Genomic DNA, 55034 nt, shown 5'->3' on the forward strand with positions numbered 1-55034 from the left:
GGCCCCGCCGGCCGAGCCGGTCGCCGTCGGGCCGCGCCCGAAGCTCCCGACCTCCGGTCCCCTCGACCAGGACACGATCGGACAGGTGCTCGGCGCGCTGATCCCGGAAGGTGCGGTGATCTGCGACGAGTCGATCACCACGGGCCGCAACTTCTTCGCCCTGACCCAGGACGCCGCGCCCCACACCTGGCTGCAGCTCAGCGGCGGCTCGATCGGCCTCGGCATCCCGATGGCGACCGGCGCCGCGGTGGCCTGCCCCGACCGCAAGGTCATCAACCTGCAGGCCGACGGCAGCGGGCTCTACACGGTGCAGGCGCTCTGGACCCAGGCCCGCGAGCACCTCGACGTGGTGACGCTCGTCTGGTCGAACCGCTCCTACGCGATCCTGCGGGCGGAACTCACCAATGTCGGCGCGCTCAATCCCGGTCCGAAGGCGCTGGGCATGCTCAGCCTCGACGATCCGGCCATCGACTGGGTGAGCCTCGCCCGCGGCTTCGGCGTCGCGGGGCGGCGGGTCGAGACCCTGCCGGACTTCATCGAGGCGTTCCAGCACGCGCTCGCCAGCAAGGGGCCGCACCTCATCGAAGTGGCTCTGTGAGCGGGACGGCCTACGCCCTCCCCGGCCTCGACGGGCCGGCGGAGATCCGCGTCGACCGCTGGGGGCTGGCGCATATCCGCGCCGGCACCGCGCTCGACGCGTTCCGCGCGCAGGGGTTCAACGCCGCCCGGGACCGGCTCTGGCAGCTCGACCTCTGGCGCAAGCGCGGCCTCGGCCTGCTGGCGGCGGATTTCGGACCCGGCTACCTCGCCCAGGACCGGGCCGCCCGGCTGTTCCTTTACCGCGGCGACATGGCGGCCGAGTGGGCGGCCTACGGGCCGCAGGACACGCGGGCGATCGTCACCGCCTTCGTAGCGGGGATCAACGCCTACGTCGCCCTCACCGAGGCGCGGCCCAACCTGCGCCCGCCGGAGTTCGCCGTGACGGACACGCGCCCGGCGCTGTGGCAGCCGGAGGACGTGGTGCGCATCCGCAGCCACGCGCTGATCCGCAATGTCCTCTCCGAGGTCGCCCGCGCGCGGGTGCTCGCCCGGGCTCGGAGCCCGGCGGACGGGCTGGCCGTCGACGACCTGCGCAAGCGGATCAGCCCGCCCCACCAGCCGGTCATCCCGGACGGGCTCGACGCCGCCGACTGGCCCGACGACCTCCTCGACGCCTTCCGGCTGGCCACGGCGACGGTGGGGTTCAGCCCGGAGCGGATGGCGGCGTCCCGCGCGGAGGCCTGGGACTGGTCGAAGGTCGACGCGCACGGGACCGTCACCCGCGGCCCCCGCGGCGCGCCGAAGGAGCCGGCCGAGGGTTCGAACAACTGGGTGGTCGGGCCAACCCGCACCGCCACCGGCCGGCCGATCCTGGCGAGCGACCCGCACCGGGTCTACCTGCAGCCCTCGCTGCGCTACGCCGTTCACCTGACCGCGCCGGGGCTCGACGTGATCGGGGCCGGCGAGCCGGCCCTGCCCGGCATCTCCATCGGCCATAACGGCCGCGCCGCCTTCAGCCTCACGATCGCGCCGATCGATCAGGAGGACCTGTTCGTCTGCGAGACCGACCCGGCCGATCCCGACCGCTACCGCTCCGGCGACGGCTGGGCCCCGATCGCGCGCGTCGCCGAGCGGATCCCGGTACGCGGCGGCCCGGACGAGACCGTGATCCTCGGCTTCACCCGGCACGGGCCGGTCCTCCGCGAGGAGAGGGGCCGCGCCTTCGCGCTGCGGACCGTCTGGTCGGAGCCCGGCGCTGCCGCCTATCTCGGCAGCCTCGCCTATCTCGGCGCCACGACGCCCGAGGGCTTCGGCGAGGCCCTGCGCCACTGGTCGGCGCCCTCGGTGAACCAGCTCTACGCCGACGCGTCGGGGCGGATCGCGTGGTTCATGGCCGGCAAGGCGCCGGTGCGGCCCGGCCACGACGGGTTGCTGCCGGCGCCGGGCGACGGCCGCTACGACTGGGCCGGCTTCCACGATCCCGCCGCCCTGCCCCGGAGCGTCGATCCGGAAGCGGGCTGGCTCGCCACCGCCAACGAGATGAACCTGCCGCCGGACTATCCCGCGGAGGACCGGAGGGTCGGGTTCGAGTGGGCCGAGCCCTGGCGCGCCCGCCGCATCCGGGCGGTCCTCGGCGGGCAGGACCGGCACAGCCTCGCGGATTCGCGGGCGCTCCAGGGCGACGTGGTCTCCGAGCCGGCCCGGCGGCTGGCCGACCTGATGCGCGCCCTGCCGGCGGCGGACGATCCCGACGCCGCCGCGGCCCAGGCCCTGCTGGCCGCGTTCGACGGCGCGCTGCACCACGGCTCCGCGGCGGCCGCCCTCATCGAGGTGGTCTGGGTGCGGCACCTCCGCCCGGCCCTGGTCGCGGCGCTCGTGCCCGATGCCGGGACGCGCCGCCTCCTCCCGCCCGGCGACACGCAGAGCCTGATCGAGCGGCTGGAGACCGGTCTCGACCCGGCGACCCGCGCGTCCCTGCTCACCGACGCCCTCGGCGCCGGCCTTCGCACCTGCCGGGAGCGGATGGGCACCGATGCCGCGGGCTGGTCCTGGGGCCGCCTGCACCACGCGCTGTTCGCGCACCCGCTGACGGCCCTGGCGCCCGGATCCGGCTGGGACGTTGGCCCGCTGCCCGTGGGCGGCGCCGCGGCATCGGTCATGCACGCGGAGTACCGGACCGACACGTTCCGGCTCACCCACGGCGCCTCGTTCCGCATGGTCGTGGACGTGGGCGACTGGGACTGCTCGGTCTTCATCAACGTGCCGGGCCAGTCGGGGGACCCGGGCAGTCCGCACTACGCCGACCTGGCCCCGGTCTGGGGGCGCCAGGACTACGTGCCGATGCTCTACGGCCGCGCGGCCGTGGACGCGGCGACCGAGACGGTCATCACGCTCACCCCGAGCCCCGCCTGACCCGGCGGCCGGGACGGATTGGGACAGGACCTTGAAGATCTTCATCGCCGGCCTCGCCACCGAGACCAACACCTTCGCGCCGCTGCCCACCGGACGGTCGGCGTTCCACGCCGACTACGCCCGCCGGGACGGCAGCCGGAACCCGCCGAGCCTCAGCAATATCGGCCTCAAGGCCTGGCGCGCGCTGGCCGAGGCGGACGGGCACACCGTCGTCGAGAGCCTCTCGACCTTCGCGCAGCCCGGCGGGATCACCCTGCGGGCCGTCTACGAGGAGCTGCGCGACGCCCTGCTGGAGGACCTGGAGGCCGCGATGCCGGTCGACGCCGTGCTGCTGTTCATGCACGGCGCCATGGTGGCCGAGGGCTACGACGACTGCGAGGGCGACACCCTGGAGCGGGTCCGCGCCATCGTGGGGCCGGAGGCCACGATCGGCGTCGAGCTCGACCTCCACTGCCACCTCACCGAGACGATGCGGGCCAGCGCAGACGTCATCGTGATCTACAAGGAATACCCCCACACCGACATCGTCGACCGCGCCCGCGACCTGTACCCCCTGGTCGTCCGGACCGTGGCGAAGGACATCCGGCCGGTAATGGCCTACGCCGACTGCCGGATCGTCAACATGTGGCGCACCAGCCGCGAGCCGGTCGCGGGCTTCGTTCGCCGGATGGAGGCGCTGGAGGGGCGCGACGGCATCCTGTCGGTCTCCTTCGGGCACGGCTTTCCCTGGGGCGACGTGGCCGACGTCGGCGCCAAGATGCTGGTCGTGGCCGACGGCGATGCTGGCAAGGCGCAGGCGCTGGCCGACGAGCTGGCCGGCGCCGTCTGGGCGATGCGCGAGGAGGCGGCGAGCCACTGCGACACGATCGACGCGGCCATCGACCGGGCGCTCGCCTCCGGCGACCCGCGCCCGATGGTGCTCGCCGACTTCGCCGACAATGCCGGCGCGGGCGCACCCTCCGACAACACCGCGATCCTCGCCCGCCTCGCCGAGCGAGGCATCGCGGACGTGGCGCTCGGCCTGATCTGGGATCCCGGCGCGGTCGGCATCTGCCACGAGGCCGGCCTCGGGGCGACCTTCACCCTCCGGATCGGCGGCAAGTGCGGCGTGACCTCCGGGAACCCGGTGGACCTGCGCGTCACGGTCCGCGGCCTGTCGGACGACCACAGCCAGACCGGCCTCAGCGGCGGCCGGGCCCAACTCGGCCCCGCGGCCTGGGTGGAGGCGGACGGGATCCACGTGGTGCTGACCCACAAGCGCCAGCAGGCCTTCGCGCCCGACGCGTTCACGGGCCTCGGCCTGGGCCTCGACGACAAGCGGATCGTCGTGGTGAAGTCGATGCAGCACTTCTACGCCGCCTTCGCGCCGATCGCGAGCGAGGTCCGCTACGTCGCGGCGCCCGGCGCCGTGCCGCCGGATTACGGCGCGATCCCTTACACCAAGCGGTCCGGCCTCTACTGGCCGCGCGTCGCCGATCCGTTCGCCGAGGAGAACGCCCGATGATCCCGGACCTGTCCTTCGACGCGCGCGAGATCCTCGCGACCCTGCAGCCCTGGGTGCTGTGCGAGAGCCCCACCCACGACGCGGCGGCGGTCAATCGCATGATGGGCGTCGCCGCCCGCGACCTCGCGCTTCTCGGGGCGACCGTCGAGACGATCCCGGGCCGCATGGGCCTGAGCGACTGCGTCCGCGCCCGGTTCCCGCACCGGGACCGCGACGCGCCCGGCATCCTGGTGCTCGGCCACCTCGACACGGTGCATCCGGTCGGCACCCTCGGGAGCCTGCCGTGGCGGATCGAGGGCGACCGCGCCTACGGTCCCGGCATCCTCGACATGAAGGGCGGCAACGTCATCGCGCTCGCGGCGATCCGCGCCCTGGCGGCGGCCGGGATCGAGACGCCGCTGCCGGTGACCGTCCTGTTCACCGGCGACGAGGAGATCGGCAGCCCCTCCACCCGCGACCTGATCGAGGCGGAGGCCGCCCGCCACGCCGTCGTGCTGGTGCCCGAACCCGGCCAGCCCGAGAACGGGGTCGTCACCGGCCGCTACGCCATCGCCCGCTTCGACCTCGAGGCCCTGGGCCGCCCGAGCCACGCCGGCGCCTCGCCCCACGAGGGGCGCTCGGCGATCCGCGCGATGGCGCGGAAGATCCTCGCCATCGACGCGCTGTCGGATGCCGACTGCACCGTCTCGACCGGGATCGTCTCGGGCGGGCAGTGGGTGAACTGCGTCCCGACCGTCTGCCGCGGGCAGGCGCTCAGCATGGCCAAGCGCCAGGCCGACCTCGACCGCGGCGTCGCGCGGATGCTGGCCCTGTCGGGCGAGGAGGACGGCGTCCGCTTCAGCGTAACCCGCGGCGTGACCCGGCCGGTCTGGGAGCCGGATGCCGGCTGCATGGCGCTCTACGAGCAGGCGCGCGCGCTGAGCGAGGCGCTCGGCCAGCCCCTGCCCCATCGCAGCGCCGGCGGCGGCTCGGACGGCAACTTCACCGGCGCCAACGGCATCCCGACCCTCGACGGGCTCGGACCGCTGGGCCAGGGCTACCACACCCTGGAGGAGCACGTGCTGATCGCGACCCTGCCGCAGCGGGCCCGGCTCTTCGCAGCCCTGCTCGCCAACCTCGGCGCCGCCGGCCGGCCCTGAGGCCGGCCGCGCCGCGATCAGGCGCGACCCCGGCCGAGGGCCGCGACCGCCAGTGCGCCCAGCAGGCCGCCGGCCGTGCCGCCGCCGAAGAAGCCCGCCAGGGCGAGGAGCGGTCCCGACGACGCGGTCAGGAGACAGAGCAGGGTGCTTCCGAGGCACCCGCCGGTGGCGATCATCGACATGCCGCGCCTTATGCAACCAATGGTTGTAGAAGCGGGGCGGCGACGGTTCGGTTCCGGCGGACGCAGTTGCGCCTCAGGCCGGGTCGACCGGCATATCCGGCACGCCGCCGGCCTCGATCGCCGCGCCGGCCGCGAGGCAGAGGTCTTCCCTGTAGCGGGCGGCGACCAGCTGCACGCCGACGGGGGTCCGCCCGACGAGGCCGGTCGTCACCGTGAGCGCCGGGACGCCGATCGGCGCCAGCCCGACCTGCAGCAGGTTCGCCTCGAAGGCCCGGGCGATCCCGGCATCGCCGGTGCGGTCGAGGCCGTCCGGGAAGGGCAACTCCCCCGAGACCGGGACCAGCAGCACGGGGTTCTCGGCCAGGAACAGCGCCCAGTCCCGCGCCAGCGTCGCGCGCCGGGTCAGAGCCCGGGCGATGGCGTCGGGCGCCATCGCCTCGGCCCGCGGCCGGAAGCTCTCCAGGAGGCCGATCGCCGCCGGATCCCCTTCCTGCTCGGCCGCGGCCCGGACCGCCGCGTAGCCGTCGCCGAGCCAGAGCTGGAGCTGCAGCTCGCACGCCTCCCGGATCGGCGGGGTGTCGGCGATCTCCGTGACCGCCCACCCGGCCTCGCTCAGGCGCCGCGCGGCCTCGCGCAGGGCGGCCTCGACCTCCGGTGCGGTGGCGAGCCCCCCGGGCCGCACGCAGAGCGCGACCTCGCGCGCGACGGGCGGTCCTTCGAGCGGTGCCGGCACCCACCACGGGTCGCGCGGGTCGGGCGCCGCCATGACCTCGAGGCCGAGGCGCACGTCGGCGATGCTGCGGGCGAGCGGGCCCGAGACCGCCATCAGCTGGGGGCCGATGCCGCGCTCGGGCGAGGACGCGTTCCAGGCCGGGATCCGGCCCAGGCTCGGCCGCAGCCCGTGCACCCCGCAGGCATAGGCCGGGTAGCGCACCGAGCCGGCGATGTCGGTGCCGTGCGCGATTGCCCCGATCCCGGCCGCCACCGCGGCGCCGGCGCCGCCGGACGAGCCGCCGGGCGTCAGCGCCGGGTCGCGGGGATTCTTGGTATCGCCGTGGAGCTGGTTGGTGGTGAACCAGCGCAGCGAGAAGGCCGGCGTGTTGGTCCGCCCGAGGAGCACGGCGCCGGCCCGGCGCAGGTTGGCGACGACGGGATTGTCGTCCGTCGCCACGAGATCGCGCTGGAGGCGCAGCCCGTTCGTCGTCGCGAAGCCGCGCTGGTCGGCGTTGACCTTGACGGTGACCGGCACGCCCGCCAGCGGACCGGGGGCCTCGCCGCGCGCCCGGGCGGCGTCCACCGCGTCCGCCTGCGCCAGCACGTCCTCGGGCCGGTGCTCGACCACGGCGTTGATCCGCCCGTTGACCGCGTCGAGCCGGTCGAGGGCATCCCGCGCCACCTCCCGGGCCGAGACCTGGCCGGAGCGGATCAGGGCCGCGAGGTCGGTCGCCGTCAGACGCCAGAGCTGCATGGGGTGTCCTTTCGCGCCCGGATGGGCGGGATCCATCCTACGATTCGCACCGCCCGGGCGGCTCCCGGCCGGCCCGCGCAGCATATTCAAAATGCAAGACGGCGGCCGCTTTTTTGCGCACCCGCGGATCGCGAGGCCGGCCAAGGCTTTGCCGCATTGCAGCAGAAGGACCTAAGCATTTCGACGTATACGACCCTTGCCACCTTTGGAACGACTGATAACCTCGCCCTCGTTCGCGCGTTCGACCGGCCAATCCAGCGAGAAGGGACGATTTCCTCAGACGAAAGCAGGCAACCTCCAGCATAAGGCAGGCTCCCATGGCAGAGGTGATTCGCGTCAGGCCGACTCACGACGGCACCTATACCGTGTATCGCGGGACACTCGCGTTGATATGCGGTCTCACCCGCCTCCAGGCCGAGCGCTACGAAGCAAGTCTCAGCCGACAGCAGCGCGCCGACCTCGCGGTCGCCGGCATCTGAACCGCATCGTTGCCGATCATGGGGCCGGCGCCGCCGTCACGACGGCCGTGCCGGCTCACGCCCTCAGGCTCCGCCCGGCGCGCCGAGGTCGAGCGTGCCGAGATCGCCCACGGTGCCCGACGCGTCGAGGCCCCGCCGACGGGCCGTGACCGAGAACCCCTGGTCCGCCCGGCCGATCTCGAACAGCAGGTAAGAGGCCCGGCGCGACGCGATCGCGCCGTGACCGTCCGCGCGCGCCGAGGCGGAGGGGGCTCCGATGACCGGGACGGTCCGCCCGTCCGGCCCCGCGATCCGGGCAGTGCTGGTGACGTGATTGTGACCGTGCAGGATCAGGTCCGCGCCGGCCCGCCCGATCATCGCGGTGAACGCCGCCGCGTCCTTGAGCTCGCGCCCCGGTGAGGCGCCGCCGGGCTGCGGCGGATGGTGGATCATCACCACACGGAACGGCCGACCGGGCTCGGTGGCCAGGGCGCGGAGCAGGGTCTCGGCCGCGGCGAGCTGCGACGCGCCGAGGCGGCCGGTCGCCACGAAGGGCTTCGTCGGGATCGCGCTGGACAGGCCGACCAGGGCCAGCGGGCCGCGGCGCCGCAGGTACGGGAAGTGGCCCCAGGAGCCCGAATCGTCCCCCGTGTAGCGGCCGCAGGCGGCGAGCAGGCCTTCCAGGGAGCCGCGGACATAGGCGTCGTGGTTGCCCGGCACGAAGCTCACCGCTTCGGGGGATCCGAGGGCTTCCAGGAAGGTGCGGGCGGTCTCCCACTCGCTGGGCAGGCCGATGTTGCACAGGTCGCCCGTGCAGGCGACGTGCGCGGCCTCCTGCGCCTTCAGATCGGTGACCAGGGCCTCCAGCACGGTCATATCGTGGCTGCGCGAGCGCCCTCGCCGCCAGTTGGCGTAGCCGGTGGCGCGCTTGCCGAGGAGCTGGCGGAGGCGCACCGGCCCGAGGGGCCCGACATGCGGATCGCTGAGATGGGCGAGGCGGAAGGTCAACGCCGGTGGTCACCCTCGACACGGGGAAAGGCGCCCCGCATCGCGGGCGCGGCGCGTCCCGTCAAGCGCTTCCGATCAGCATCCCGACCACCAGCACCAGCGCGCCGCCGAGCATGACCTGCAGGGCCGCGCGCCAGAACGGCGTCGCCATGAAGCGCGTGCGGATCGCCGCGATGACCGCGAGCTCCACGATCACCACCAGAACCGCGAGGCTCGTGGCCAGGACGAACGGGTTTGGCCAGCCGGCCGGGAGCGTGTCGGGGATCGCGTAGGGCAGCGTGTGGCCGAGGCCGCCCAGCGTGGTCATCGCCCCGCAGACCAGGCCGCGCAGCCACGGATCGCCACGGCCGGTGACGGCGCCGTCGTCCGACAGGGCCTCGGTGAACCCCATGCTGATGCCGGCCCCGACCGAGGCTGCGAGCCCCACCAGGAAGGTCGCGCCGTTGTGACCCGTGGCGAAGGCCGCCGCGAAGATCGGCGCGAGGGTCGAGACCGAGCCGTCGATCAGGCCGGCAAGGCCGGGCTGCACGTAGCGCAGCACGAAGGCGCGGCGCGCCTCGGCGTGCAGGTCGGCGGCGCTGTCGAGAGCGGCGGCCATGCGAATCTCCTTCTTTGGATCCATTCCAATCTATAGTCTGGAATTGATCTAAACAAGACCCGCTGCCGTGTTTTCGCCGCGCCGCGGGAGCATCCGCGGCATCGGAACGCCCGCCGATCCCGGCGGCCTAACCGTGTGGTTGTGGACGAGGCCGATTGTCTCGTCTCCGGAGCGGGAGCTAGACCATGCGCGGTCGAATTCGATCCGGACCTGATCGGGCGGCGGCACGCCGGCCCGCCCCAAGCGTGACATGAGCCTCGGTAAGCGTCTCCTCCGTAACCCCCCCGTGCAGCGCCTCCTCGGCCGTCTCGCGGCGACCTATCTGCGGCTCGTGCGCCTCACCAACCGCTTCGAGATCCACGCGGGCGAGGCGTCCACGGGCGCGGTGGACGGGTGGATCGACGCGCGCACGCCGCTGATCCTCGGCATGTGGCACGGCCAGCACATCATGATGCCGCTCCTGCGCCGGCCGGGCGACCGCGTGGCGACGATCATCTCGCGGAACCCGGACGGGAACATCAACACCATCGCGCTGGAGCGCTTCGGCGTCCGCGTGATGCGCGCCTCCGGCGCCCGCGGCCGCGGCCGCGCCACCGATCAGCGCGCCAAGGGCGGCGCGGAGGGCTTGCGGGCGATGCTGCGGGCGCTGAAGGCCGGCGAATCAGTGGCCTTCAGCGCCGACGTGCCGAAGGTCTCTCGCCGATGCGATGCCGGGATTCTCACCCTCGCGCGTTTCTCCGGCCGGCCGATCGTCCCGGCGGCCGTGGTGACGAGCCGGCACCTGCGCTTCAGTTCGTGGGACCGGGCCTGCCTCGGGCTGCCCTTCGGCCACGGCGCGATCGTGCTGGGCGACCCGATCTACGTCCCGCGGGACTGCGAGGGCGAGGCGTTCGAGACGCTCCGCCGCTTCGTCGAGGCCGAGATGAACCGGGTCCATGCCCGTGCCTACGCGCTCGTCGGGCGCGCCGACCGGGCGGCGCTCTACCGCGACCAGCTCCCCGAGATCGGGCAGGCGCCGGTGGGAGACCTCGCGTGAGGCGCCCCTCCGTGACCCTGCCGCTGCAGGCCTACCGGGCCGGCCTGCGCATCGGCGAGCCGGCCCTGACCGGCCTGCTCGCGTGGCGCGCGCAGCGCGGCAAGGAGGATCCGCGCCGGCTCCCGGAGCGGCGGGGCCTGCCGGGGCGGGCCCGGCCGGTCGGGCCGCTCGCCTGGATGCACGGCGCGAGCGTCGGCGAGGCCCTGTCGCTGATCGGGCTCGTCAAGGGCATGATCGCCCGCGGCTTCTCGGTCCTCGTCACCACCGGCACGCGCGCGGCCGCCGAGCTGGTCGGCGTCCGCCTGCCCCCGGGCGCGGTGCATCAGTACATGCCCCTGGACGCCCCGCGCTGGGTCGGACGGTTCCTCGATCACTGGCAGCCGGACCTCGCGGTGATCGCCGAGTCGGAGATCTGGCCGAACACGATCCTGGCGCTCGACGAGCGCGAGATCCCGCTGATCCTGGTCAACGGGCGCATGTCGGAGCGCTCGTTCCGGGGCTGGGAGCGCTGCCCGCGCACCGCGAAGGCGCTCCTGGCGCGGATCGCGATCTGCCTCACGCAGACCCAGGAGGACGGCGAGCGCTTCGCCAAGCTCGGCGCGCCGCGGGTGAGCATCGCCGGCAACCTGAAATTCGACGCCTCGGTGCCGCCGGCCGACGCGCAGCAGCTCGCCTATCTGGGATCCATGGTGGCCGGCCGGCCGGTCTGGGTCGCGGCGAGCACGCATTCCGGCGAGGAGGCCATGGTCGCCTACGCGCACGCGATGCTCAAGGCGCAGTTCCCCCAGCTCCTGACCATCATCGCCCCGCGCCACCCGGCCCGGGGGGGCGAGGCCGTCGCCTGCGCGAACGCCGTCGGCCTGCGCAGCGCGCTGCGGTCCACCGGCGGGCGGCCCCATCCCTCGATCGAGGTCTACGTCGCCGACACGATCGGCGAGCTGGGGCTGTTCTACCGCCTCAGCCCCCTGGTGTTCCTCGGCGGCTCCCTGGTTCCGCGGGGCGGCCAGAACCCGATCGAGCCGCTGCGTCTCGAATCGGCGGTGCTGCACGGGCCGCACACCGAGAATTTCGGCATGATCTACCACGCCCTCGACCGCGCCGGCGGCGCCATGCCGGTGCGCGACGGCGTCGAGCTGGCGGCGGTCGCCGCCGAGCTCCTCGGCGACCGGGAGCGCCTCGCCGAAATGGCCCGCGCCGGGCAGCGTGCCCTGGAGCCGTTCGAGGGGGCGGTGGCGCGCACGCTCGCGGTCCTCGACCCGTTCGTGGCGCAGATGAAGCTCCAGCGCCTCGATCGCGGCAGCCCCGCGCGCCCGCTCGCGCGGGCCTGATGCGACCGCCGGCCTTCTGGGCCGCGGGGCCGGATCACCCGGCCGCGCGCGCGCTGGCGCCGGTCGGCGCGGCCTACGGGGCGCTCGTGGCGCGGCGGATGGACCGCCCCGGCGCGCGGGCCGGCTGCCCGGTCCTGTGCCTGGGCAACTTCACCCTCGGCGGTGCCGGCAAGACGCCGGCCGCCCTGGCGGTCGCGGGCCTCGTCGCCGAACTCGGCGCCGCGCCGGCCTTCCTGTCGCGCGGGTACGGCGGCCGGCTCGCGGGCCCGGTGCGGGTCGATCCCGCGCACCACGCCGCCGCCGATGTCGGCGACGAGCCGCTGCTCCTCGCCCGCCTCGCGCCCGCGATCGTCGCCCGCGACCGCCCGGTCGGGGCCGCCCTGTGCCGGAGCCTCGGCGCCGACGTCGTCGTGATGGATGACGGCCTCCAGAACCCGAGCCTCGCCAAGGACCTCAGCCTCGCTGTGGTCGACGGCCCCGCCGGCCTCGGCAACGGCCTGCCGTTCCCGGCGGGGCCGCTGCGCGCGCCGCTCGCCCGGCAGTGGCCGCATGTCGGCGGCCTGATCGTGATCGGCGACGGAGCCGGGGGCGAGGCGGTCGCCCTGGCGGCCGCGCGGCGCGGCCTGCCCGTCCACCGGGCGCGCCTCGTCCCGGAGACGGACGACCTGGCCGGCCGCCGCTGCCTCGCCTTCGCGGGGATCGGCCGCCCGGAGAAGTTCTTCGCGACCCTGGCCGAGGCGGGGGCGGTGATCGTCGGGACGCGCCCCTACCCCGACCATCATTCCTACCGGGCGCGCGAGCTGGCGGCGCTTTCCGAGGCGGCCCGGCGCCTCGACGCCGCGCTCGTCACCACCGAGAAGGACGCGGTGCGCCTGCCGCCGGCCTTCGCGGCGGGCGTGCGGGTGCTGCGCGTCCGCCTCGCGCTCGACGACGCGGCCGCCCTGCGCCGGCAGATCCGCGGCGCGCTCGGCGCGCCGTGACCGTCAGGGGCGGCCGGTTTCCTTGAGCCGCCTGAGGATCGCCTCGGGGGAGACGTAGGCCTCCTGGCGGGCGGCGCTCCAGTAGCGCAGGGCGTCCAGCGGGATCGGCTCGCCGGTCACCGCGCAGCGCACGAAGCTGCCGGGCTTGACCACCCGCATGGTGCCGTCGCCGTACTCGACGACCGCCTCGCCATTGTTCGCGCGCTCGTAACGACCCAGCACGTCCGCCTCCTGCTCGATGGTGCCTTCTACACGATCCGCGCGCGCCGCGATGCCCGCGGGGCTCAGGTCAGCATCGACGGGGTCTCATCCCGCGCCAGCATGGTCCGGGCCGCGGCCGCGTCGACATGCATCCGCTCGACCAGCGCCTCGGCGCTGGCGAACCGCTCCTCGCCGCGGATGTACCCGACGAACTCCACAGCGATGTCCTGCCCGTAGAGATCGCCGGAGAAGTCGAACAGGTAGGTCTCCAGCAACGGTGCGCCGTCGTCGAAGGTCGGGCGGCGGCCGTAGCTCGCCACGCCGTCGCGGAACGCGCCCGAGGCCAGGCGGACCCGCACCGCGTAGATGCCGTGCGCGAGCCCGCAATCGGGCAGCATCACGTTGGCGGTGGGGAAACCCAGCTGGCGGCCGCGCTTGTCGCCGTGGCGGACCGCGCCGAGGACGAACCAGCGGTAGCCGAGCAGCGCGTTGGCGCGGGCGACATCGCCGGCCGCGAGGGCCGCGCGGATCGCGCTCGAGGAGACCGGCTCGGTCTCGCCGCCGAGGGCGACCGGCGCCACGATGCGGCAGCTCATCCCCGCTTCCCGGCACAGGTCGGCCAGGATCACGGGCGTGCCCTCGCGGCCGCGGCCGAAATGGAAATCGTGTCCGACGACCACGCCGGACAGGCCCAGCGCCCCCTTCAGGAAGTCGAGCACGAAGGCGCGGGCGCCGGTCTCGGCCAGGACCCCGTCGAAGCGGCGCACGATCAGCCCGTCGAGGCCGAGATGCGCGAACACGATCTCCTTGGCGGCGAGGCCGGTCAGCCGGAACATGGGCGCGTCGGGCAAGAAGTAGGCCCGCGGGTGCGGCTCGAAGGTCAGGATCGCGGCCGGCCGGCCGGCCGCGCGGGCGGCGGCGCGCACGCTGTCGACGAGCATCCGGTGCCCGAGATGGACGCCGTCGAAGTTGCCGATCGCCGCCACGGCCCCGGCCAGGGCCGGCGGGACGGGGGCGTCGGCGCGGCAGATCGTGAAGGGTCGCGCGGCCGTGTCGTCGCCTGTGGCCATCGGTTCGGGTCGAGTGCTCGGAAGGGTCGGATAGGGTCGCCTGACATGTCCGCGAGGGGCCCGACGCGGCCGGACCCTGCCGAAAGGCGCCCGGAGGGTCAAGCGAGGCGACGCCGCGCGGGCGGCCATGCGCCGCCCGCGCCGATTAACGGCTTCGCAATGCGCATGCCCTATTTGAAATGCTGTGCGGCGCAGCTAAATTGCAGCGTTAGCGAAGCGTTAATCTATCCGGGAGCCGCCGCGGCTTCCCGCCGGGCAATACGGAGCAGTTGTTCGATGGCTCTCGACCTGAGCATGCCGATCCTCGTTGTCGACGATTACCAGACGATGGTCCGCATTATTCGCAATCTACTGAAGCAGCTCGGCTTCGAGGAGGTCGACGACGCTTCCGACGGGACCGAGGCGCTCGCACGACTGAAGGGTCGCAAGTACGGGCTCGTCATCTCCGACTGGAACATGGAGCCGATGACCGGCTACGAGCTGCTCCGTCACGTGCGCGCCGACGAAAATCTTCGGACGACGCCGTTCATCATGGTGACGGCCGAATCGAAGACCGAGAACGTGATCGCGGCCAAGAAGGCCGGCGTGAACAACTACATCGTCAAGCCCTTCAACGCGGCCACGCTGAAGTCGAAGATCGAGGCGGTCTGCGGCAGCTGACCGGCCTCCCGTCTTCGACCACCGCGCGTCCGGACGGATCGCTCCCGCGCCGCCGGACGCCGAGACGTGGCGTGGCCGGCGAGGACGGCCACAGATCCGAGGAGGAGAGCATGTCGTCAGCCGCCGCACGGCAGACCGATCTGCGGCTTCGCGAGCCGCAGACCGTGATCTCCGAGCTGATCGAGATCGCGGATTACATCGCCCATCTCCGCGAGGAGATCGGGGCGCTGCGCGCGAACGAGATGAGTCGCGACCGGATCCCCATGGCGCACGAGGAGCTCGGCAGCGTCGTGGAGGCGACCGCCGGCGCCACCAACACCATCATGGAGGCCGCCGAGGCGATGCTCGGTCTGCCCGACGGGCCGGGCTACCGCGACGCGGTCGAGGAGCGGATCAACACGATCTTCGAGGCCTGCGCGTTCCAGGACATCACCGGCCAGCGGATCGCCAAGGTGGTCGAGTCGCTGCGCCTGTTCGAGCAGCGCCTCGCCCGCTTCGTCGGCGCCGTGAAGGCCCGCGACGCGGCCTCCATGGATCCCGCCGAGCGTGCCCGGCGGACCCGGGCCGAGGACCTCATGCTGAACGGCCCGCAGGCCGTGGACGCCACGCCCTCCCAGGACGACATCGACGCGCTGTTCGCCTGACGCGATCCGGGCCGGCGGGGGACCGGTTGTCTGAGGAAGGATCGCCGGCGCGACGGTCGACTCGGCGCCGGCCTGCCGGCTAGATCGCCTTCCGGACCCGCCGCATGCGGGGCGGGCGGAGGCCGCGGCAGAGATGACGGCGCAGTTCTGGTCCGAGCTGACCACCGAAGACTTCACCCAACGGGACATGGGTCGCGCGATCGCCGTCCTGCCGGTGGCCGCCGTCGAGCAGCACGGTCCCCACCTCCCCCTCGCGACCGACACCGTGATCGCCGAGGGTTACCTCGCCCGGGTGCGCGACGGCGTGCCGGCGGATCTCGACGTGCTGCTGCTGCCAGTCCAGCCGGTGGGCAAGTCCGACGAGCACGACGCGTTTCCCGGCACACTCTCCCTGGATACCGGGACGGCGCTGGCCGCCTGGACGGGGATCGGCGCGGCCGTCCACCGCGCCGGCTGCCGCAAGCTGGTGATCGTCACGAGCCACGGCGGCAACAGCGCGCTCATCGATCTCGTGGCGGGCGAGCTGCGCGCCCGGTTCGGCATGGTCGCGGTCACGACATCCTGGGCGCGGTTCGGCTATCCCGAGGGTCTGTTCCCGGCGGACGAGATCGCCCACGGCATCCACGCCGGCGGCATCGAGACGGCGCTGATGCTGGCCCTGCGGCCGGACCTCGTCCGGACCGACCGAGTCGCGGATTTCCCGCCGCGCACGCTGTCGATGATCCGCGACTTCACCCACCTGCGCGCCGGCCGCCCCGCCGCCTTCGCGTGGAAGGCCGGCGATCTCCAGGCTTCGGGCGCCATGGGCGACGCGCGGCTCGGCACGGCCGAGGCGGGCCGCGCGGCGCTCGACCACGGCGCCCGGGCCTTCGTCGCCCTGCTGCGCGACGTCGACGCCTTCGAGCTCGCGCCCCCGGTGTAACCGCCGCCGCGCCGCCGCCGAAGGAGACGGTACGCCGGGTCCGAACCGCCGGCGTGCGGGAGTTCCGGCCATGCGCCCTGCCCTCTTGATCGCCGCCGCCCTGCTGTGCGGCAGCCTCTACCCGGCCGCCGCGGCGGAGCGCCCCGTCGTCGTCGAGCTGTTCACCTCGCAGAGCTGCTCCTCCTGCCCGCCCGCGGAGGCGCTGATCGGCCGCCTCGCCCGCGAGCCGGCGGGGGCGCAGGGCGATGTCCTGCCGCTCGCGTTCCACGTCACCTACTGGAACCATCTCGACTGGCGCGATCGCTACGCCCTGCCGGCCGCCACCGCCCGCCAGGAGGCCTACGCGGCCCGTCTCGGCGGACCCACCTACACGCCGCAGGCGGTGATCGACGGGCAGGTCGGGCTGGTCGGCTCCGACGAGGCCGGCCTGCGCGCCGCGATCGCGCGCGCCCGGCAGGCCGGGCCCGGCATTCCCGTGACGCTGGCCCGCGACGGCGAGCAGGTCGTCGCGCAGATCGGTGCCGGGGCCGGCGGCGCCGCGGGCCGCGTCCTCCTGATCGGGTACGATCCGAGCCACACCACCCGCGTGCTGCGCGGCGAGAATGCCGGGCGCACCATCGAGCAGGCCAACATCGTCCGGTCGGTGCGCGACCTCGGGCGCTGGTCCGGCTCCGCCGCGACCTTCGCGTCGGCGCGTCCCGAGGGCGAGACGGCGGCCCTGCTGCTCCAATCCGAGGACGGGCGGATCCTGGGCGCCGCGCGCCTCGCCGCGTCTCCCGCAACGTCGCCCGCCGCGACGGTCCGGGAGGCCGTGCGATGATCCTCGCCGTCCCGGGCGGGATGCCCGCGCGCGGCTGGGTGCTGGCGTCGGGATCGGACCGTGGGTTAGACACGCCGCGTGCCGGGGGACGGAACGACGGCGGAGCCCGGATGGCGCTCGAACAGGAACTGGTGACCCTGATGGCGGCGGCCCAGAGCGGCGACGCGGCCGCCTATCGCGCGCTGCTGAAGGCCTGTCTGCCCGTGGTCTCGGCGATCGCGCGGGCGCAGGGCGTGCGCGGCGAGGCGGTGGACGACGTCGTGCAGGACGCGCTGATGACCGTCCACCGGGCTCGGGCGAGCTACGATCCGGCCCGGCCGTTCCTGCCCTGGCTGCGCGCCATCACCCAGCGGCGGGCGATCGACCGGCTGCGCCGCGCCGGGCGGCGCCCGCGGGAGGTCAACGACCCGCTGGCCTACGAGGCGGAGGTCGATCCGGGGCCGGCCCCCGGCCACGGGCTGGAGGCGCGGGACCGGGCCGCCGCCCTGGCCAGGGCGGTGGCGGCCCTGCCCGACGGCCAGCGGCAGGCGGTCGAGCACCTGGGCCTGCGCGAGCTGTCGCTCGACGAGACCGCCGCCCTTACCGGCCGCAGCAAGGGGGCCCTCAAGGTGAACCTGCACCGGGCGCTGAAGGCGCTCCGGGCCAGCCTGACGCAGGAGCGGGAGTGATGCCCGGAGAGGGGAGCAACTGGGCCGGCGGCGACCTGTCCCGCCACGAGCGGCTGGTCGAGGAACTCGCGGTCGGGCTCGAACCCGTGCGGCCGCTGCCGGCCCCGGAGGCCCGCGCGGCCCTCTGGCTCGGCGTGGCGCTGGTGCTCGGCGTGGTCCTCGCCGCCTGGGTCGGGACCGGCGGCTTCATGCTGCGCATGCATGTGCCGGATCTGGCCCTCGCGGCGGTGGGCGCGGTGCTGACGGCGATCACGGCCGCCTACGCGGCCTTCGCCACCAGCGTGCCGGGACGGTCCGGCCGCTGGGCGCTGCTGCCGCTGCCGCCCCTCGCCCTCTGGGTCGGGGCGAGCGGCCTGGGCTGCCTGCGCGACTGGATCGCGCCGGGGGCCGACCTGCCCGGCGAGCACGCGATCACGGGCTGCTTCAGCTTCCTGATCTGCGTCTCGGTGCCGCTGTCCGTGCTGATCGTCGTGATGCTGCGGCGCGCCTGCCCGCTGCGGCCGAACCTCACGGCCGCTCTCGGGGGGCTGGCGGTGGCGGCAGCGGCGGCGACGCTGCTGATGCCGGTCCACCCGCACGACGCCACCGCCACGGACCTGCTGTTCCACGCGGCGGCGGTCGCCATCGTGATCGCGGCGAACGGATTGGCCGGAGGCCGGCTGCTCGGCCGGCACGCCGGGGCCGGCTAGGGCGTACCGACCGAGGCTCGCGAACTCGGCCGATCGCTCGAGGGGACGTCCGGTGCGGTCGCTTCACACCGCGCCGGGATCGAGGCCCGGCCAAGCCACGATCCGGTCCGGCAACTCGTCCTCCGAGAATTCCTCCTCGTTGCCGGCGAGCCGGCCGCGGACCGAGATGCCCGCCTCGTGCACGCTCGCGGCCCGGCCCGAGACCAGGGGGTGCCACGGGTAGAGCGGCTGCCCGTCGCGCACGAGCCGGTACGCGCAGGTCGGCGGCAGCCAGGCGATCGACCGCACCGCCTCCGGCGTCAGGCGCACGCAGTCGGGCACCCGCTTCTGCCGCCGCGCGTAGTCGCGGCACCGGCAGGTGAGGCCGTCGAGCAGGGTGCACCCGATATCGGTGTGGTGGACCTCGCCGGTATCCTCGTCCTCGAGCTTCATCAGGCAGCACCGGCCGCAGCCGTCGCACAGGCTCTCCCACTCGGACGGGGTCATGGCTTCGAGCGTCTTGGTCCGCCAGAACGGCTCGACCGCCCCGCGGCGCGGCGCCTCGGGCTTGGGCATCGGGAAAGTCTCTCGGATGGGAAGCCGCCTCTCTGCCCGAGGCGCGGCACCGCTGCAAGCGTGGCAGCCGAGTGTCGCCGACGCCTGCCCTGCGATTGCCATGCGACCGGATCGCCCCGTCGTGCGTTAAGGCCAAGCTCGTCCGCGGCGAATCACGAGCCTGCGCAGAGCCTCGCCGCCGGTTCCGGATCCTGCTATGGACGTCGGATGCCGTGCGGTGGCGCCGGCGCAGGGTTCGTGTCCGCGGCGCGGGCGCCCGACCATCCGCCGCCAGGATCCGCCGCAGAGGCGCTCGACAAGCCGGGTTCGACATCGTGCGCCTGCCGACGTTCACCGAGATCAAGGTCCGCCTCGAACGCGCCGCCCTCGCCTTCGACGCCTGGGTCAACGCGAGCCTGTACGACGGCGGCCAGTCCACGGGTCAGGCCTACGAGCGCTTCCAGCGCGTCATGAGCCGCTTCGCGGTGCGCGGCTGGAAGCGCGTCGCCCTCGACCTGACGAGCGAGGGAGTGACGATCGGGACCGGCGGCGCCATCCTGATGCTCGCGCTGGCGCAGCCGGCCTTCCAGCTCACCAGCGAGAACTGGCTGAAGCAGCAGGATCTCGCCGTCACCTTCCTCGACCGCTACGGCACCGAGGTCGGGCGGCGCGGCATCAAGCACGACGACTCGCTGAAGCTCGACGACTTTCCCGACATCATGATCAAGGCGCTGGTCTCCACCGAGGACCGGCGCTTCTACGAGCACTGGGGCATCGACCCGATCGGCACGCTGCGGGCGCTGGTGAACAATTCCCGCGGCGGCAGCGGGACGCAGGGCGGGTCCTCGATCACCCAGCAGCTCGCCAAGAACCTGTTCCTGACGAACGAGCGCTCGCTGGAGCGGAAGGTCAACGAGGCCTTCCTGGCCCTGTGGCTCGAGAGCCATCTCACCAAGAACGAGATCCTGAAGCTCTACCTCGACCGCGCCTACATGGGCGGCGGCACCTTCGGCGCGGTGGCGGCGGCGGACTACTACTTCGGGAAGCCGCTCAAGGACATCAGCCTCGCGGAGGCCGCCATGCTGGCGGGCCTGTTCAAGGCGCCGACCAAGTACGCCCCGCACGTCAACCTGCCGGCGGCCCGCGCCCGGGCGGCGGACGTGCTGCACAACATGGTGGAGGCGGGCTTCGTCACCGAGGGCCAGATCCAGACGGCGCTCCGAAACCCGGCGACGCCGGTGACCCGCACCCGCGACATCACCGCCGACTACTACCTCGACTGGGCCTTCGGCGAGATCAAGGCGATGGCCGACGCGGGCAAGCTGCGCAACGACCGCGTGCTGACCGTGAAGACGCCGCTGGACCTCGCGATCCAGAAGCGGGCCGACGAGGCGGTGGCCGACATCCTGCGCAAATCCGGCGACGCCTACGACGTGGACGAGGCCGCCATGGTGATCCTCGATCCCGATGGGGCGCTGCGCGCCATGGTGGGCGGCGCGGATTACGGCGAGAGCCAGTTCAACCGCGCCACCGACGCGCTGCGCCAGCCCGGCTCCTCGTTCAAGCCCTACGTCTACTCGGCCGCGCTCGCCTCCGGGCTGTTCAAGCCCGACACGACGGTGGTCGACAGCCCCGTCTGCATCGGCAACTGGTGCCCGCAGAATTACGGCCGCTCCTATGCCGGCCGGGTGCCGATGTGGCTCGCGGTGGCGAAGTCGATCAACACGATCCCGATCAAGATCTCGATCGCGCTGGGCAAGGCCATGGGCATCTCCCACGAGGCCAAGGCCGCCAAGGCGGGCCGCGCGAAGATCACGGAACTCGCGCACAAGATGGGCATCACCTCGAACCTGATCGATACGGTCTCGATGCCGATCGGCTCGGACGAGGTGACGGTCATCGACCAGGCGGCGGGCTACGCGGTGTTCGCCAACGGCGGCTTCCGCGCCAAGCCCTACGCGGCCATCGAGGTGAAGAACTCGTCCGGCGAGGTGATCTACCGCCACGCCGACGAGGCGCCCGAGCGGGTTCTCTCGCCCCAGGTCGTGGCGGACATGAACTTCATGCTCAACAAGGTGGTCGAGGAGGGCACCGGCAAGCGGGCCCAGCTCGAGGGCGTGAAGGTGGCGGGCAAGTCCGGCACGACGAACGCCTACCGGGACGCGTGGTTCGTCGGCTACACCGGCAATTACGTCGGCGCCGTCTGGTTCGGCAACGACGACCACACCTCGACCAACAAGCTCACCGGCGGCTCCCTCCCGGCCCAGCTCTGGCACGACGTCATGGAGCCGGCCCACCAGGGCATCGAGATCAAGGGCCTGCCCGGCCTGAAGGAGAGCCCGCGCGCCGCCCAGCAGCAGGCCTCCGGCGGCCCGACCGCGCCGACCGATCCCAATGCCAGCGCCTACGGCAAGCTCTCGCGCCGCTCCTTCGAGGTGATCAGCGGCCTCAACGGCCTGTTCCGCACCGTCGAGCGCGCGCCCGGCTCGGCCGCGGACGCGCCTGCCGGCGCCGGAAGCGCGCCGAGGACCGGCCGGAAGCCCGGCGATCGGGCGGCGGCGCCGCCGTCGGGTCAGCTGCGCGAGGTCGCCGAGGGCGCCCGCCCGGTCGGCGGCTTCACCGAGGTGCGGTGAGCGCATGAAGCTCACGATCCCCGAGGCGCTCGGCCGGACCTCCGTGTTCGCCGGCGCCCCACGCAACGGCGCTGCGCGCTTCGTCCTGCGCCTCTGGCGCAAGAGCTCGATCGCCGGCCTCGCCGCCTACACCCTTGCGCTGGGCGCCGTCCTGGGACTCGCCAGCGCCGACTGGGCCACGAGCGGCGGCTACCCGTTCGGCGGCGTGCAGGTCGGAGCCTGGACCGCGTGGCCGCGGGCCGGCGCGGCGAATGCCGATCCCTACACCCGCGCCGTCAACGCGCGCCGCGGCGAGATCCCTCTGGCGGTCGGTGAGGGCCTGCTTCTGACCGCGGCGGTCGACGATTCCGGTCAGGCGCTCGACGCGACCTGCACGTACCGGATCGGGGGCGCGACGCCGCCCGCCCGCGCCTGGACCGTCACGGTCGCCGGGCGCGGCGCGCGCGAACCCGGCCGCGCGCCGCTGCGCGAGGGCTTCACCTCCACGGAAGTGCTGCGCACGGCCGACGGGCGCTTCACGATCACGCTCGCGCCGGATGTCCAGCCGGGCAACTGGCTCCCGAGCCCGCGGGCGAGCGGGCCGGTCCGCCTCGCCCTGCGCCTGTACGATACGCCGGTCGCCGCCAGCGTCGGGTCCCTCGACCGAAGTGCCGTGCCGGCCATCACCCGCGTGGGGTGCGCCCCGTGAGCCTGCGCTTCGTCTACGCCACGCTGATCGGCCTCGTGCTCGCCGGGATCGTCCACATCGCGGCGGTCCTGGCGATCCCCGCCCTGTCGGAGGCCGACGCGGTCTCGCGCGCCCGCACCAGCGAGAACCTGGACCATCCGCAATCGATCTACGCGGTCGCGACCGGCGACGACCCCTCCCCGCCCGAGGCGTGGCTGCCGATCCCGGATCCGGCGGTCGCCGTGGGCGTCTGCGCCTACAACCTCGCGGACGGGCCCATGCGCGTCTCGGCCCGCACCGGTCCGCTGTCGCTCTCGCTCGCCGCGCATGCCCGCCGCGGGGCGTTCTACGCGGTGACCGATCAGGCCGCGGTCCGCGGGGCCCTGGATCTCGTGATCCTGACCCGGGCGCAGTACGACGAGGCGCTGGCCGACGACGACGAGAACGATCCGAGCCGCGACGTGCGCATCGTCGCGCCCGACGCGCGCGGCTTTGTGGTGGTGCGGGTGATCGCCGGTCTCCCGAGCCAGAGGCCCGCCGCCAACGCCGCCGTCCAGGCCGTCTCCTGCACCACCGACACGCCGACGGACGATGCGTCCGCGGGTAAGGACACGCCCGGCAAGGACGCGTCGGGCAAGGATGTGTCGGGCAAGGGAGCGGGACGCTGAGCGAGGACGCCGCACGGGTCCGCGGCGCCGGTCGGCCGGTGCCGAGCCCCCGCGGCCCCGCCTTGTCCCGGGTGGCGGAGCCGGCCTCGCCGACGCGATGACCGCAGCCGCCGCGACGATGCCGTCCTCGGCCGCCGGGATCACGCGATCCGCCCTCGATCTGATCGGCAACACGCCGCTCGTCGCCCTCGACCGCGTCCATCCCGGTCCGGGCCGCATCCTCGCGAAGGCCGAGTTCATGCAGCCCGGCGGCAGCGTCAAGGACCGCGCCGCCCGCGCCATCCTGCTGGCCGCGCGCGCGGACGGCCGCCTCGCCGCGGGGGCGCCCGTGGTGGAGATGACCAGCGGCAACATGGGGGCCGGCCTCGCGGTGGCCTGCGCGGCCCTGGGGCACCCGCTCGTGGTCACGATGTCGGCCGGGAACAGTCTCCAGCGCGTGCGGATGCTCGAGGCGCTCGGTGCCGAGGTCGTGCGGGTGCCGCAGGTGGACGGCGTCCCGGGGCAGGTCACCGGCGCCGACGTGCGGGCGGCCGCGGACGCGGCGGAGCGCGTCGCGACCGAGCGGGGCGGCTTCTACATCGACCAGTTCCATGCGCCGGAGGGCGTGCGCGCGCATCGCGACACGACCGGACCAGAGATCTGGGCGCAATCGTCCGGCCGGGTCGATGCCTGGGTGGCGGCCGTGGGCACGGGCGCGACCTTCCTCGGCGTGGCCGCGGCCCTGCGCGCGCGCAACCCGTCCCTGTTCTGCGCCGCGGTCGAGCCGGCGGGCTGTCAGCCCCTCGGCGGATCGCCGGTCACGAAGCACCGGCACCTGATCCAGGGCACCGGCTACGGCAGCGTCCCGCCGCACTGGACGGCCGGCCTGATGGACCTGTCCATCCCGGTGACCGACGCGGCGGCCGAGGAGTGGCGGCGGGCCCTGGCGACGCGGGAGGGCCTGCACGTCGGCTACTCGGCGGCGGCCAACGTCGCGGCGACGGTCGCGCTGCTGTCGTCCGGGCGCCTCCCCAGCGACGCGACCGCCGTGACCGTCCTCTGCGACACCGGACTGAAGTACTAGGGCCGGCGGTGTCCGGCCTCCGGCCATCCGCGCGGCACGACCCTCATCCTCGGGCGGCCTCGAGCGCTCAGTATTTCACCACCAGCGGCGCGGCCTGCGCCACCGGCGGCGGGGGCGGCAGCGGAAGCGGCCCGAGGCCGCACCGGGCCGCGGCGTCCGGCGGCAGGAGCGGGTCGAGCAGGTTGCGGCGCGCGGCCAGCATCAGGATGGACCGCTCGGCCGAGACCGATTCCGGCGCCGGCGCGGCCGCGAACAGGTGCTCCAGCGCGAACCGGTAGCGGGCGAGCCGCAGGCCGGCCTCGAAGCGCACCCAGGCGATCAGGCAGCGGTTCTCGGCGACCCGCTGGACGGCATCCCGCACGGCGGCGTCGTCGAGGGTCTTGGCGAAGGGCAGGCTGCGCAGGCGAGCGGCATCCGCGTCGATGACGCGGGCGGCCAGCGCCACGAAGAGCGGGATCAGCCGCGCGTCGGCGGTCGCGTCGTCGCTGAGCTTCCGGTAGCGGGAGACCGGGGAGCGGGACGGCTCCGCCGTCAGGGCCTCGTAATAGGCGCCGACTTCCTCGTAGCGCCACGTCGGCGGGAGCGCGTGGGCGCTGGCGAGGCCGAACACCGTGTCCTGGAAGGCCGCGAAGTTGCTGGCCGGCGCGACGAACCGCCACGCGCGGTCGCGCAGGGTCAGTTCGTCGTCGGTGAGGCCGGAATCGAGCAGGAGGCGCCCGCGATCCCGGGTGCTGAAGCTGCCCGTCGTGTCGATGAGCCCGTTCCAGACCCCCGTGCGCGGCCTGCCGAAATCGCCGCTCTGGGTGCAGGCCGCGAGCAGGGCGAGCGCGGCGCCGGCAGGGGCGAGGCGCATCGCGGTGCGCGCGCGGTCGGGCTGCCGGCGATCCGGGGCTGACATGGGAGAACCGTCGGTGGTGTCGCGCGGCCGGGCTGACATGCGCGGGGACGTCCTCAGGACGCGAGGCGCTCGTAGCGCACGCCGAGGAACAGGAGGATCTCGCCGCGCCGCTCGCCGGAGCGCGGGATCCGGCAGGTCCGCCGCGCCTCCGCGCCCGGGAACGGGATCAGGGTGGCGGACGGGGCCTGCGCGGCTCTGCGCGCCGGATCGGCGACGGGCTTCGACGAACGGGCTTCGCCGGTCTCCAGCGGCTTGATGAGGGTCATGGTCTCCGGCTCCTGTCGGCGGTCCGAGCATCTGGCCCGGGCCCTTCGGAGGGCGTCGGCAAGGGCTACCGAAACAATCCAGCACGACGTGGTTAACGGAGTCTTTCCGGGCTCCGGCCGGGAATCGCGATGCCGGCGGAAGTTGGCGCGTGAATTGCCTGGGTGTTCGCGCCCATGGCGGGCGTTTCCTCCCTTCGACTTGAGGCCCTGTCCGATCCGGACGGGGCCTTCTTATGTGCGGACGGCCTCGCCGGGCGGCGGCGCTGTGCGACCCGCGCGCCACACCGCGGCGAAGCGTGGCCGCGACGTTGCCGCGCGGAACCCGTCGGGACCCTCGGCGCTTGCCTACCGCCCGGCCCGACCGATATGCCGGGCACGGGCGATGGCGGGACCGCCGTGTCGGCTCTCCGCCCGATCGAGATTGAGGACACCGCTGAATGCGACTGGTTCCGGAACGATCCCTGCGCGCCTTCCGCCGCCGCGGCTTGGCTACTGCGGCGCTGGCGCTGTTCGCGCTGACCGCCGGCCCCGCCTACGCCCAGCGGGAGGATCAGGGCCTGCAGCTCGGCTGCGCGAACGACTATTTCCGCCTCTGCGCGGGCGTCGATCCGAACAGCCAGGACGCGGATCGCTGCATGATGCGCAACCGCAAGCGCCTGTCCCCGGAATGCCGGGCGGCGATCGGCGACTACGACAAGCGCACGGGCAGCAAGTCCCTGTCCGACGATTGAGACGGGACCCGGTCGAGTTGCCCGCCGTTGGCGAGGGGCGTTTGGTATGAGCCTGACCGTCGCGGTCCAGATGGACCCGATCCAGAATATCCGGATCGCGGGTGACACCACCTTCGCCCTGCTGCTGGAGGCCCAGCGGCGGGGGCACGCGCTCGTCTACTACACGCCCGACCGGCTCTCGATGCAGGGCCGGCGCGTGACGGCCCGCGTCGAGCGGCTGAGAGTGCAGGACGTCGAGGGCGCGCACTTCACCCTGGCGCCGCCGGAGCGGATCGACCTCGCCGAGGCGGACGTGGTGCTGATGCGCCAGGACCCGCCCTTCGACATGGCCTACATCACGGCCACCCACATGCTCGAGCGGATCCATCCGGAGACCCTCGTGGTCAACGATCCCTTCGAGGTGCGCAACGCGCCCGAGAAGCTGTTCGTCCTCGACTTCCCCGAGCTGATGCCGCCGACGCTGATCAGCCGCGACAAGGCGGAGATCGAGGCCTTCCGGCTGGAGCACGGGACCGTGGCGATGAAGCCGCTGCACGGGCACGGCGGCGCGGCCGTGTTCAAGGTCACCGAGAAAGACCCGAATTTCGGCTCGATGTTCGACCTGTTCGCCACGACCTTCCGGGAGGCCTGGGTCGTGCAGCGCTACCTCGACCGGGTCACCGAGGGCGACAAGCGCATCATCCTGGTCGACGGCGTCCCGATGGGGGCGGTCAACCGCGTGCCGGCCGCGAACGACATCCGCTCCAACATGGTGCGCGGTGGCGCCGCCTCCGCCTCCGAGCTCACCGACCGCGAGCGCGAGATCTGCGCCACGATCGGCCCGGAACTGGCGCGGCGGGGCCTGATCCTGGTGGGCATCGACGTGATCGACGGGCACCTCACCGAGATCAACGTCACCTCCCCCACCGGCATCCGGGCGATCCAGCGGCTCGGGGGCCCCGACCTGTCGGTCGCGGTCTGGGACGCGATCGAGGCCCGGATCGCGGCGCGCAAGGGCGTCTGACGGGGCGCGCTCAGGTCTCCGCGCGCGGGGTCGCGCTGAGTTCGGCCCAGTCGAATTCCTCCTCCAGCAGGTAGTAGGCGTCGTCGCCGATCCGCCCCTGGCGGCGCAGGGCGAGCACCGCGTCGCGGGCGGCCTCGACGGCGCGCCGCCGCGCGGCATCCGCCGGCAGGCTCTCCGGCGCCAAGCCCTCGTCGTGCGCCTCGGCCTCCGCGAGGGCCGCGCGGAACTCGGCGCGCAGGGCGTCGGTCGCCGGCTCGTTCTCGGCGTCGGCGAGGCTCTCCAGGGCGGCCTCGTAGGCCGCCGCGCGGGCCCAACCGGTCTCCCGGCCCACCGGATCATCGTCCTCCAGCCGCAGACGGGCGAGCAGTGGCCGCAGGGTCAGGCCCTGGATAATCAGGGTGCCGAGCACCGTGACGAAGGCGGTGACCACCACGAGATCCCGGTGCGGGAACTCGGCGGGCAGCGCCAGGGCGGCCGCCACGGTGACGATCCCGCGCATGCCCGCCCACGACAGGGCGATCCCCGGGCCCAGCCGCGCCGGGGCGCCGGCCTGCCGGAGGCCGAACCCGCGGATCCCTGTGGTCGGCATCACCCAGGCGAGGCGGGTCAGGACCACGGTGGCGAAGGTCGCGCCCGCGAGGATCAGCGCCTGCCACGCGTCCGCGCCGCTCAACCGATCCCGGATCGGGTCGATCTGGATGCCGATCAGCACGAAGGCCAGGACGTTGAGCACGAACACCGCCGTGTCCCAGACCGCGTAGGAGATCACCCGGGCGCGGGGCGCGGTGACGCCGGGTGCCCGGCGGGCGACCGTCACCGCGAAGGTCACGATGGTCAGGACCCCCGACAGCTCCAGCCGCTCCGCGGCGAGCCAGATCCCGAAGGCGGCGACGAACTGGAGCACGATCGCGCTCGCCGGATCGGTCACGCGCCGGGTCACGGCCACGAACAGCAGGCCGAGGCAGGGGCCGACGACGAGGCTCGCGACCACGCCCAGGAGGAAGGCCGGCGCCACCTCCGCCGGGTGGAAGGTGCCGGCCATCGCGGCCGTCACGCCGAGTCGGTAGATCAGCAGTGAGGCCGCGTCGTTGAGCAGGCTCTCGCCGCGCAGGATCGTGGCGAGCCGGTGCGGCATCGGCGCGTGCTTGAGCACCGCCAGCGCCGCCACGGCGTCGGGCGGCGCGACCACGGCGCCGAGCACGATGCAGGCGGAGAGCGGCATGTCCGGCACGACGAGCCGCGCCACGACCGCGACCGCGACAGTCGTCACCGCCACGGCCCCGACCGCGAGCCCGAGCACAGCGCGCCAGTTCTCCTTCAGGTCCCGCACCGAGGCATCGAACCCGGCATCGAGCAGGACCGGGGCCAGGAACAGGGCGAGCGCCAGTTCGGGATCGAGCCGCAGGTTCGGGACGCCGGGCACGAAGGCGAGGCCGACGCCGCCCAGCGCCAGGAAGGCGGGATACGGCGCACCGAGCCGGCGCGCGACGCCGGCCAGGAGGACGGCGCCGAACAGGACGCCGACGACCCACTCGAAAATCAACATGCTGCTGAAAGAGGCGGAGGCCCGGGAGCGTTCCGGGTGCCGCGGTCGCAGGCCGGCTCAGTACTGCACGGTCGCGCGCAGGCCGAGCACCGCCGCGTTGCGCAGCCGGCGCCCGTCCGGACCGGCGATTCCGGCACCCGGCCGGATGACGTACTGCGCGTCGGGCTGCACCGTGAAGCCCGGCACGACCACCGCCTGGTAGGTCGCCTCGATCACCGCCTCGGCGCGGCGGCGCGGCATCGGCATGCCGGTGTAGAGGATCGTGTCCCGGTCGGCCCGCTGGGCGTCGTCGCCGATGCGAGCGTAGGCGAAGCTGAGTCCGATGGTGTCGTCGTCGCGCCCCTCGAACAGGCCCTTGTAGGCGAGGCCGGTATCCACGTAGGCGTCGATCAGGCTCGAACGCGTGGGCGACCACGCCGCGCGCACGAAGAAGCCCAGGCCCTCGTCGTCCTTGCCGGATTCCCGGTAGAGGGTCTGGTCGTAGATCGCGTAGAGGCCGGCATTGCCTCGCACCGGCCGGCCGATCCCGGTGGCGTTCGGGTCGGCCAGCGGCACGCCGGTGATGTCGAAGCGCAGGCTGTCGAACCGGCCGAAATGCCGCCAGCCGCCGAGGGTGATGTCCCCGGGCAATCCCCGGGCGCCGGGCGCGATGTTGTACGCGTAGGTGGCCTCGGCGATGACCAGGGCCGGATCGCGCAAGCGGAAATTCGTGCCCGTCCGGTCGAGGCGCTGCGCCTCCGGATCCCGACCGGGGCGGTTCGCGCCGGCCGGATCGCCGTCGTAGAGGCCGACCTGCAGGGAGAAGCCGTTGCCCGGCACGTACTTGGCCCGGATCGCCGGCGCCGCGAGCGGGTAGGCCGGGCCGCCGCTCGGCAGGTCGAGCCCGGTGATGGCCGGCCAGCCGAAGGTCGAGTTCACGAACAGGGTCGCGGTCTGGCTGACGAAGAACTCGGTATCGGCGGCCTGCTGGCCGATCCGGATCCCGAGCTTTCCGTCCATCAGGCTCTGGTCGAGCCAGAGAACGTAGAGCCGCGTCGACGGCAGCGCCTCGATGACGCTCGTCGTGAGCAGGTTGCCGACGTAGTAGCGCGACAGGCCGGTGCCGTGGATGAAGTAGGCGTTGGCGTGGACCGTCGCGCCCTGCCAGCCCGCGAGCTTGTCGAGGTCGAGGTTGAGGCGCAGGTTGAGGCGGTCCTCGACGATCGCGCCCTGCCGCAGGCCGCCGACCGGGTTGCCGAGCACGTCGACGATGTAGGTCAGGCTGTACTCGATGCCCCGCTCCTTCAGAACCGGGCGGATCCCCAGCGGATCGCCGAGCGGGCCGAGCGAGGGTTCGACCGAGCGGACGTAGCCGCCGGAGGCTTGGCTGGTGGTCTCCGGCTGGGAGACCGAGACGCGCGGATCGGCGCCCGCGCCCTCGAAGACCGAGGGCACGTGCTGCTGGGCCGCGGCGGGCACGGCCGAGAGGGCCAGGGCAAACGAGGCTATGAGCTTCCGGACCATGGGCCGCTTGTCGGCGACAGTACGGGCCGCAGAATAGCACGGCGTGCTGGTCGAACACGCTCGACCTTTGCAGGAGCCGCGCGCTCGCCTAACCCTGCGGCCGGTACACCACAGGACCGTCGATGCCCGAGACCCCCGTCTTCACGTCCGCCGCCGTCGCCGCGCCCCACAGCCTCGCCGCCCAGGCGGGGCAGACTGTCCTGGCGCAGGGCGGCAACGCCATCGAGGCGATGGTGGCGATGGCCGCCTCCATCGCGGTGGTCTACCCGCATATGAACGGCATCGGCGGTGACGGCTTCTGGCTGGTGCGCGAGCGCGGCGGGCGGGTGCGCGGCATCGAGGCCTGCGGCCCGGCCGGGCGCCTCGCCACGATCCCGCGCTACCGCGAGAAGGGCTACGACGCGATCCCCGCCCGCGGCCCCGACGCGATGGTGACGATCGCCGGCGCGGTGGGCGGTTGGCGCCTCGCCCTGGAGTTGGCGCGGGCGCTGGGCGGCCGCCTCCCGCTGGAGACCCTGCTGGCCGACGCGATCGCGCAGGCGCGGGCCGGCGTCCCGGTCTCCCCGTCGGAGGCGCGCTACGTGCCCCAGGAACTCGACACCCTCCACGACGCCCCGAACTTCGCGCGGACGTTCCTGAAGGACGGCAAGCCGTTCCCGGCCGGCGAGACCCGGAGCCTCCCGCTGCTCGCCGCCACCCTGGAGCAGCTCGCCCATGCGGGCCTCGGCGACTTCTACCGCGGCGATATCGGCCGGGAGATCGCCGCCGACCTGGAGCGCCTCGGCGCGCCGGTCACCCGGGCGGATCTGGAATCCTTCGCGGCGGTCGAGCGGGCGCCCCTGTCGATCCGCCGCCGCGACGCGACGCTCTACAACTTCCCGCCGCCGACCCAGGGGCTCTCGGCGCTCCTGATCCTCGGGATCTTCGACCGTCTCAACATCGCCGAGCCCGAGACCACGGCCCATTACCACGGGCTGATCGAGGCGACGAAGCGGGCCTTCGCGATCCGCGACCGGGTGGTCACCGATTTCGCCCGCCTGCGGCACGATCCCGCCACCTTCCTGACCCCGGACCGGCTCGCCCGCGAGGCCGCGCTCGTCGACATGGGCCGCGCCGCCCGGGTGCCCCTGCCCGATCCCGGTCACGGCGACACGGTCTGGATGGGCGCCATCGACAAGGACGGCCTCGCCGTCTCCTACATCCAGTCGGTCTACTGGGAGTACGGCTCTGGCACGGTCCTGCCCGCCACCGGCATCTGCTGGCAGAACCGGGGCATGTCGTTCTCCCTCGACCCGAAGGCCGTGAATCCCCTGGAGCCGGGCCGGCGCCCCTTCCACACGCTGATCCCGGCGCTCGCCGCCTTCGACGACGGGCGGGTGATGAGCTACGGCAGCATGGGCGGCGACGGGCAGCCGCAGTTCCAGGCCCAGATCTTCACCCGCTACGCCGATTACGGGATGTCGGTGGCGGACGCGGTCGACGCGCCGCGCCTGCTCTACGGGCGCACCTGGGGCGCGCCCTCCCTCAGCGTGAAGGTGGAGGATCGGTTCGATCCGGCCTGCATCGCGGCCCTCGGCCGACTCGGCCACGAGATCGAGGAACTCGGCGGCTCCTACATCGACTCGCTCGGCCATGCCGGCATGCTGGTCCGCCATCCCCGGAACGGGCGGATCGAGGCGACCCACGACCCGCGCTCGGACGGCGGCGCGCTGGGGCTCTGAGACCGTTTCCGATCGACCCTTCGGCGGCCGTCGCGCCGTTCGTCATCACGCGCACAGCGCAGTGACCCAGGGCAGCGGGACGCCCCGGATCGTCGCGCGGGCTGGATCGCTTCGCTCCGCTCGCGAAGACGGTGAGAGCGAGCAGCGGCGCGGAACCTATCCCGCCTGGACGAGCCAGCAGGCGGCGCGCAGGCGCACGGCGCCGCCCGCCGCGTGCCGCCGGAGGGCCTCCGCCACGGCCGCCTCGGCGCGCGCCCGGAGATCCGGCGCGGCCTCGCGGACGAGATGGGAGCTCGGCCCGAGGTTCAGGGCGACGTGGGTGGCCGCCGCGACCGCCGCCGCGTCGGTCTCGCCCTGCCCGAGGACGATGTCCCGGTCGAGGGCATCGCAGGTGACGGCGTCGAACCCGGCCCCGCGCAGGAGCGCGACGAGCGGGTCGGCGTCGGCGAAGCGGAACGGACCCGGCGTGTCGGGCTGCGGCGGCGGCGGCACCTCCGGCAGGAGCGGCAGCACCGCGTCGCGCGGCACGCCGACCCACAGGTTCTCGGCGAGGGGCCGCCAGCACAGGAAGGTCATCCGGCCGCCCGGCCGGAGCATCCGGCGCACGTTGGCGAAGGCGCGGGCGGAATCCGCGAAGAACATCACGCCGAACCGCGACACGACGTGGTCGAACCGGCCGAGATCGGCCGTCTCGACATCGGCCTCGACGAACCGGAGCGACGCGCTCCCGGGGGGCTCCGCCTCGGCGCGCTCCCGCCCCACGGCGAGGAGCGGCGCCGAGATGTCGGCGCCCGTCACGCTCCCGGCGGGCCCGACCCGGCGCGCGGCCTCCAGGGTCGTGGCGCCCGCGCCGCAGCCGATGTCGAGCACCGTCTCGCCCGGGGCGAGCTGCGCGCGGTCGAAGAGCGCCTCCGTCAGCGGGACGAACATCGCGTCGAGGACGGCCTGATTGCGCGCCCAGCGCGTCCCGACCTCGCCGTTCCAGTACTCGGCCTGGGTGATGCCGCCCGCCATGGTGCGCTCCGTCAGGCCGTCGTCGCAGCGACCGACAGTTCCGGCTTGTGGTTGAGGGTCTGGAACACGACGCAGTAGCGCTCGGTCAGCTTCAGGAGCTGCGCGAGCTTGTCCTCCGGCGCGTCGGTGTCGAGTTCGAAGAACAGGCGGATGCTGCGGAAGCCCACCGGCGCCTCCTTGTCGACCCCGAGGGTGCCGCGAAAATCGAGGTCGCCCTCGGCGCTGACCGTGCCGGCGCGCAGCGGGATCTCCAGGGCGGTCGCCACCGCCTTGAGCGTCACGCCCGCGCAGGCGACCAGCGCCTCCAGTAGCATGTCGCCCGAGCACAGCTCCGCGCCCGAGCCGCCCGTGGCCGGATGCAGCCCGGCCTCCGCGATGGCGCGGCCCGTCTCGACCTTGCAGGCGATCTTGGTGTCGTCCAGCGTGCCCCTGGCCTTCAAGGTGATGACCGCCGCGTCCGGCGCGGTGCGGTACTTGTCCTTGATCGGAGCCTGGAGGGCTCGCAGCGCGGTGGCGTCCATGGCGTCGTCCTCTCGATGATGTCGCCCGACCTCGGGCAGCCGGATCGGGTTCTCGATGCGCGAAACGCCTTAGCAGGTTGTCGCGACGCCCTCACCGTCTTTGCGAGCGCAGCGAAGCAATCCAGTTTGGCGCCACGATCTCAGCAGTCGCGCTGCCCTGGCTAGTTTCGCTGCGCTCGCAGAGACGAAGGGTGTCCGCAGCCGCGTGTTGGGCCCGCAGATATGAGAATCGGCGCGATCACCGAGAAGCGCCCGCGCTCAACCGATCAGGGCGGCCACGGCCTCCGCGAGGGCGTCGACCTGGGCCTCGTCGTGGGCGGCCGAGAATGCGACCCGCAGCCGCGCGGTGCCGGCCGGCACGGTCGGCGGGCGGATCGCCACCACGAGGTAGCCCTGCGCCTCCAACGCCGCCGAGATGTCGAGCGCCGCCTGCGCCTCGCCGACCAGGACCGGCACGACTGCGCTCTCGGCCTCCGGCAGGCCCAGGCGGGCGGTGAAGCGCCGGGCGAGGGCGAGCGGACGGGCCCGGCGCTCTGGCTCCGCCTCCAGGATCGCCAGCGCCTCCAGGGCCGCGGCGGCCGAGGCCGGTGGCAGGCCGGTGGTGTAGACGAAGCTGCGGGCGCGGCTCGTCATCAGGTCGATGACTGGGCGCGAGGCGCAGAGATAGCCGCCGTACGAGCCGAGCGCCTTCGACAGGGTGCCCATCTCCAGGGGCGCCCGCGGTCCGTACTCGACCACGCCGATGCCGTGGGCGTCGTCCACCAGCGTCCAGGCGTCGAAGGATTCGGCGATGCCCAGGATGTCGCCGAGGGGCGCCCGGTCGCCGTCCATGCTGAACACGCGCTCGGTCAGCACGAGGGCGCGCCCGTGGTGCGGCCGGTGCTCAGCGAGCCGCGCCGCGAGGTCGCCGGGATCGTTGTGGCGGAAGGTCAGGACCCGCGCGCCCGAGAGCCGCGCGCCCGCCCACATGCAGGCGTGGGACAGCTCGTCGAGCAGGACGAGGTCGCCCCGCCCGGCGAGCGCCGGGGTGATGCCGAGATTGGCGAGGTAGCCGCTGCCGAAGACCAGTGCGGCCTCCGTGCCCTTGTGGCGCGCGAGGCCGGCTTCCAGGGCGCCGAGATAGGGGTGGTCGCCGGTCACGAGCCGCGACCCGCCCGCCCCCGCGCCGTGGCTCGCGACCGCGGCCTGGGCCGCCGCGATCACCCGCGGGTGATGCGAGAGGCCGAGATAGTCGTTGCACGAGAAGGAGACGAGCGCCCGTCCCCGCCGCGCCGCCGCGGCGCCGACACCGCGCTTCGTCGGCACCAGCTTGCGGCGCAGGCTGCCGGCCTCGAGGGCGTCGAGTTTCCCGGTGGCGAAGGCGTCGAGGCTGTCCATGGGGACGGGGATGGGCGGTGCCGCGCGGACAATGTCAAGCGGCGGGTGCCGGTCCTTGACCCCCGTCCGAGGCCACATCATGCCAGGCGCATGACCCTCGCAACGCCCGCAGGCCATCTCTGGCGGCCCTACACGCAGATGCGCCGCGCGGCGCCGCCCCTGGAGGCGGTCGCGACCCAGGGCACCCGCATCCGCCTCGCCGACGGGCGCGAGCTCGTGGACGGCATCGCCTCCTGGTGGACCGCGGTGCACGGCTACAATCACCCGCACATAGCGGGCGCTGTGGCCGACCAGCTCGCGCGCATGCCCCACGTGATGTTCGGCGGCCTCACCCACGCGCCGGCGGAGGCCCTGGCCCGGCGGCTCGCCGCCCTGCTGCCGGGCGATCTCGACCACGTCTTCCTCAGCGATTCGGGCTCGGTCGCCGTGGAGGTTGCGCTCAAGATGGCGGCGCAGATGTGGATCAACCGCGGCGTGAGCGGGCGGACGAAGGTCCTCGCGTTCCGCGGCGGCTACCACGGCGACACGATGGGGGCGATGTCGGTCTGCGACCCCGAGGAGGGCATGCATCGCCGCTTCGGCGCCTACCTGCCGAGCCAGATCTTCTGCGACCTGCCGCGCAGCGCGGCCGAGACCGCGGCGCTCGACGTGGCCCTGGCGGCCCATCGCGACACCCTGGCGGCGGTGATCGTCGAGCCGCTGGTGCAGGGGGCCGGCGGGATGTGGACCCACCCGCCGGAGGTGCTGGCGACGGTCGCCGGGCTGGCGCGTCGCCACGGGCTGCCGCTCATCGCCGACGAGATCTTCACCGGCTTCGGGCGCACCGGCAGCCTGTTCGCCTGCGAGCAGGCGGGGATCGTGCCCGACATCCTGTGCCTGTCGAAGGCGCTCACGGGCGGCACGATGGCGCTCGCCGCCACGATCGCCCGCACGGAGGTGTTCGCGGCGTTCTGGTCCGAGGATCCGGCGGCGGCGCTGATGCACGGCCCGACCTTCATGGCCAACCCCCTCGCCTGCGCGGCGGCCAATGCCAGCCTCGACCTGTTCGAGACCGAGCCGCGCCTGAGCCAGGCCCGCGCCATCGCGGAGCGCCTCGCCGCGGGGCTGGAGCCGCTGCGGCGTGTGTCCGGCGTGGCCGATGTCCGGGTCCTCGGGGCCATCGGCGCGGTCCAGTTCGCGCGGGCGCCCGATCTGGCCGTCCTGAAGGCGGAACTGCTCGCCCGCGGCGTCTGGGTGCGGCCCTTCGGCGACATCGTCTACCTCACCCCCGCGCTCACGATCGGTGCGGCGGATCTCGACCGGCTCGTCGAGGCCGTCGCCGGGGTGGTGACCGAGCTGGCGCCGGCATCGACATGACGCCCGCGCGTTCCACTTTCCCATGACGAGCCCCCGTGCCGGCCTGCAACCCGGGACCGTTTCTGCCGTTGGGCCTACGGCTGGAGATGCGTGCGGCGGCCCGCGCGGCCGGGTGCTGCCGAAGGGAGTACACAGTGGCGAGCGAGCAGACGGGTTCGAGCGGCGATCGGCCGGTAATCCTCCTCGTCGAGGACGAGGCGCTGACGATCATGGACCTCGGGGACGTGCTGGAGGAAGGCGGCTACGACACCGTCCAGTGCGCCTCGGCCGAGCGGGCGCTCAGCATCCTGCAGGCGCGCCCGGACATCTGCGGGCTGGTCACGGACGTGCAGCTCTCGGGCAAGACCGACGGCTTCGACCTCGCGAGCTCCGTGGCCGAGGCGCGGCCGCAACTGCCGATCCTGATCGTGTCCGGGCGCGCGGCCCCGGACCCGGCCCGCATGCCCGAGCATGCCGAGTTCATCGCCCGTCCCTGCACCGGCGAGGACATCCTGGACCGTCTCCAGCGTCTCATGCACTGCTGAGCGGGCCTCCGCGCCAGCCCCGTCATCGCACCGTCACCGGTCGGCGCCACAGGGACCTGGGCGGCCGCTTGATGGGGGTGGACGGTGCAGATTCAGGATCGTCCGGCGGCCGCCGGCTCTAATTCGGGCGCTCCGGTGGGCGACAAGCAGAAGCGCGATCATCAGGACGAGGCCGCGGTGCTCGGACTCCCGTCCAAGAAGCTGAGGCCGCCCGGCGTGCGCAGCGTCGGCTGGGCGCTGGTGCAGGCGGCGCGCCTGCACCGGGCACGGACCGGCGACCGTCTGGCCAAGCTCGGCCTGTTCGCCGGCCAGGAGCAGGTGGTGCAGGCGCTCGCAGCGGCCGGCACGATGACGATGGGCGATCTCGCCGCCCTGCTGCGCGTCCGGCCGCCCACCGCCTCCAAGACCGTCACGCGGCTCGCGGCCCTCGGCATCGTCGAGCGCCGGGCCGAATCGGGCGACGGCCGCGTGGTGCGGGTCCAGCTCACGGAGACCGGCAGGGCCAAGGCCGAGGCCATCGAGCGGATCCAGGAGGAGGTCGAGGCCGAGTTGCTCGACCACCTCGACAAGACCGACCGCCGCCGCCTCCGGAAGCTCCTGCGCAAGGCGGCCCGCGGCCTCGCGGAGGCGGCCGGCGCATCCGGTCAGACGACCGAGGCGGATGCCGAGATCGAAGCCGAGGACGAGGCAGAGGCGCTGGCCACCTGACCGTCGCCCTCAGGCCGCGCGGCGCCAGGCCGGGAACGGGTCCGGCAGGCCGCGATAGGGCGCGGGATCGAACGGCGCCCGGTCCGCGCCGGTCTCGATCAGGCAGGCGTCCAGCGCTGCCGTGAGCGCCGCGGCGTCCATGCCGGTGCCGATGAAGACCAGCTCCTGGCGCCGGTCGCCCCAGACCTCGCTCCAGACGTCCCGGAGCCGCGCCTGGAACTCGGGCGCCTCCGGCCAGCGCCGCCGCGGCACGGCCGACCACCAGAATCCCATCGCCGAGACCCGGGCCACGGCTCCCGCCAGGGAGAACTCGCCGACCCAGTCCGGCCGGGTCGCGAGCCAGAAGTGGCCCTTCGCGCGGATCAGGCCCGGCCACGTAGCGTTGACGAAGGCGTTGAAGCGCTCCGGGTCGAAGGGCCGCCGGGCCCGGTAGACGAAGGAGGCGATGCCGTACTCCTCGGTTTCCGGCACGTGCGCGTGGGCGCCGTAGAGTTCCTTGAACCAGAGCGGGTGCTGCTGCGCCTTCTCCTCGTCGAAGAGGCCGGTGTCGAGGATCTCGGCGAGCGGCGCGCGCCCGTGATCGGTCTCGAGGATGCGGGCATCGGCGTTCAGGCCGCGCACGACGGAGCGCACCAGCGCGAGGTGCTCGGCCGGCACGTCGCGCGCCTTGTTGATGACCACCACGTCGGCGAACTCGATCTGCTCCACGAGCAGGTCCACGAGCGTGCGCGTGTCCTCGGCGCCCGCCGTCTCGCCGCGCTCGCGCAGGAAGGCGGCAGAGCCGTAATCCTTCAGCAGATTCACCGCGTCGACCACGGTCACCATCGTGTCGAGGCGGGCGAGATCCGAGAGCGACCGGCCGGCCTCGTCGCGGAACGAGAAGGTCGATGCGACCGGCAGCGGCTCGGCGATGCCGGTCCCCTCGATCAGCAGGTAGTCGAACCGCCCCGTCTCCGACAGCCGCCGGACCTCGGCGAGCAGGTCGTCGCGCAGGGTGCAGCAGATGCAGCCGTTGGTCATCTCGACCAGGGTCTCGTCGGTCCGGGACAGGTCGGCGCCCCCGGCGCGGACCAGATCGGCGTCGATGTTCACCTCGCTCATGTCGTTCACGATGACCGCGACGCGGCGGCCGTCGCGATTGTTGAGCACGTGATTGAGCAGAGTCGTCTTCCCGGCCCCGAGGAAGCCGGACAGGACGGTGACGGGAAGGCGGGTGTCGCGCTGGGTCATGATGCGATCAAAATGTTATAACGTTTCAAAGTCAACCGGCATCTTGAGCTTGTGCGGACGCGCCGCCCGGATCGCTGTTGCAACGATGTAACGTTTCTCGGCCGTGTCCGACACCCGCGGGATTAACGCTTGCACCGATCCGAGGCACCGCAACAATGAAACGATATAACACTGTGTGAGTCTCGATGCTTCCCTCGCGCCGCTTCGGCTTCCTCGCCAGCACGGTCCTGTCCTCGACCGTCTGCGCCGGCCTCCTCACGCCCTCCGCCGCGCGGGCGCAGCAGGCCGTCGCCCTCGACGAGATCAGCGTCACCAGCCCGAGCCCGATCCAGCCGTCGCGCGGCGCGGTCGCGGCGGATGCGGCGGTGCCGATCGGCGTCCTGCCGGTGGCGACCAACACGTTCTCACCGGTGACGGTGGTGACCCAGGACCAGATCGCGCGCGACCAACCCCGGACCCTGGGCGACGCCCTGTTCGACCGGCCGGGCATCTCGGGCACGACCTACGCGCCGGGTGCGGCCTCGCGACCGATCATCCGCGGCCTCGACAATGCCCGGGTGCGGATCCAGGAGAACGGCATCGTCAACGGCGGCGTGTCCGACCTCGGCGAGGATCACGCCGTGCCGGTGAACCCGCTGGTCTCCGACCGGATCGAGGTGATCCGCGGTCCCGCGACCCTGCGCTACGGCTCGGGGGCCATCGGCGGCGTCGTCTCGGCCGACAACAACCGGGTCCCGACCTTCATCCCGGCGAACGGGGTGCAGGGGCAGGTCACCAGCGGCTTCTCCAGCGTGGATAACGGCCGGCTCGGGGCCGCCACGGTGGACGCCGGCGCCGACGGCATCGCGGTCCACGCCGACGGCTTCAAGACCGCCAACGACAGCTACGCGATCCCCGGCGGGATCCAGCGCAACTCGTACAACGAGTCGCAGGGCGGCGCGGTCGGCATCTCGGCGATCGGCGACCGCGGCTTCGTGGGCATCTCCTTCAGCCACTACGACGCGGTCTACGCGATCCCCGGCGGCGTGGCCGAGCAGGACCGGACCCGCCTGACCCCGAACCAGGACCGGGTCCTGTCGCGGGGCGAGTACCGTCCGCTCGACGGGCCCTTCGAGGTGATCCGCTACTGGGCGGGCTACTCGGTCTACCGCCACAACGAGGTCGGGATCGGCGACGACGGGATCGAGGGCGTCCAGGCGATCTTCAAGAACCGCGAGGCCGAGGGACGCCTGGAACTCCAGCACGTCCCGGTCATCACCGAGTTCGGCAGGCTCACCGGCGCTCTGGGCTTCCAGTCGGACCGGCGCGTGATCAACACGCAGCTCGAATCGTTCCTGCCGAAGACGGAGTCGCGCGCGAACGCGGTCTACCTCTTCGAGGAGCTGGAACTGCGCCCGGGCACGCGGCTGCAGGCGGCCGGGCGCTACGAGGTCGACCGGCTGTCGAGCACGGCGGCGCAGTTCCCCGCCGACTACGTGCCGGTCGACGGACAGGAGCGGTTCCAGTACGCGCGCACCCGGCGCTTCGCCCCGAAGAGCGCCAGCATCGGCGCCCTGCAGGACCTGCCCTACGGCTTCGTGGCGAGCCTCACCGGCTCCTACGTCGAGCGCGGGCCCACGGGCTATGAGCTGTTCTCGCAGGGCCCGCACGACGCCACCGCGACCTTCGAGATCGGCAACCCGAACCTCAAGAAGGAGCGCGCCCGGACCGTCGAGGCCAGCATCCGGCGGGCCGAGGGGCCGTTCCGCCTGGACGCCACCGGCTACTTCACCCGCTACACCGGCTTCATCTACCGGAACTACACGGGTCTGACCTGCGACGACGACTTCGCCTCCTGCGGCGTCGGCACCGACAACCGGCAGATCGTCTACCAGCAGCAGAACGCGACCTTCTACGGCGCCGAGATCATCGGCCAGTACGACCTCGTGCCGGTGGGCAACGGCTTCGCCGGCGTCGAGGCGCAGTTCGACTTCGTCCGCGCCCAGTTCGACAACGGCGCGAACGTGCCGCGCATCCCGCCCTACCGGCTCGGCGGCGGCGTCTACCTGCGGGCCGACGGGTGGTTCGCGCGGGTGAACCTGCTCCATGCCTTCAGCCACGACGCCACGGCCGTGTACGAGACGCCGACCCCCGGCTACGACGACCTGCGCGCTGAACTGAGCTACACCAAGGCCGTCGATCCTGCGGTCTACGGGGCGAGCGCGATCACCCTCGGCCTCCAGGGCCGCAACCTCCTGAACGACGATATCCGCAACTCGACCTCGTTCAAGAAGGACGAGATCCTTCTGCCGGGGCGGAACATGCGGCTGTTCCTGACGGCGCGGTTCTAGGGTCGGACATCAGGCCGCGTGATCGTGATGATGCTCGAGAGGGATGGATCATCGCCGGTCCGCTTCCGGACGGCGCTGTTTGGCCGGGCGCCGCTGCTCCGCCCCTTGTCCCCCGTCTCCCTGTTGTGAAGGTAGATTATATACAATAAACGCCGGGGTTCCCGATCTTCGCCACCGGGTGGTGACAGGGGTGCCCAGGCGGCGGATGCAACCGTTTTTCTCGACAGATGGGACTCATCCCAGAAACGCGGTTCGCCAATGGCGGGAACTGGTCTGCGAGCGGCTCGTGCCTGCCGAGATCGAGACGCCGGATGGTCTCCCGTTCCAGGGACGGCTGGACGTGACGTGTATCGGCGCGATGCCGATCTCGCATTTCTGGCACACAACCGTGCGGACCAGAATCACGGACGCCGAAGCGCGACGCCGCGGGAACCCCGATCGGGTTTTCGTGCTCCTGAAGCTGTCCGGACGGGATACAATCCAGCAGCTTGACCGGGAGGCGAAGACCAAGCCGGGCGACCTCATCTTGCTCGACTCGAGTTCATCCGTGATGGAGGCGGAGACCGGCAACTCCTTGGTTATCGATCTGCCGCGCCAGCGTTTCGAGACCGTTCTGGGCCCGTCCCGGCTCTACACCGCGCTCACGGCTGCAGCGGACCTCGCCTCGACGACCCTGACGGGCTCGTACCTTCAGGAACTCGTCCGGGTCAGCGATCGCCTCACCCCTGACGCGGCCGAGCGCATGGCATCGATCGGCGTCGACCTGATCGTGGCGAGCCTCGCCGAACGGATGGCGCAGGAGGTACCCCGTTCCGTCCACGGCAACGTCACGGTTCAGCGCGCCAAAGCCTATGTCGAGGCGAACCTGAGCGATCCGAACCTGGACCCGCCCCGGCTCGCCGCCGCGATGGGCGTGTCGTTGCGGCGGCTGCAGGAGCTGTTTCATGAGCGCGGCCGGCACATCTCCGACTACATCTGGGGACGCCGACTGGAGGTGGCAGCCAAGCGCCTGACCGACCCGGCCTGCGCCACCCTGTCGATCGGCCTGTTGGCTTATGGCTGTGGCTTCAGCAGCCAGGCGCATTTCGCGCGCCGCTTCAAGGATCGCTACGACGTGAGCCCCCGTGAATACCGACAGGCGCACAGGCCGGACGTGGAGGTATTTGCGTCCGCCTCCGGGCTGTCGTCCTGACGCGCAGCACGACCGGATCGGAAGCCACCGCCGGGCCGATCTCGACCGCTCGACAGCACACGCTGAAACCGACCTCAGGCGGACAGCGTCCGACGCAGCCTGCGCCAGCCCGCCACGATCCCGGTGACCGCGATGCCCGCCGCCAAGAGATTCAGGACCCACTGGGCCATATCGTGCAGGGGGCGGTTGCCGGTGAGCCCCGGCAGGTCGAGCCGGTGCGCGGCGTCGAACAGCCAGCGGTTGATCCGGCCCGAGCGGTCCAGGCGCTGGAGGATCGTGCCGTCCCGGGGATCGACGTGGAGCCACGTGGCGGCCGCGTCGCCGAAGCGCAGGCGCAGCACCGGAAGCGGCCGTGGGTCGGCCCCGTGGGGATACCAGTAGGCGTCGTAGGCGTATAACGGGCGGATCGACCGGAGGGGACCGTCCGCGAAACCGTCTGCCGCGGCCGTCGCGATGCTGCGCGCGTCGAGGGCGGTCGCGCCGTCCGCTGCGACCGTCGGGAGGCCGTCCGCCGTCTCGGCGACGATCCACCAGCGTCCGCCGATGGCGGCGAAGCGCAGGGTGCGCGTATCCGGCACGGCGCCATCGCGGAGCCGGTGCGGATCGAGGCCGAGCGCCGGCGGGGTTCCGGCATAGGCGGCGCGCAACGCTACCGGCGGGCTGGTCGCGCTGAACCAGCGGTTCGGGTTCATGGAGATCCAGCCGCTGACGATGAACGTGCTCAAGCCGAGGCCCCCCGCGAGGCCGAGCAGGTGGTGCCAGCGCGCCAGCCCGCGATAGGGCGTGACCGCCCCGGCCGCGTAGCGCCGCCGAAGGCGCAGGCGCCAGATCCCGATCACGCCTCCACTCAGCGCGCCGAGGGCGGCGAAACCGGAGAGCCACAACAGGATCGTCCGCCACAGCTCCGGCCGGGCCCGCAGCGGCGTGAGGTAGATCCAGTGCGCCACCGAACCCACCCAGTTCCAGCCCCGCTCGAAGCGTGTCGTGTCGAGGGCGATCTCGCCGGTCACCGCAGACACGTAGAGCTCGGTCCCCGCGGCGTCGCCGAGGGCCACCTTCAGGAAAGGCCGGAGCGGGTCGTAGCGGGCCGTGACGGTCCACTGGTCGCGCGCGACCAGCTCGGCCTGCGCAGCCGGAGCACCACCGGCCGCGACACGCAGCGCGTCTGCGGGTGTCAGCGGGCCGAGCCGCGCGCCGGTCCGTGCCGAGACCGTCACCCGGGCGCCGTCGTGGCCGGCGATCCGGTAGACCGGCTCGTCGCCCCGCATCTCCAGGCCGAAGGCGGCCGGCACGCCGGCGAGCCCGCCGGCCCGCAGCGCCGCGTCCGGCGCGACCGCGACCTGATCCCAGGCGATCGGGGCGAGCCGCGACAGCCGCTCGGCCTCGGTGAGCGCCGGGAACGGCACGGAGAGCATCACCAGCCCAGAGCCGATCCACAGCGCGAAGAACAGCCCCGCGGCGATCCCGGCCCAGCGGTGGAACAGGAGCAGCCAGCGCCGTCCCGCCTTGCCGAGCCGGCGCGGCAGGCTCACCACGTCACCGTGTAGGCGACCTCGACCGAGCGCGGGCGCCCGAGCAGCCAGTTGGTCCCGACCCCGTTCACGGCGTTGCCCGAGATCGCGTAGACCTTGTCGAACAGGTTGTAGACCCGCACGGACAGGCGTGAATCCGCCGTCACCTGATGGTCCAGGACCGCGTTGACGAGGTTGTAGGCGGGGCGCCGCGCCGTGTTGCCGAAGTCGCTGTAGACCTGCCCGACGTTCTGCAGTCCGACCCGCGCGGTCCAGTCGCGGGTGACGTCCCAGGTCAGCCAGAGATTGGCCACGCGCTCGGGCACGTCGATCGGCTGGTTGCCGGCGTACGAGACGGTGGCGCCGTTCACCGTCTGGTCGAACCGGTCGTACTGCGCGTGGAGGAGCGCGAGGTTGCCGTCGAGCCGCCAGCCCGGCGCGAAGCGCCAGCCGAGCGCCAGCTCGAAGCCCTGCGAGGACTGGCTCCCCACCTGCGTGGACAGCGTCGGCTGGCCGGGGATCGCCGAGATCAGGTTGTCCTTGACGATCCGGTAGCCCGCGACGGTCCATTCGAGGGCGCCGTCGAAGGCCAGCCCCTTGGCGCCGATCTCGACCTGATCGCCGGTCGCGAGCTTGAAGCCGGCCAGCGACTGCGACAGCGTGATCAGGCTGTTCACCGGGTCGGTGGCGAAGCTGTACTGGGCGTAGAGCGCGCTGTCCGGCGTCGGGTTGTAGACGAGGCCGAACCGGTAGCCGAGCGCCCGATAGGTCTTCTCGAACCGCGATCCCGTCTGCAGGTCCTCGCGGTTCAGCGTCGGCACGTCGAGGCGCACGCCCGTGAGGAATGACAGCTTGTCCGACAGGATCACCCGGTCCTCGGCGAAGACAGAGGCCTGGCTCGTCTGCGTCGCGTAGGCCGGGCGCGCCCGGCCGTTCTGCGGGAACAGGCCCGGATCGTAGCCGGTGAGCGGCACGCTCGTGGTCTGGTCGAAGTAGAAGTTGTTGGTGTGGCGGAAGTCGATGTGATTCACGTCGAAGCCGGCTACGAACTGGTTCGGCAGCCCGAACAGGCTGCCCCGGAACGTCGCGTCGAGGCGGTCTCCGACCTGCTCCTGGCTGTGGTAGATCTCCAGGTAGTCGCCCCGGTCCACGAGCCCGGTGCCGCGGTTGTAGCTGTACTGCTCGACGTCGAGCCAGTGGCGCCGGCTGGTCAGCCGGTAGGCGGTGTTGCGGATCGTGATGTCGGCCGAGGGGGACCACTCGGTCTTGAGCTGGGTCCAGTTGTCGGCCCAGGTGATCTTCGCGTCGCGGACGTTGTAGTTGTTGAACCGGATGAGATCCGGGATCCGTCCCTCGACCAACGGGGTGCCCCAGTAGCGGGCGGGCTCCTGGTAGCCGAGATCGTGGCTCAGGGTGAAGGCGAGGTCGGCGCTCGGCCGGAACAGCAGGGCGGTGGAGACCGCGAGGTTGCGGAAATCGCCCTCCGGCCGCATCCAGCCGTCGGCGCGGTTGCCGCTGACGTTGAGGCGGTACGCGAAGGTGTCGCCGTACTCCGCCTGGCCCAGCGGGCCACCGGAATCGAGGGCGAGCCGCGCGACCCCGTCGGTGCCGATCACCGCGCGGGCGGCGTTGATCGGCACGAAGACCGGCTTCTTGGGCACCACGTTGATGACGCCGCCGATGGCGCCGTCGCCGTAGAGCACCGAGGACGGCCCGCGCAGCACCTCGATCCGCTCGACGTTCCACGTGTCGAACGGGAAGGTCACGGTGTTGGCGCCGACGTAGAAGCGCGTGCCGTCGTAGAGCTGCTGGATCGAGTTCGGGCCGGCGAAGCCGCGGGACGTGAACGCGCCGTTGCCGTTGCCGGGCGCCGCGATGGTGGTGATGCCGGTCGCGTCCTGAGTCACGGCCTCGGCGATCGTGTCCTGGCCGCGCAGCCGCGCGGTCTCGCCCGACACGATGTCGAGGCTGGCCGGCGTCTCCAGCGGCGTCAGGCCGAGGCGGCTCGCGGTCCGGTCGGGGGTGCGCAGGTTGAGGCCATTCGGCGGCAGGCGGCTCGGGTCGCCGCCCGCGCCGGCGACGGACAGCTCATCCAGCGTGACCGCCTCCTGGGCGGCGGTCGGACTGGCGAGGAGCGCGAGGAGAACGCCGCAGAGCGGGGCCCGCCCGCCGGGGCGGGAGCGATGGGTCGATGGAGACATGGGGAAAGCGGTCCGTGCACGGCGCGCGCCGGCCCCCGCGTCCTACAAGCATTGTAATAACATTACAATGCGCGCGCTGTCCGGTAGCCTCTGCCCGTGCGGGCGCGCGACGGCGTCCTGCGACAGGGCTCGAGGGGTTCGGGACGGCGGAGACGGGCATGGGGAACGGCGTCGCGGGCGCGCTAGCTGTGGCACGTCACCGCGAACGAGGCCTCGGCGGCCGCCTCCCCTCGGGACTGGCGGCGCCTCGACACCCGCCAGGACACCCCGCCCGGCGCGTTTCGCGTGTGACCACGGCTGACGGCAGGTCTCCTGGCTCGCGGGTCGCCGCCCTCGCACCGTCTTCCCGGGGTGACCCAGTGACGTGGTGGTGAAGGGCTCGCCGCTTACAGTTGCGGGGGCAGCCGCGGCTTCGGGGCGAACCCCTCACCGCGTTCCCTTTTGATCCCCGAGGGGAACCGTCGAACACAGCTTGGCCTTAGCGGGGGCGGGCGTCAACCGTGTGTCCGGTTGTTGCCGTGGATCGGCGCGCTGTGCGCCGGTCCGTTGCGGCCTCGCCGACGACGGGCTAGCCCCTGCGGGATGACGGTCTGGCGGCCCCCTGCGGAGATTCGCGTGAAGGCACTGGGTCTGCCCCGGCGCGGCAACAGCCTGCTCGTGGCCGAGGTCCGCGCGGATGATGGGCGGCTGAAAGGCGTCCGGCCGCTCGGCGGCAGCGTCGCGTTCGGCGAGCGGGTCGAGGACGCCCTGATCCGGGAGTTCCGGGAGGAGCTCGGCGTCACCGTCTCGGTGCTCGGCGGCCCCCGCGTCATGGAGAACATCTTCACGCACGAGGGGCAGGTCGGGCACGAGGTGCTGTTCCTGTTCCCCGTCGCCCTGCCGCCGGGGCGGTTCGACGGGCAGGAGCGTTTCGTCTTCCACGAGGATTCCGGCACCGCCTGCGTGGCGCGGTGGTGCGATCTGGACGGGCTCGACGTGCCGGGCGGTCCCGACCTCTTCCCCGCCGGCCTGAAGGCCCGCCTCCGCGACGCGTGGCGCGCGGAGCCCTGACGGACCGGGCCGGCCCACTGCCTTTGCCGCTCGGCGCGGGCGATGCTACAGCCGGGCAATCCCATCGGTCCGGACGTCCGCGACGCCGCGGCCCATGCGCCCGGACGCTCCGTCCGACGCGGAGACGGGTGCCGGCGGAAGCATGACGATACGACCTCCCAGAAGCGGCGGGCCGACGGGGCGCAAGCCTCAGGCCGGCAAGTCCAGCGCCAGCAAGTTCAGGGGCGGCAAGGCCCAGGCCGACGGCCGCGCCCGCACGGGCCCGCGCACCAGCGCCCGCGACGCCGCCGAGCGCGCGGCCCGCAACCGCGGCGAGGATGCCGGCACCCGCGATCCCTGGGGCGCGCAGGCCGCTGCGGCCCCGGCGCCGGCCCGGCCGCCGAAGCCGCGCCGCGACGCTGCCGCACCGCGCGACGCCGCGGCGGGCAAGCCCGGCGGCCGGCCGCCGGCCAAGCGCTCGGCGGCCCCCTCCCCGGCCCTCGCCACCGCCTCTGCCCCCGCGCCCGGTCCGACCCGGCGCGAGCAGCGCGCCGCCGCCTCCGCGACCCTCGCCTCCGGCGTGCAGACCCTGACCGTCGAGCCGGACGAGGCCGGGATGCGGATCGACCGCTTCCTCACCGCCCGCTTCCCGCTCCTGCCCTTCACCCGCGTGCAGACCATCGTCCGCAAGGGCGAGTTGCGGGTCGACGGCAAGCGCGCCAAGCCGAACGACCGGCTGGAGCCGGGCATGAGCGTGCGCGTGCCGCCGCTGCGCCTCGACCAGCCCACCGAGCGGCCGCGCAGCGCCGCCCGCGAGCAGGACGACGCCGCCTTCATCCGGTCGCTGATCCTCTACGAGGATGCCGACATGATGATCCTCAACAAGCCCTTCGGCCTCGCGGTCCAGGGCGGTTCGGGGACGGTCCGGCACGTGGACGGCCTGCTCGCCGCCCTCACGGGTCCGGACGGCCAGAAGCCGCGCCTCGTCCACCGGCTGGACAAGGACACGGCCGGGTGCCTGATCATCGCCAAGACCCGGCTCGCCGCCGCGACGCTGGCCAAGAGCTTCCGGTCCCGGGCGGCGCGGAAGATCTACTGGGCGCTCACCGCGGGCGTGCCGCGGGTCCGGCAGGGACGCGTCTCGACCTACCTCGCCAAGGAGGAGCCCACCGACGCCGACGCGCGGATGCGGGTCGCCAAGCACGGCGACGAGGGCGCGAGCCACGCGCTGACCTACTACGCGATGGTCGATCAGGCGGCCCAGAAGTTGTCCTGGCTGTCGTTCAAGCCGGTCACCGGCCGCACGCACCAGCTGCGCGCCCACGCGGCCCATATCGGCCACCCGATCGTGGGCGACCCGAAATACTTCTCCGTCGAGAACTGGGAGCTGCCGGGCGGCATCCAGAACCGCCTCCACCTGCTCGCCCGGCGGATCGTCATCCCGCACCCGCGGACCGGCAAGCCGGTCGACGTGAGCGCGCCGCTCCCGCCCCACATGGCGCAGAGCTGGAACCTCCTGGGCTTCGACGCCGCCCGCTACGACCCGATCGTCGAGGCTCCGGAGGCCTGAGCCCGCAGCCAGGGCACGATCGCGTCCGCCAGCGCGTCCGGGGCCTCGAGCGGCAGCATGTGGCCCGACCCGTCGATCACCCTCAGCGTCGCGCCCGGGATGCCGTCGCGGAGCTCCCGCGCCTCGTCGAGGCTGCGCAGGGCGTCCTGGGCCGCCGCCACGACCAGGGTCGGGCAGCCGATCGCGCCGAGGCGGTCGCCATCGGATTCGCGCGCCTGCCCGGCCTGGCGCAGGAAGACCTCTCCGCCGAGGCGGTCGCCCATCTGCCGGATCCGGCTCAGGAGGGCGGCGTCGCCGGCGCGGTCCGGGTGCACCGACTGGAGGATCGCCGACCGGCTGAGGCCCCGGTAGCCCTGCTGGCGGATATGGGCGACCGCGGCGGCCTTCCGGCGCGCCTGGGCCGGCGTGTCGGCCCGCGACGAGGTGGCGACGAGGACCAGCGCCTCCACCCGGTCCGGCACGAGCCGGGCGACCGCGCGGGCGACGTAGCCGCCCATGGAGAAGCCCACGAGCCCGAAGCGCGGCGGCGCCTCCGCGACGACGCGGCGCGCCATGTCGGCGATGGCGGCGTCCCGCGCGAGGTCGCCGTGCGTGATCGGACCCACCTCGGCGAGGCGCGCGACCACGTCCGACCAGAGGTCGGCATCGGTCATGAAGCCGGGCAGCAGCACGAGGTTCATCGCCGGATCACCCTTCCCGTCCCCCCGATAACCGTCACGCCAGCGCCCGTCAGCGCCGCGGCATCTCCGGTGAAAGTCGGGTGCGGACCGAGCGTCCCGCGCGGCGCATGCCTTGGCAACCGGCCGCGCCGCCTCATATGCTGCCCCGCGCCCCGCCGATCCGCCGCGGGGCCTGTTCCCGGCGGTTCGAGACCCTGACACATGAAGCTCGCGATGCTGGCCTGCCTCGCCGCCCTGTGCCTCACCGGGCCGATCGCGCATGCCGCGCCGGGCGAGACGACCAGGGCGGCGCCGACGGCGAACGGCACCCACCCCCCCGAGACGGCGACCCCGCATCCGGCCCCGGCGCCCGCCCCGGGCGCGGCGCCCGCGCAGGCCGCCCCGCGCACCGCCAACAGTGCCCGCGCGGAGCGCCGGCGGCGCTCCTACGCGGCCTGCAACCGCGCCTCGCATCAGCGCGGGTTGCGCGGCGGCAAGCGCCGGCGCTTCCTGATCCGGTGCCGGCTCGGCTACGAGCGGACCCGGATCCCCGGCGGCCAGCCCGCCGCGGCCGCGCCGGCCCAGCCGGGCCGGAAGCCGTGACGGGGACCCGCCTCCTTTCACCCGCGCCGGCGGGGCGGCTCGCGGCGCGACTTCCGGCGCGTCGGTCGCGATGAGGCTCGTCGTCTTCGACGTCGACGGCACCCTCGTCGACAGCCAGCACCTGATCGTGGCGGCCCAGGAGGTGGCGTTCGCGGAGAACGGCCTGCCGGCGCCCGGGCGGCGGGAGGCCCTGTCGGTGGTCGGCCTGTCGCTGCCGCAGGCCTTCCGGCGCCTCGTCGGCGAGGACGGCCCGGTCGCGGAACTCTCGGAGAGCTACAAGCAGGCCTACAACCGCCTGCGGCTCGACCCCGCCCACGAGGAGCCCCTGTTCCCCGGCATGGCCGACCTGCTGACCCGGCTGCACGGGCGCTCCGACGTGCTGATCGGCCTCGCCACCGGGAAGTCGCGGCGCGGTGTGGACCGGCTGATCGCGCATTACGGCTGGGCGGACTGGTTCGCCACGACCCAGAGCGCCGACGACGCGCCGTCGAAGCCGGATCCGACCATGCTGCAGCAGGCGATCCGCGAGGCGGGCTGCGAGCCCGAGGCCACCGTGATGGTCGGCGACACCACCTTCGACATCGCCATGGGCGTGGCGGCCGGTGCGACGGCCGTAGGGGTCGCCTGGGGCTACCATCCGCCGGACGCGCTCTACGGGGCCGGGGCCGTGACGGTGGTCCCGAGTGCCGCCGCGCTGGAGGCGCTGCTCCTCGAGGGGCTCGCGACCGGCTCCTGATCGCGGGAGGCTCGCGCGCGGGGCCGGAAGCGCCTATCTCGCCTCCATGAGCGATGAGACGACAGACTGGCTCGGGCAACCGAGCGACGGTGACAGGCCCGACCCGGTCCGGGCCGCCCGCGGCCACGCCAAGCCGGCCCTGCCCCACCGCTTCTACAAGGAAGCCGGCTTCTCCGAGGATGCCGACGGGTTCCGGCTGACCCTGGACGGACGTCCGGCCAACACGCCGGCCCGCAACCCGCTGCGTCTCCCCAGCCGGACCCTGGCCGAGCGCGTCGCGGCGGAGTGGCAGGCCCAGGACACGGCGATCGACCCCGCGCGGATGCCCCTGACCCGGCTGGCCAACACGGCGATCGACGGCGTCACGCCCCGCCTCGCCGAGGTCGCGGCGGATCTCTGCGCCTACGCGGGCACCGATCTCGTGGCCTACCGCGCCGGGGATCCGGAGCGCCTCGTGGCGGCCCAGGCGGAGGCCTGGGATCCGATCCTCGCCTGGGCCCGGGACGCGTTCGGTGCGCGGGTCATCCTGAGCGAGGGCGTCATGCACGTCGCGCAGCCGGCCGACACGATCCGCGCGCTCTCCGCGGCGGTGAACGCGGTGACCGACCCGTTCCGGCTGGCGGGCCTGCACACCCTGACGACGCTGACCGGCTCCCTGCTGATCGCCCTGGCTGTTCTCGAGGGCCGGCTGACACCGGCCGAGGCCTGGGCCGCGGCCCACGTGGACGAGACCTATCAGGCCGCCGTCTGGGGGCGCGACGCCGAGGCGGAGGCCCGCCTCGAGGCGCGCCGGACGGAGTTCGAGGCGGCCGCCGCGTTCGTCGCGGCCGGCGGCTGAGCCCGGGCTGCGGTCCGGTGCGGTCGCGCAGATGCAATTGCGCAACAATCCCGCATTCGCGGCGCCCGCCCCGCGTCGGCGGCTGACAAAGCGCGAACACTGTTTTAGGGTTCGACGCACATTGTGTTCGAGTCGACGATGCGTTCCGATCAGCCTGTCCGTTGCAGTTTTGAAGGCGAACTGGCCAATCTGATCGCGTCGAAACAGTTTTCCCGCGATCTCGACGGGCGCTACGCGCTGTTCGACGCCCTCTCGGACCTCGAGCGCCGAGCACAGGGCGCCGGTGCGCCCGATCTGACCTTGCGCAAGATTGCCGAGATCCGGTTCCTGACGGGGATCCTGCGCGAGTCGGTGCGCCCGTTCCCGATCGCGCCCCTGCGGACGGTGCTGCGCGTGCGCGAACGGATCGACGTGCGCCGCGCGGTCTCCGCCGAGGCCGCGGATCTCGACGCGGTCTGACGCGGGCGCGGCTCAGGCTGGCTCGGCCAGGGCAGCCTGGATCTTCGCCTCCAGGGCCGCGGGCTTCGTCCCGGGTGCGAACCGGGCGATGACCCGGCCGTCGCGTCCGACCAGGAACTTGGTGAAGTTCCACTTGACCGCCCGCGTGCCGAACAGCCCGGTCCGGGCCCGGGTGAGATGGGCGTAGAGCGGATCGGCGCCCGACCCGTTCACCGCGACCTTGGCGAGCACCGGGAAGCTCACGTCGTAGCGCAGCGCGCAGAAGCTCGCGATCTCGGCGGCGTCGCCCGGCTCCTGCGCGCCGAACTGGTTGCAGGGAAATCCCAGGATCGTCAGGCCCGCATCCCGGTGCCGGCGCCAGAGCGCCTCGAGCCCCTCGTATTGCGGTGTGAAGCCGCAGCGGGAGGCCGTGTTCACGATGAGCAGCACCTGACCGCGGTGCTGCGCGAGCGGGTACGGCGTTCCGTCGGCCGCGGAGACGCTGAAATCGTGAACGGTCGTCATGGCCGATCACTCGGGCAAACCGACCGGATCCGCAAGGCTCGCGCGTCGCGACATCGCGTCGGCCCGCGGCGCGGCCCGGCGATCCCGGCCGCGACTCTAACTCCGTATATGGCCGAGCCGGCGGGCGTGGCGTAACGAGTCCGTCAATCGCGGCGACGGGACTCGGCACGGCCGCGAGTGAGGGGTACCCGCATCCCCCGCCTGGACCCGGCCGGGACGTGTGGATGCCGCGCTATCACTTCAACATCCACGACGGATCCTCGATCCTGGACGGTGCGGGAACGGAGCTGCCGGACTGGCAATCCGCCCGGCTCGAAGCCGTCCGGCGCGCCGGCGACATCCTGAAGCAGGACGCCCAGCGCATCGCCCTCGGCGAGGATTGGCGGATCGAGGTGACGGACCAGACGGGGCTGATCCTGTTCCAGATGACGTTCCTGGTGGTCGAATCCCCGGTCATGCGGCGGCATTCCGGCACCGAGCGCTGAGCCGGCCCCGGGTCCGGCCGGTCGCCCGGTTCAGGCCGGCACTTTCCGGACGTCGAAGCTCGGGCCCTGGGGCGTCATCCGGTCGGTGGTGACGAGGCGCTCGTCGGCGCCGACGATCCCGAGGCTGACGTCGCGGTCCGGCAGGATGACGGTGGTGCTCTTGTTGACGTGGACCAGCACGTGCCGGCGCAGGGGCACCGAGGCCACGGCCCAGCGCCTGAGCTGCCCGTAATAGGGTTCGCGCCGCCACGCGTTCGCCTGTCCGGGATCGACCTGCACGTTCATGTTGCGGGTGAGCGGATCGAGGCTCAGCACCATCTTGGCGCGGTCCGGCTTCCATTCCGGGCCGAGCCATCCCTCCGTCATCCAGAGGCAGTGGAAGGCCCGGCAATGGTCCGGGCGGGTGGCGTGGATGGCGCAGCCCTGGCCGGCCTTCGTATGGCGGCACCACTGGCCCGCGACGCTCTCGACCGCGGGCACGTCGTAGACCTTGCAGCACAGCGTGCAGGCGCCGCAGGCGCGGCCGGGAGCGGGTTGGGCGACGTAGGCTTCCGGGTTGAGCATCGGTCGGGCGCGGCGAGGGGCGGTGCTGGAGTAGCGCTGGCGGCATGCGTCCGGCAACGGCCGGACGCGGATCCTCCGGGCTACCTGACGGGGCATCGGGTCGGTAGTGTGGCGGCGGTCACCCGCGCACGAGGACCTTGCGAACCATGCTCTCGAACCTCGCGACCCGCGACGTCGAAACCCTCCTCCATCCCTACACCAACCTGTCGACGCACCGACAGACCGGCCCGCTGGTGCTGGAACGGGGCGAGGGCGTGCATGTCTACGACACCGAGGGACGCTCCTACATCGAGGGCATGTCCGGCCTGTGGTGCACGGCGCTGGGCTACTCCAACGCGGAGCTCGTGGAGGCGGCCCGGGCGCAGATGGCGCGCATGCCCTTCACGCACCTGTTCTCCGGCCGCAGCCACGATCCGGGCATCGAGCTCGCCGAGACGCTGAAGGAGCTGATGCCGGTCCCGACCTCGAAGATCTTCTTCACCTCCTCGGGGTCGGAGGCCAACGACACGCAGGTCAAGCTGACCTGGTACTACAACAACGCCCTGGGGCGGCCGCAGAAGAAGAAGATCATCGCCCGCCAGAAGGGCTACCACGGCGTCACGGTCGCGAGCGCCTCGATGACCGGGCTCGCCGCGAACCACGCCGACTGGGACTTGCCGCTGCCGGGCTTCCTGCACGTCTCGCCCGCGCACCACTACCGGGGCGCCGAGCCGGGCGAGACCGAGGAGGCCTACTCGGCGCGCCTCGCCGCCGAGCTGGAGGAGACGATCCTGCGCGAGGGGCCGGAGACGGTCGCGGCCTTCATCGCCGAGCCGGTGATGGGCGCGGGCGGCGCGATCGTGCCGCCGCGGGGGTACTTCGCGGCGATCCAGGCGGTGCTGGCCAAGTACGACGTCCGCTTCATCGCCGACGAGGTGATCTGCGGCTTCGGCCGGCTCGGCACGTGGTTCGGCAGCGAGGCGCTGGGGGCCCGGCCCGATTCGATCTCCTTCGCCAAGGCCCTGACCTCGGCCTACATGCCGCTCGGCGGCGTGAGCATCGACGAACCGCTCTACGAGGCGCTGATCGGCCAGAGCGAGAAGATCGGCACCTTCGGCCACGGCACCACCTATTCCGGGCACCCGGTGGCCGCCGCGGTGGCCCTGAAGGCGATCGAGATCTACCGCCGCGACCGGGTGATCGAGGGCGCGGCCGAGAAGGCGCCGCAGTTCCAGCGCCGCCTGGCGGCGCTCGCCGGGCACGACATCGTGGGCGAGGCCGGCGGCCTCGGGCTGATCGGCGGCCTGGAGATCGTCGCCGACAAGGCCAGCAAGCGGCAGTACGATCCGAAGAAGGGCGTGGCCGCCCGCTGCGTCGCCTTCGCGCAGGGCGAGGGGCTGATCGTGCGCGCGCTTGCCGGAGACCGCGTCGCCGTCTGCCCACCGCTGATCATCGCGCCGGACGAGATCGACGCCCTGTTCGACCGGCTCGGCCGCGCGCTGGACCGCACCCGCGACTGGATCCGCGCCGAGGGGCTGGAGGCGATGCCGGGCTGAGGACCGCCCCGCGCGCGTCGCGGCGCGGGCGCGGACCCCGGCCGCGGCGGTCGCCTGCCGCCGTCACACCGCGTCGCGCGGCGCGTCCGGCAGCGCGGCCGCCTGGAGCCCCGCCGCGGTCAGCGGCGTGATGCGGAGCGTGGTGATCCGGTTCTTGGCCTTCCGCAGCACCTGGAAGCGGAAGCCGTGGAAGTTGAAGGCGGTGCCCTGGTCCGGGATGGTCCGCGCCTCGTGGATGACGAGGCCGGCGATGGTGGTCGCCTCCTCGTCGGGCAGGTCCCAGTCCATGGCCCGGTTCAGGTCGCGGATCGGCACGCCGCCGTCCACGTTCACCGACCCGTCCCCCTGCGGGCGCACGCCCGAGACGGTGACGTCGTGCTCGTCGGCGATGTCGCCGACGATCTCCTCCAGGATGTCCTCCAGGGTCACGAGCCCCATCACCTCGCCGTACTCGTCGACCACGAGGGCGAAGTGGGTCTTCTTGGTCAGGAAGGCCTTGAGCTGGGCGCGCAGCGACGTCGTGCCCGG

General features: G+C 73.1%; 54 protein-coding genes, 1 pseudogene and 1 riboswitch (2 of these 56 cut by a window edge). Of the genes and pseudogenes, 34 read left to right on the plus strand and 21 right to left on the minus strand.

The annotated features are described in order from the left end of the window. The 4 genes in view from BLW78_RS18495 to BLW78_RS18510 are tightly spaced (at most 31 nt apart) and all read left to right on the plus strand, a layout consistent with a single transcriptional unit that may run on beyond the window. A protein-coding gene (locus tag BLW78_RS18495) for an acetolactate synthase large subunit (RefSeq protein ID WP_170855186.1) crosses the window boundary here: on the plus strand, nucleotides 1–598 show its 3' end. It extends 947 nt beyond the left edge of the window; the window shows 598 of its 1545 coding nt (coding positions 948–1545); the start codon falls outside the window, past its left edge; the stop codon is at nucleotides 596–598. After that, on the plus strand, nucleotides 595–2952 hold the full coding sequence (locus BLW78_RS18500) for a penicillin acylase family protein (RefSeq protein WP_091681277.1): 2358 nt from the start codon (nucleotides 595–597) through the stop codon (nucleotides 2950–2952). Before BLW78_RS18495 ends, BLW78_RS18500 begins: the two co-directional genes overlap by 4 nt. Nucleotides 2953–2983: 31 nt before the next feature. Further along, the gene (locus BLW78_RS18505) at nucleotides 2984–4456 is read left to right on the plus strand and encodes a M81 family metallopeptidase (protein ID WP_091681278.1); all 1473 of its coding nucleotides are present in this window, start codon (nucleotides 2984–2986) and stop codon (nucleotides 4454–4456) included. Continuing rightward, nucleotides 4453–5595, plus strand: coding sequence for a M20/M25/M40 family metallo-hydrolase (locus BLW78_RS18510; RefSeq protein WP_091681280.1), 1143 nt, complete (start codon nucleotides 4453–4455; stop codon nucleotides 5593–5595). Before BLW78_RS18505 ends, BLW78_RS18510 begins: the two co-directional genes overlap by 4 nt. Nucleotides 5596–5612: 17 nt before the next feature. Here BLW78_RS18510 and BLW78_RS31410 read toward each other — a convergent pair whose 3' ends face one another. Then, nucleotides 5613–5777, minus strand: coding sequence for a hypothetical protein (locus tag BLW78_RS31410; protein WP_165923085.1), 165 nt, complete (start codon nucleotides 5775–5777; stop codon nucleotides 5613–5615). A gap of 73 nt (nucleotides 5778–5850) precedes the next feature. Next, entirely contained in the window at nucleotides 5851–7245 is a 1395-nt protein-coding gene (locus BLW78_RS18515) for an amidase family protein (RefSeq protein WP_091681282.1), read from the minus strand. A 317-nt stretch (nucleotides 7246–7562) separates the two neighbouring features. Between BLW78_RS18515 and BLW78_RS31415 the strand changes: the two genes are divergently transcribed. Further along, nucleotides 7563–7724 carry a hypothetical protein gene (locus BLW78_RS31415; RefSeq protein ID WP_012317896.1) on the plus strand — a complete coding sequence of 54 codons (162 nt, stop codon included), beginning with the start codon at nucleotides 7563–7565 and terminating at the stop codon, nucleotides 7722–7724. Nucleotides 7725–7787: 63 nt separating this feature from the next. On the opposite strand, the gene BLW78_RS18520 is transcribed toward BLW78_RS31415, so the two are convergent. Continuing rightward, nucleotides 7788–8711, minus strand: a complete 924-nt coding sequence (locus BLW78_RS18520; protein WP_042674390.1) for a metallophosphoesterase family protein — start codon at nucleotides 8709–8711, stop codon at nucleotides 7788–7790. Between the two features lie 61 nt (nucleotides 8712–8772). After that, nucleotides 8773–9264 (minus strand): annotated as a pseudogene (locus BLW78_RS18525) (VIT1/CCC1 transporter family protein); the annotation flags it as partial. A gap of 295 nt (nucleotides 9265–9559) precedes the next feature. Here BLW78_RS18525 and BLW78_RS18530 point away from each other — a divergent pair. From BLW78_RS18530 to lpxK, 3 genes are read left to right on the plus strand one after another with little or no spacing between them, the layout of a single operon-like run. Further along, a complete protein-coding gene (locus tag BLW78_RS18530) occupies nucleotides 9560–10345 on the plus strand; it encodes a lysophospholipid acyltransferase family protein (protein WP_091681287.1) in 786 nt (261 codons plus the stop codon). Beyond that, on the plus strand, nucleotides 10342–11673 hold the full coding sequence (locus BLW78_RS18535; protein ID WP_091681289.1) for a 3-deoxy-D-manno-octulosonic acid transferase: 1332 nt from the start codon (nucleotides 10342–10344) through the stop codon (nucleotides 11671–11673). Before BLW78_RS18530 ends, BLW78_RS18535 begins: the two co-directional genes overlap by 4 nt. Continuing rightward, a complete protein-coding gene (lpxK, locus tag BLW78_RS18540) occupies nucleotides 11673–12653 on the plus strand; it encodes a tetraacyldisaccharide 4'-kinase (protein ID WP_091681291.1) in 981 nt (326 codons plus the stop codon). The genes BLW78_RS18535 and lpxK overlap by 1 nt, the downstream gene beginning before the upstream one ends. A 3-nt stretch (nucleotides 12654–12656) precedes the next feature. Here lpxK and BLW78_RS18545 read toward each other — a convergent pair whose 3' ends face one another. Both BLW78_RS18545 and BLW78_RS18550 read right to left on the minus strand, forming a co-directional pair. Further along, nucleotides 12657–12875, minus strand: coding sequence for a DUF2093 domain-containing protein (locus BLW78_RS18545; protein WP_020093695.1), 219 nt, complete (start codon nucleotides 12873–12875; stop codon nucleotides 12657–12659). Between the two features lie 62 nt (nucleotides 12876–12937). Beyond that, nucleotides 12938–13924: a bifunctional riboflavin kinase/FAD synthetase gene (locus tag BLW78_RS18550; protein WP_091681293.1), complete on the minus strand. Its 987-nt coding sequence runs from the start codon at nucleotides 13922–13924 to the stop codon at nucleotides 12938–12940. A gap of 276 nt (nucleotides 13925–14200) precedes the next feature. On the opposite strand from BLW78_RS18550, the gene BLW78_RS18555 reads away from it, so the two are divergent. The 6 genes from BLW78_RS18555 (at nucleotide 14201) to BLW78_RS18580 (ending at nucleotide 18327) form a co-directional block, all read left to right on the plus strand. Continuing rightward, nucleotides 14201–14584 carry a response regulator gene (locus tag BLW78_RS18555; RefSeq protein WP_012317888.1) on the plus strand — a complete coding sequence of 128 codons (384 nt, stop codon included), beginning with the start codon at nucleotides 14201–14203 and terminating at the stop codon, nucleotides 14582–14584. Between the two features lie 110 nt (nucleotides 14585–14694). Further along, nucleotides 14695–15228: a protein phosphatase CheZ gene (locus tag BLW78_RS18560; RefSeq protein ID WP_020093693.1), complete on the plus strand. Its 534-nt coding sequence runs from the start codon at nucleotides 14695–14697 to the stop codon at nucleotides 15226–15228. 133 nt (nucleotides 15229–15361) lie between these two features. Next, nucleotides 15362–16150, plus strand: coding sequence for a creatininase family protein (locus tag BLW78_RS18565; RefSeq protein WP_091681294.1), 789 nt, complete (start codon nucleotides 15362–15364; stop codon nucleotides 16148–16150). Nucleotides 16151–16220: 70 nt separating this feature from the next. After that, nucleotides 16221–16970, plus strand: coding sequence for a DUF1223 domain-containing protein (locus BLW78_RS18570; RefSeq protein ID WP_091681296.1), 750 nt, complete (start codon nucleotides 16221–16223; stop codon nucleotides 16968–16970). Nucleotides 16971–17080: 110 nt separating this feature from the next. Further along, the gene (locus tag BLW78_RS18575) at nucleotides 17081–17638 is read left to right on the plus strand and encodes an RNA polymerase sigma factor (protein ID WP_091681298.1); all 558 of its coding nucleotides are present in this window, start codon (nucleotides 17081–17083) and stop codon (nucleotides 17636–17638) included. Further along, the gene (locus tag BLW78_RS18580; protein WP_091681300.1) at nucleotides 17638–18327 is read left to right on the plus strand and encodes an NrsF family protein; all 690 of its coding nucleotides are present in this window, start codon (nucleotides 17638–17640) and stop codon (nucleotides 18325–18327) included. The genes BLW78_RS18575 and BLW78_RS18580 overlap by 1 nt, the downstream gene beginning before the upstream one ends. Nucleotides 18328–18390: 63 nt before the next feature. Here BLW78_RS18580 and BLW78_RS18585 read toward each other — a convergent pair whose 3' ends face one another. Then, a complete protein-coding gene (locus tag BLW78_RS18585; RefSeq protein ID WP_020093688.1) occupies nucleotides 18391–18882 on the minus strand; it encodes a YcgN family cysteine cluster protein in 492 nt (163 codons plus the stop codon). A 314-nt stretch (nucleotides 18883–19196) separates the two neighbouring features. Here BLW78_RS18585 and BLW78_RS18590 point away from each other — a divergent pair, with 314 nt between their 5' ends. The 4 genes from BLW78_RS18590 to BLW78_RS18605 all read left to right on the plus strand — a co-directional run bounded on the left by BLW78_RS18590 (nucleotide 19197) and on the right by BLW78_RS18605 (nucleotide 23892). Then, nucleotides 19197–21494, plus strand: coding sequence for a transglycosylase domain-containing protein (locus BLW78_RS18590; protein WP_020093687.1), 2298 nt, complete (start codon nucleotides 19197–19199; stop codon nucleotides 21492–21494). Nucleotides 21495–21498: 4 nt separating this feature from the next. Continuing rightward, nucleotides 21499–22182, plus strand: a complete 684-nt coding sequence (locus tag BLW78_RS18595; protein WP_020093686.1) for a DUF1214 domain-containing protein — start codon at nucleotides 21499–21501, stop codon at nucleotides 22180–22182. Beyond that, nucleotides 22170–22829: a DUF1254 domain-containing protein gene (locus BLW78_RS18600; protein ID WP_091681302.1), complete on the plus strand. Its 660-nt coding sequence runs from the start codon at nucleotides 22170–22172 to the stop codon at nucleotides 22827–22829. The genes BLW78_RS18595 and BLW78_RS18600 overlap by 13 nt, the downstream gene beginning before the upstream one ends. Nucleotides 22830–22926: 97 nt before the next feature. Next, nucleotides 22927–23892 (plus strand): PLP-dependent cysteine synthase family protein, encoded by a 966-nt coding sequence (locus BLW78_RS18605; protein WP_091681304.1) that lies wholly within the window; start codon nucleotides 22927–22929, stop codon nucleotides 23890–23892. Nucleotides 23893–23959: 67 nt separating this feature from the next. Here BLW78_RS18605 and BLW78_RS18610 read toward each other — a convergent pair whose 3' ends face one another. Next, the gene (locus tag BLW78_RS18610) at nucleotides 23960–24790 is read right to left on the minus strand and encodes a hypothetical protein (RefSeq protein ID WP_170855183.1); all 831 of its coding nucleotides are present in this window, start codon (nucleotides 24788–24790) and stop codon (nucleotides 23960–23962) included. A gap of 53 nt (nucleotides 24791–24843) precedes the next feature. Next, entirely contained in the window at nucleotides 24844–25056 is a 213-nt protein-coding gene (locus tag BLW78_RS18615) for a hypothetical protein (RefSeq protein ID WP_042674087.1), read from the minus strand. Between the two features lie 437 nt (nucleotides 25057–25493). Here BLW78_RS18615 and BLW78_RS18620 point away from each other — a divergent pair, with 437 nt between their 5' ends. Together BLW78_RS18620 and gshB are read left to right on the plus strand one after the other, a co-directional pair. Further along, the gene (locus BLW78_RS18620; RefSeq protein WP_020093681.1) at nucleotides 25494–25787 is read left to right on the plus strand and encodes a hypothetical protein; all 294 of its coding nucleotides are present in this window, start codon (nucleotides 25494–25496) and stop codon (nucleotides 25785–25787) included. A gap of 46 nt (nucleotides 25788–25833) precedes the next feature. After that, the gene (gene gshB / locus BLW78_RS18625; protein WP_020093680.1) at nucleotides 25834–26790 is read left to right on the plus strand and encodes a glutathione synthase; all 957 of its coding nucleotides are present in this window, start codon (nucleotides 25834–25836) and stop codon (nucleotides 26788–26790) included. 10 nt (nucleotides 26791–26800) lie between these two features. Here gshB and BLW78_RS18630 read toward each other — a convergent pair whose 3' ends face one another. Then, entirely contained in the window at nucleotides 26801–28336 is a 1536-nt protein-coding gene (locus BLW78_RS18630) for a cation:proton antiporter (protein ID WP_042674088.1), read from the minus strand. A gap of 57 nt (nucleotides 28337–28393) precedes the next feature. After that, nucleotides 28394–29839: a carbohydrate porin gene (locus tag BLW78_RS18635; protein WP_091681308.1), complete on the minus strand. Its 1446-nt coding sequence runs from the start codon at nucleotides 29837–29839 to the stop codon at nucleotides 28394–28396. A gap of 122 nt (nucleotides 29840–29961) precedes the next feature. On the opposite strand from BLW78_RS18635, the gene BLW78_RS18640 reads away from it, so the two are divergent. Continuing rightward, complete coding sequence (locus BLW78_RS18640) at nucleotides 29962–31560, plus strand: gamma-glutamyltransferase family protein (protein ID WP_091681309.1); 1599 nt, start codon at nucleotides 29962–29964, stop codon at nucleotides 31558–31560. A 156-nt stretch (nucleotides 31561–31716) separates the two neighbouring features. On the opposite strand, the gene BLW78_RS18645 is transcribed toward BLW78_RS18640, so the two are convergent. The 3 genes from BLW78_RS18645 to BLW78_RS18655 form a co-directional block, all read right to left on the minus strand. Next, nucleotides 31717–32574: a class I SAM-dependent methyltransferase gene (locus tag BLW78_RS18645; protein WP_091681311.1), complete on the minus strand. Its 858-nt coding sequence runs from the start codon at nucleotides 32572–32574 to the stop codon at nucleotides 31717–31719. An 11-nt stretch (nucleotides 32575–32585) separates the two neighbouring features. Beyond that, nucleotides 32586–33095: an OsmC family protein gene (locus tag BLW78_RS18650; protein ID WP_012317870.1), complete on the minus strand. Its 510-nt coding sequence runs from the start codon at nucleotides 33093–33095 to the stop codon at nucleotides 32586–32588. Nucleotides 33096–33353: 258 nt separating this feature from the next. Then, nucleotides 33354–34472, minus strand: coding sequence for an aminotransferase class I/II-fold pyridoxal phosphate-dependent enzyme (locus BLW78_RS18655; RefSeq protein ID WP_091681312.1), 1119 nt, complete (start codon nucleotides 34470–34472; stop codon nucleotides 33354–33356). A gap of 90 nt (nucleotides 34473–34562) precedes the next feature. Here BLW78_RS18655 and BLW78_RS18660 point away from each other — a divergent pair, with 90 nt between their 5' ends. The 3 genes from BLW78_RS18660 (at nucleotide 34563) to BLW78_RS18670 (ending at nucleotide 37060) form a co-directional block, all read left to right on the plus strand. After that, a complete protein-coding gene (locus tag BLW78_RS18660) occupies nucleotides 34563–35828 on the plus strand; it encodes an adenosylmethionine--8-amino-7-oxononanoate transaminase (RefSeq protein ID WP_091681314.1) in 1266 nt (421 codons plus the stop codon). 134 nt (nucleotides 35829–35962) lie between these two features. Beyond that, nucleotides 35963–36352 carry a response regulator gene (locus BLW78_RS18665; RefSeq protein ID WP_020093672.1) on the plus strand — a complete coding sequence of 130 codons (390 nt, stop codon included), beginning with the start codon at nucleotides 35963–35965 and terminating at the stop codon, nucleotides 36350–36352. Between the two features lie 135 nt (nucleotides 36353–36487). Continuing rightward, nucleotides 36488–37060 (plus strand): MarR family winged helix-turn-helix transcriptional regulator, encoded by a 573-nt coding sequence (locus tag BLW78_RS18670; protein ID WP_020093671.1) that lies wholly within the window; start codon nucleotides 36488–36490, stop codon nucleotides 37058–37060. Nucleotides 37061–37069: 9 nt separating this feature from the next. Here BLW78_RS18670 and zigA read toward each other — a convergent pair whose 3' ends face one another. Further along, nucleotides 37070–38290: a zinc metallochaperone GTPase ZigA gene (gene zigA, locus BLW78_RS18675; protein WP_056525541.1), complete on the minus strand. Its 1221-nt coding sequence runs from the start codon at nucleotides 38288–38290 to the stop codon at nucleotides 37070–37072. Between the two features lie 185 nt (nucleotides 38291–38475). Here zigA and BLW78_RS18680 point away from each other — a divergent pair, with 185 nt between their 5' ends. Further along, on the plus strand, nucleotides 38476–40620 hold the full coding sequence (locus BLW78_RS18680; RefSeq protein WP_170855184.1) for a TonB-dependent receptor: 2145 nt from the start codon (nucleotides 38476–38478) through the stop codon (nucleotides 40618–40620). A gap of 205 nt (nucleotides 40621–40825) precedes the next feature. Continuing rightward, nucleotides 40826–41812 (plus strand): helix-turn-helix domain-containing protein, encoded by a 987-nt coding sequence (locus tag BLW78_RS18685; RefSeq protein ID WP_091681395.1) that lies wholly within the window; start codon nucleotides 40826–40828, stop codon nucleotides 41810–41812. A gap of 74 nt (nucleotides 41813–41886) precedes the next feature. Here BLW78_RS18685 and BLW78_RS18690 read toward each other — a convergent pair whose 3' ends face one another. Then, nucleotides 41887–43347, minus strand: a complete 1461-nt coding sequence (locus BLW78_RS18690) for a peptidase (RefSeq protein ID WP_091681316.1) — start codon at nucleotides 43345–43347, stop codon at nucleotides 41887–41889. Continuing rightward, the gene (locus BLW78_RS18695; RefSeq protein WP_091681318.1) at nucleotides 43341–45524 is read right to left on the minus strand and encodes a TonB-dependent receptor; all 2184 of its coding nucleotides are present in this window, start codon (nucleotides 45522–45524) and stop codon (nucleotides 43341–43343) included. The genes BLW78_RS18690 and BLW78_RS18695 overlap by 7 nt, the downstream gene beginning before the upstream one ends. 284 nt (nucleotides 45525–45808) lie before the next feature. Continuing rightward, nucleotides 45809–46002: riboswitch (cobalamin riboswitch) on the minus strand. 104 nt (nucleotides 46003–46106) lie between these two features. On the opposite strand from BLW78_RS18695, the gene BLW78_RS18700 reads away from it, so the two are divergent. Beyond that, the gene (locus tag BLW78_RS18700) at nucleotides 46107–46574 is read left to right on the plus strand and encodes an NUDIX hydrolase (protein ID WP_091681320.1); all 468 of its coding nucleotides are present in this window, start codon (nucleotides 46107–46109) and stop codon (nucleotides 46572–46574) included. A gap of 142 nt (nucleotides 46575–46716) precedes the next feature. Continuing rightward, nucleotides 46717–48123, plus strand: coding sequence for an RluA family pseudouridine synthase (locus BLW78_RS18705; RefSeq protein WP_091681322.1), 1407 nt, complete (start codon nucleotides 46717–46719; stop codon nucleotides 48121–48123). On the opposite strand, the gene BLW78_RS18710 is transcribed toward BLW78_RS18705, so the two are convergent. Continuing rightward, on the minus strand, nucleotides 48090–48803 hold the full coding sequence (locus BLW78_RS18710; RefSeq protein ID WP_091681325.1) for an alpha/beta fold hydrolase: 714 nt from the start codon (nucleotides 48801–48803) through the stop codon (nucleotides 48090–48092). The two genes, BLW78_RS18705 and BLW78_RS18710, sit on opposite strands and share 34 nt — an antisense overlap. Nucleotides 48804–49004: 201 nt before the next feature. Here BLW78_RS18710 and BLW78_RS18715 point away from each other — a divergent pair, with 201 nt between their 5' ends. The 4 genes from BLW78_RS18715 to BLW78_RS18730 all read left to right on the plus strand — a co-directional run bounded on the left by BLW78_RS18715 (nucleotide 49005) and on the right by BLW78_RS18730 (nucleotide 51418). Next, nucleotides 49005–49385, plus strand: a complete 381-nt coding sequence (locus BLW78_RS18715) for a hypothetical protein (RefSeq protein ID WP_020093661.1) — start codon at nucleotides 49005–49007, stop codon at nucleotides 49383–49385. Nucleotides 49386–49455: 70 nt separating this feature from the next. Continuing rightward, a complete protein-coding gene (locus BLW78_RS18720) occupies nucleotides 49456–50121 on the plus strand; it encodes an HAD-IA family hydrolase (protein ID WP_020093660.1) in 666 nt (221 codons plus the stop codon). 46 nt (nucleotides 50122–50167) lie between these two features. Then, nucleotides 50168–50959: an ATP12 family chaperone protein gene (locus BLW78_RS18725; RefSeq protein WP_091681327.1), complete on the plus strand. Its 792-nt coding sequence runs from the start codon at nucleotides 50168–50170 to the stop codon at nucleotides 50957–50959. Between the two features lie 138 nt (nucleotides 50960–51097). Then, a complete protein-coding gene (locus BLW78_RS18730; protein WP_139307696.1) occupies nucleotides 51098–51418 on the plus strand; it encodes a hypothetical protein in 321 nt (106 codons plus the stop codon). Nucleotides 51419–51430: 12 nt separating this feature from the next. Here BLW78_RS18730 and BLW78_RS18735 read toward each other — a convergent pair whose 3' ends face one another. Further along, nucleotides 51431–51922, minus strand: a complete 492-nt coding sequence (locus tag BLW78_RS18735) for a glutathione peroxidase (protein ID WP_091681331.1) — start codon at nucleotides 51920–51922, stop codon at nucleotides 51431–51433. A gap of 224 nt (nucleotides 51923–52146) precedes the next feature. Here BLW78_RS18735 and BLW78_RS18740 point away from each other — a divergent pair, with 224 nt between their 5' ends. Beyond that, nucleotides 52147–52407 (plus strand): DUF6894 family protein, encoded by a 261-nt coding sequence (locus BLW78_RS18740; protein WP_091681333.1) that lies wholly within the window; start codon nucleotides 52147–52149, stop codon nucleotides 52405–52407. Between the two features lie 30 nt (nucleotides 52408–52437). Here BLW78_RS18740 and BLW78_RS18745 read toward each other — a convergent pair whose 3' ends face one another. Beyond that, complete coding sequence (locus BLW78_RS18745; protein ID WP_091681335.1) at nucleotides 52438–52971, minus strand: hypothetical protein; 534 nt, start codon at nucleotides 52969–52971, stop codon at nucleotides 52438–52440. Between the two features lie 146 nt (nucleotides 52972–53117). Here BLW78_RS18745 and BLW78_RS18750 point away from each other — a divergent pair, with 146 nt between their 5' ends. Beyond that, complete coding sequence (locus BLW78_RS18750) at nucleotides 53118–54506, plus strand: aminotransferase (RefSeq protein WP_091681337.1); 1389 nt, start codon at nucleotides 53118–53120, stop codon at nucleotides 54504–54506. A gap of 63 nt (nucleotides 54507–54569) precedes the next feature. Here the strand turns inward: BLW78_RS18750 and BLW78_RS18755 are convergent, their stop codons facing one another. Further along, on the minus strand, nucleotides 54570–55034 hold the final stretch of the coding sequence (locus BLW78_RS18755) for an HlyC/CorC family transporter (protein WP_091681339.1). It continues 858 nt past the right edge of the window; the window shows 465 of its 1323 coding nt (coding positions 859–1323); its start codon lies off the right edge, out of view; its stop codon occupies nucleotides 54570–54572.

This window comes from Methylobacterium sp. 275MFSha3.1 (assembly GCF_900108435.1).
Classification (GTDB): domain Bacteria; phylum Pseudomonadota; class Alphaproteobacteria; order Rhizobiales; family Beijerinckiaceae; genus Methylobacterium.

Coding starts and splice junctions, on each gene's coding strand:
- BLW78_RS18510 (WP_091681280.1), top strand. CDS start 4,453: ATGATCCCGGACCTGTCCTTCGACGCGCGCGAGATCCTCGCGACCCTG.
- BLW78_RS31410 (WP_165923085.1), bottom strand. CDS start 5,777: ATGTCGATGATCGCCACCGGCGGGTGCCTCGGAAGCACCCTGCTCTGT.
- BLW78_RS18515 (WP_091681282.1), bottom strand. CDS start 7,245: ATGCAGCTCTGGCGTCTGACGGCGACCGACCTCGCGGCCCTGATCCGC.
- BLW78_RS31415 (WP_012317896.1), top strand. CDS start 7,563: ATGGCAGAGGTGATTCGCGTCAGGCCGACTCACGACGGCACCTATACC.
- BLW78_RS18530 (WP_091681287.1), top strand. CDS start 9,560: ATGAGCCTCGGTAAGCGTCTCCTCCGTAACCCCCCCGTGCAGCGCCTC.
- lpxK (WP_091681291.1), top strand. CDS start 11,673: ATGCGACCGCCGGCCTTCTGGGCCGCGGGGCCGGATCACCCGGCCGCG.
- BLW78_RS18550 (WP_091681293.1), bottom strand. CDS start 13,924: ATGGCCACAGGCGACGACACGGCCGCGCGACCCTTCACGATCTGCCGC.
- BLW78_RS18555 (WP_012317888.1), top strand. CDS start 14,201: ATGGCTCTCGACCTGAGCATGCCGATCCTCGTTGTCGACGATTACCAG.
- BLW78_RS18560 (WP_020093693.1), top strand. CDS start 14,695: ATGTCGTCAGCCGCCGCACGGCAGACCGATCTGCGGCTTCGCGAGCCG.
- BLW78_RS18565 (WP_091681294.1), top strand. CDS start 15,362: ATGACGGCGCAGTTCTGGTCCGAGCTGACCACCGAAGACTTCACCCAA.
- BLW78_RS18570 (WP_091681296.1), top strand. CDS start 16,221: ATGCGCCCTGCCCTCTTGATCGCCGCCGCCCTGCTGTGCGGCAGCCTC.
- BLW78_RS18575 (WP_091681298.1), top strand. CDS start 17,081: ATGGCGCTCGAACAGGAACTGGTGACCCTGATGGCGGCGGCCCAGAGC.
- BLW78_RS18580 (WP_091681300.1), top strand. CDS start 17,638: ATGCCCGGAGAGGGGAGCAACTGGGCCGGCGGCGACCTGTCCCGCCAC.
- BLW78_RS18585 (WP_020093688.1), bottom strand. CDS start 18,882: ATGCCCAAGCCCGAGGCGCCGCGCCGCGGGGCGGTCGAGCCGTTCTGG.
- BLW78_RS18595 (WP_020093686.1), top strand. CDS start 21,499: ATGAAGCTCACGATCCCCGAGGCGCTCGGCCGGACCTCCGTGTTCGCC.
- BLW78_RS18605 (WP_091681304.1), top strand. CDS start 22,927: ATGACCGCAGCCGCCGCGACGATGCCGTCCTCGGCCGCCGGGATCACG.
- BLW78_RS18610 (WP_170855183.1), bottom strand. CDS start 24,790: ATGTCAGCCCCGGATCGCCGGCAGCCCGACCGCGCGCGCACCGCGATG.
- BLW78_RS18615 (WP_042674087.1), bottom strand. CDS start 25,056: ATGACCCTCATCAAGCCGCTGGAGACCGGCGAAGCCCGTTCGTCGAAG.
- BLW78_RS18620 (WP_020093681.1), top strand. CDS start 25,494: ATGCGACTGGTTCCGGAACGATCCCTGCGCGCCTTCCGCCGCCGCGGC.
- gshB (WP_020093680.1), top strand. CDS start 25,834: ATGAGCCTGACCGTCGCGGTCCAGATGGACCCGATCCAGAATATCCGG.
- BLW78_RS18630 (WP_042674088.1), bottom strand. CDS start 28,336: ATGTTGATTTTCGAGTGGGTCGTCGGCGTCCTGTTCGGCGCCGTCCTC.
- BLW78_RS18635 (WP_091681308.1), bottom strand. CDS start 29,839: ATGGTCCGGAAGCTCATAGCCTCGTTTGCCCTGGCCCTCTCGGCCGTG.
- BLW78_RS18640 (WP_091681309.1), top strand. CDS start 29,962: ATGCCCGAGACCCCCGTCTTCACGTCCGCCGCCGTCGCCGCGCCCCAC.
- BLW78_RS18645 (WP_091681311.1), bottom strand. CDS start 32,574: ATGGCGGGCGGCATCACCCAGGCCGAGTACTGGAACGGCGAGGTCGGG.
- BLW78_RS18650 (WP_012317870.1), bottom strand. CDS start 33,095: ATGGACGCCACCGCGCTGCGAGCCCTCCAGGCTCCGATCAAGGACAAG.
- BLW78_RS18655 (WP_091681312.1), bottom strand. CDS start 34,472: ATGGACAGCCTCGACGCCTTCGCCACCGGGAAACTCGACGCCCTCGAG.
- BLW78_RS18660 (WP_091681314.1), top strand. CDS start 34,563: ATGACCCTCGCAACGCCCGCAGGCCATCTCTGGCGGCCCTACACGCAG.
- zigA (WP_056525541.1), bottom strand. CDS start 38,290: ATGACCCAGCGCGACACCCGCCTTCCCGTCACCGTCCTGTCCGGCTTC.
- BLW78_RS18680 (WP_170855184.1), top strand. CDS start 38,476: ATGCTTCCCTCGCGCCGCTTCGGCTTCCTCGCCAGCACGGTCCTGTCC.
- BLW78_RS18685 (WP_091681395.1), top strand. CDS start 40,826: ATGCAACCGTTTTTCTCGACAGATGGGACTCATCCCAGAAACGCGGTT.
- BLW78_RS18695 (WP_091681318.1), bottom strand. CDS start 45,524: ATGTCTCCATCGACCCATCGCTCCCGCCCCGGCGGGCGGGCCCCGCTC.
- BLW78_RS18700 (WP_091681320.1), top strand. CDS start 46,107: ATGACGGTCTGGCGGCCCCCTGCGGAGATTCGCGTGAAGGCACTGGGT.
- BLW78_RS18705 (WP_091681322.1), top strand. CDS start 46,717: ATGACGATACGACCTCCCAGAAGCGGCGGGCCGACGGGGCGCAAGCCT.
- BLW78_RS18710 (WP_091681325.1), bottom strand. CDS start 48,803: ATGAACCTCGTGCTGCTGCCCGGCTTCATGACCGATGCCGACCTCTGG.
- BLW78_RS18715 (WP_020093661.1), top strand. CDS start 49,005: ATGAAGCTCGCGATGCTGGCCTGCCTCGCCGCCCTGTGCCTCACCGGG.
- BLW78_RS18720 (WP_020093660.1), top strand. CDS start 49,456: ATGAGGCTCGTCGTCTTCGACGTCGACGGCACCCTCGTCGACAGCCAG.
- BLW78_RS18725 (WP_091681327.1), top strand. CDS start 50,168: ATGAGCGATGAGACGACAGACTGGCTCGGGCAACCGAGCGACGGTGAC.
- BLW78_RS18730 (WP_139307696.1), top strand. CDS start 51,098: ATGCGTTCCGATCAGCCTGTCCGTTGCAGTTTTGAAGGCGAACTGGCC.
- BLW78_RS18735 (WP_091681331.1), bottom strand. CDS start 51,922: ATGACGACCGTTCACGATTTCAGCGTCTCCGCGGCCGACGGAACGCCG.
- BLW78_RS18740 (WP_091681333.1), top strand. CDS start 52,147: ATGCCGCGCTATCACTTCAACATCCACGACGGATCCTCGATCCTGGAC.
- BLW78_RS18745 (WP_091681335.1), bottom strand. CDS start 52,971: ATGCTCAACCCGGAAGCCTACGTCGCCCAACCCGCTCCCGGCCGCGCC.
- BLW78_RS18750 (WP_091681337.1), top strand. CDS start 53,118: ATGCTCTCGAACCTCGCGACCCGCGACGTCGAAACCCTCCTCCATCCC.